This window comes from Bradyrhizobium sp. Gha, assembly GCF_900113735.1.
Classification (GTDB): Bacteria; Pseudomonadota; Alphaproteobacteria; order Rhizobiales; family Xanthobacteraceae; genus Bradyrhizobium.
Map to the genome: position 1 here is coordinate 1 of NZ_FOQM01000046.1, position 56016 is coordinate 56016.

At 64.0% G+C, this 56016-nt stretch carries 55 protein-coding genes and 1 tRNA gene (1 of these 56 only partly in view); 26 read left to right on the forward strand and 30 right to left on the reverse strand.

Annotated elements, in window-relative coordinates:
- Positions 1-122: biotin carboxylase N-terminal domain-containing protein (locus BM222_RS42920; RefSeq protein ID WP_143106145.1), on the reverse strand; the 122-nt coding region annotated here is incomplete at its 3' end.
- Between the two features lie 176 nt (positions 123-298).
- Positions 299-1393, reverse strand: a complete 1095-nt coding sequence (locus tag BM222_RS34460) for a zinc-binding metallopeptidase family protein (RefSeq protein WP_092238755.1) — start codon at positions 1391-1393, stop codon at positions 299-301.
- Positions 1394-1597: 204 nt separating this feature from the next.
- Here BM222_RS34460 and BM222_RS34465 point away from each other — a divergent pair, with 204 nt between their 5' ends.
- The 4 genes from BM222_RS34465 to BM222_RS34480 all read left to right on the forward strand — a co-directional run bounded on the left by BM222_RS34465 (position 1598) and on the right by BM222_RS34480 (position 7276).
- Entirely contained in the window at positions 1598-4060 is a 2463-nt protein-coding gene (locus BM222_RS34465; RefSeq protein WP_177243640.1) for a PAS domain S-box protein, read from the forward strand.
- Positions 4061-4211: 151 nt separating this feature from the next.
- Positions 4212-4652 carry an EamA family transporter gene (locus BM222_RS34470; protein ID WP_092238898.1) on the forward strand — a complete coding sequence of 147 codons (441 nt, stop codon included), beginning with the start codon at positions 4212-4214 and terminating at the stop codon, positions 4650-4652.
- A 67-nt stretch (positions 4653-4719) separates the two neighbouring features.
- Positions 4720-6003, forward strand: a complete 1284-nt coding sequence (locus BM222_RS34475) for an MFS transporter (protein ID WP_092238763.1) — start codon at positions 4720-4722, stop codon at positions 6001-6003.
- A gap of 22 nt (positions 6004-6025) precedes the next feature.
- Positions 6026-7276, forward strand: a complete 1251-nt coding sequence (locus BM222_RS34480; RefSeq protein WP_177243632.1) for an arsenic transporter — start codon at positions 6026-6028, stop codon at positions 7274-7276.
- A 9-nt stretch (positions 7277-7285) separates the two neighbouring features.
- Here the strand turns inward: BM222_RS34480 and BM222_RS34485 are convergent, their stop codons facing one another.
- Positions 7286-8650, reverse strand: a complete 1365-nt coding sequence (locus BM222_RS34485; protein ID WP_092238769.1) for an MFS transporter — start codon at positions 8648-8650, stop codon at positions 7286-7288.
- Positions 8651-8674: 24 nt separating this feature from the next.
- Positions 8675-9442, reverse strand: coding sequence for a GntR family transcriptional regulator (locus BM222_RS34490; RefSeq protein ID WP_092238772.1), 768 nt, complete (start codon positions 9440-9442; stop codon positions 8675-8677).
- A 178-nt stretch (positions 9443-9620) separates the two neighbouring features.
- On the opposite strand from BM222_RS34490, the gene BM222_RS34495 reads away from it, so the two are divergent.
- Genes BM222_RS34495 through BM222_RS34505 form a run of 3 tightly spaced genes read left to right on the forward strand, consistent with a single transcriptional unit; the run spans position 9621 to position 12654 of the window.
- Positions 9621-10820, forward strand: coding sequence for a mandelate racemase/muconate lactonizing enzyme family protein (locus BM222_RS34495; RefSeq protein ID WP_092238775.1), 1200 nt, complete (start codon positions 9621-9623; stop codon positions 10818-10820).
- A gap of 11 nt (positions 10821-10831) precedes the next feature.
- The gene (locus tag BM222_RS34500; RefSeq protein WP_092238778.1) at positions 10832-11599 is read left to right on the forward strand and encodes an SDR family oxidoreductase; all 768 of its coding nucleotides are present in this window, start codon (positions 10832-10834) and stop codon (positions 11597-11599) included.
- Between the two features lie 23 nt (positions 11600-11622).
- On the forward strand, positions 11623-12654 hold the full coding sequence (locus BM222_RS34505) for an L-idonate 5-dehydrogenase (protein WP_092238782.1): 1032 nt from the start codon (positions 11623-11625) through the stop codon (positions 12652-12654).
- 59 nt (positions 12655-12713) lie between these two features.
- On the opposite strand, the gene BM222_RS34510 is transcribed toward BM222_RS34505, so the two are convergent.
- Entirely contained in the window at positions 12714-13697 is a 984-nt protein-coding gene (locus BM222_RS34510; RefSeq protein ID WP_177243633.1) for a VOC family protein, read from the reverse strand.
- 147 nt (positions 13698-13844) lie between these two features.
- On the opposite strand from BM222_RS34510, the gene BM222_RS34515 reads away from it, so the two are divergent.
- The 4 genes from BM222_RS34515 (at position 13845) to BM222_RS34530 (ending at position 18331) form a co-directional block, all read left to right on the forward strand.
- A complete protein-coding gene (locus BM222_RS34515; protein ID WP_092238785.1) occupies positions 13845-14636 on the forward strand; it encodes a DNA-binding transcriptional regulator in 792 nt (263 codons plus the stop codon).
- A 73-nt stretch (positions 14637-14709) separates the two neighbouring features.
- Positions 14710-16233, forward strand: a complete 1524-nt coding sequence (gene mhpA / locus BM222_RS34520; RefSeq protein ID WP_092238788.1) for a bifunctional 3-(3-hydroxy-phenyl)propionate/3-hydroxycinnamic acid hydroxylase MhpA — start codon at positions 14710-14712, stop codon at positions 16231-16233.
- Complete coding sequence (locus BM222_RS34525; RefSeq protein ID WP_092238791.1) at positions 16230-17081, forward strand: fumarylacetoacetate hydrolase family protein; 852 nt, start codon at positions 16230-16232, stop codon at positions 17079-17081. The genes mhpA and BM222_RS34525 overlap by 4 nt, the downstream gene beginning before the upstream one ends.
- A 41-nt stretch (positions 17082-17122) precedes the next feature.
- The gene (locus BM222_RS34530; RefSeq protein WP_092238794.1) at positions 17123-18331 is read left to right on the forward strand and encodes an ABC transporter substrate-binding protein; all 1209 of its coding nucleotides are present in this window, start codon (positions 17123-17125) and stop codon (positions 18329-18331) included.
- A gap of 3 nt (positions 18332-18334) precedes the next feature.
- Here the strand turns inward: BM222_RS34530 and BM222_RS34535 are convergent, their stop codons facing one another.
- From BM222_RS34535 to BM222_RS34545, 3 genes are all read right to left on the reverse strand, one after another.
- The gene (locus tag BM222_RS34535; protein WP_092238902.1) at positions 18335-19177 is read right to left on the reverse strand and encodes a hypothetical protein; all 843 of its coding nucleotides are present in this window, start codon (positions 19175-19177) and stop codon (positions 18335-18337) included.
- A 197-nt stretch (positions 19178-19374) separates the two neighbouring features.
- The gene (locus BM222_RS34540) at positions 19375-19857 is read right to left on the reverse strand and encodes an SRPBCC family protein (RefSeq protein ID WP_092238797.1); all 483 of its coding nucleotides are present in this window, start codon (positions 19855-19857) and stop codon (positions 19375-19377) included.
- Between the two features lie 2 nt (positions 19858-19859).
- On the reverse strand, positions 19860-20273 hold the full coding sequence (locus BM222_RS34545) for an ArsR/SmtB family transcription factor (protein WP_092238800.1): 414 nt from the start codon (positions 20271-20273) through the stop codon (positions 19860-19862).
- A 166-nt stretch (positions 20274-20439) separates the two neighbouring features.
- On the opposite strand from BM222_RS34545, the gene BM222_RS34550 reads away from it, so the two are divergent.
- Positions 20440-21624: a serine hydrolase gene (locus BM222_RS34550; protein WP_092238803.1), complete on the forward strand. Its 1185-nt coding sequence runs from the start codon at positions 20440-20442 to the stop codon at positions 21622-21624.
- Between the two features lie 10 nt (positions 21625-21634).
- Here BM222_RS34550 and BM222_RS34555 read toward each other — a convergent pair whose 3' ends face one another.
- Positions 21635-22339: an SDR family oxidoreductase gene (locus tag BM222_RS34555; RefSeq protein WP_092238806.1), complete on the reverse strand. Its 705-nt coding sequence runs from the start codon at positions 22337-22339 to the stop codon at positions 21635-21637.
- Positions 22340-22462: 123 nt separating this feature from the next.
- Here BM222_RS34555 and BM222_RS34560 point away from each other — a divergent pair, with 123 nt between their 5' ends.
- Both BM222_RS34560 and BM222_RS34565 read left to right on the forward strand, forming a co-directional pair.
- Positions 22463-23305 carry a GNAT family N-acetyltransferase gene (locus tag BM222_RS34560; RefSeq protein WP_092238809.1) on the forward strand — a complete coding sequence of 281 codons (843 nt, stop codon included), beginning with the start codon at positions 22463-22465 and terminating at the stop codon, positions 23303-23305.
- Between the two features lie 77 nt (positions 23306-23382).
- Positions 23383-23772: a hypothetical protein gene (locus BM222_RS34565; protein ID WP_143106146.1), complete on the forward strand. Its 390-nt coding sequence runs from the start codon at positions 23383-23385 to the stop codon at positions 23770-23772.
- A 25-nt stretch (positions 23773-23797) separates the two neighbouring features.
- Here the strand turns inward: BM222_RS34565 and BM222_RS34570 are convergent, their stop codons facing one another.
- Positions 23798-24247, reverse strand: a complete 450-nt coding sequence (locus tag BM222_RS34570) for a hypothetical protein (RefSeq protein WP_177243634.1) — start codon at positions 24245-24247, stop codon at positions 23798-23800.
- 972 nt (positions 24248-25219) lie between these two features.
- Here BM222_RS34570 and BM222_RS34580 point away from each other — a divergent pair.
- On the forward strand, positions 25220-27076 hold the full coding sequence (locus BM222_RS34580; RefSeq protein WP_092238815.1) for an alkaline phosphatase family protein: 1857 nt from the start codon (positions 25220-25222) through the stop codon (positions 27074-27076).
- Positions 27077-27119: 43 nt separating this feature from the next.
- Here BM222_RS34580 and BM222_RS34585 read toward each other — a convergent pair whose 3' ends face one another.
- On the reverse strand, positions 27120-27692 hold the full coding sequence (locus BM222_RS34585; RefSeq protein ID WP_092238818.1) for a hypothetical protein: 573 nt from the start codon (positions 27690-27692) through the stop codon (positions 27120-27122).
- 392 nt (positions 27693-28084) lie between these two features.
- Between BM222_RS34585 and BM222_RS34590 the strand changes: the two genes are divergently transcribed.
- From BM222_RS34590 to BM222_RS34600, 3 genes are all read left to right on the forward strand, one after another.
- Positions 28085-28744 (forward strand): peroxiredoxin, encoded by a 660-nt coding sequence (locus BM222_RS34590; protein ID WP_092238821.1) that lies wholly within the window; start codon positions 28085-28087, stop codon positions 28742-28744.
- 319 nt (positions 28745-29063) lie between these two features.
- Positions 29064-30461, forward strand: a complete 1398-nt coding sequence (locus tag BM222_RS34595) for a cryptochrome/photolyase family protein (RefSeq protein WP_244547370.1) — start codon at positions 29064-29066, stop codon at positions 30459-30461.
- A 69-nt stretch (positions 30462-30530) separates the two neighbouring features.
- The gene (locus tag BM222_RS34600; protein ID WP_177243635.1) at positions 30531-30815 is read left to right on the forward strand and encodes a histone; all 285 of its coding nucleotides are present in this window, start codon (positions 30531-30533) and stop codon (positions 30813-30815) included.
- A gap of 59 nt (positions 30816-30874) precedes the next feature.
- Here the strand turns inward: BM222_RS34600 and BM222_RS34605 are convergent, their stop codons facing one another.
- From BM222_RS34605 to BM222_RS34615, 3 genes are all read right to left on the reverse strand, one after another.
- Positions 30875-31618 (reverse strand): hypothetical protein, encoded by a 744-nt coding sequence (locus BM222_RS34605; RefSeq protein ID WP_177243636.1) that lies wholly within the window; start codon positions 31616-31618, stop codon positions 30875-30877.
- An 88-nt stretch (positions 31619-31706) separates the two neighbouring features.
- On the reverse strand, positions 31707-32585 hold the full coding sequence (locus BM222_RS34610) for a DMT family transporter (protein WP_092238833.1): 879 nt from the start codon (positions 32583-32585) through the stop codon (positions 31707-31709).
- Between the two features lie 91 nt (positions 32586-32676).
- Positions 32677-33120: a hypothetical protein gene (locus BM222_RS34615; RefSeq protein WP_092238836.1), complete on the reverse strand. Its 444-nt coding sequence runs from the start codon at positions 33118-33120 to the stop codon at positions 32677-32679.
- Positions 33121-33425: 305 nt separating this feature from the next.
- Between BM222_RS34615 and BM222_RS34620 the strand changes: the two genes are divergently transcribed.
- From BM222_RS34620 to BM222_RS34635, 3 genes are all read left to right on the forward strand, one after another.
- A complete protein-coding gene (locus BM222_RS34620; RefSeq protein WP_092238840.1) occupies positions 33426-33680 on the forward strand; it encodes a hypothetical protein in 255 nt (84 codons plus the stop codon).
- Between the two features lie 125 nt (positions 33681-33805).
- Positions 33806-34087 carry a hypothetical protein gene (locus BM222_RS34625; protein ID WP_092238842.1) on the forward strand — a complete coding sequence of 94 codons (282 nt, stop codon included), beginning with the start codon at positions 33806-33808 and terminating at the stop codon, positions 34085-34087.
- Between the two features lie 416 nt (positions 34088-34503).
- Complete coding sequence (locus tag BM222_RS34635; protein ID WP_092238847.1) at positions 34504-35469, forward strand: AraC family transcriptional regulator; 966 nt, start codon at positions 34504-34506, stop codon at positions 35467-35469.
- A 74-nt stretch (positions 35470-35543) separates the two neighbouring features.
- Here BM222_RS34635 and BM222_RS34640 read toward each other — a convergent pair.
- The 3 genes from BM222_RS34640 to BM222_RS34650 form a co-directional block, all read right to left on the reverse strand.
- Positions 35544-35620, reverse strand: a tRNA-Arg gene (locus BM222_RS34640).
- A gap of 150 nt (positions 35621-35770) precedes the next feature.
- Entirely contained in the window at positions 35771-36235 is a 465-nt protein-coding gene (locus BM222_RS34645) for a hypothetical protein (protein ID WP_092238850.1), read from the reverse strand.
- A 166-nt stretch (positions 36236-36401) separates the two neighbouring features.
- Entirely contained in the window at positions 36402-36953 is a 552-nt protein-coding gene (locus tag BM222_RS34650; protein WP_092238853.1) for a hypothetical protein, read from the reverse strand.
- Between the two features lie 129 nt (positions 36954-37082).
- Here BM222_RS34650 and BM222_RS34655 point away from each other — a divergent pair, with 129 nt between their 5' ends.
- Positions 37083-37469: a VOC family protein gene (locus BM222_RS34655; RefSeq protein ID WP_092238856.1), complete on the forward strand. Its 387-nt coding sequence runs from the start codon at positions 37083-37085 to the stop codon at positions 37467-37469.
- Positions 37470-37519: 50 nt separating this feature from the next.
- On the opposite strand, the gene BM222_RS34660 is transcribed toward BM222_RS34655, so the two are convergent.
- Positions 37520-38017 carry a hypothetical protein gene (locus BM222_RS34660; protein WP_092238859.1) on the reverse strand — a complete coding sequence of 166 codons (498 nt, stop codon included), beginning with the start codon at positions 38015-38017 and terminating at the stop codon, positions 37520-37522.
- Positions 38018-38280: 263 nt separating this feature from the next.
- Between BM222_RS34660 and BM222_RS34665 the strand changes: the two genes are divergently transcribed.
- Positions 38281-38634 carry a GrlR family regulatory protein gene (locus tag BM222_RS34665; protein ID WP_177243637.1) on the forward strand — a complete coding sequence of 118 codons (354 nt, stop codon included), beginning with the start codon at positions 38281-38283 and terminating at the stop codon, positions 38632-38634.
- An 8-nt stretch (positions 38635-38642) separates the two neighbouring features.
- On the opposite strand, the gene BM222_RS34670 is transcribed toward BM222_RS34665, so the two are convergent.
- The 8 genes from BM222_RS34670 to BM222_RS34705 form a co-directional block, all read right to left on the reverse strand.
- On the reverse strand, positions 38643-41330 hold the full coding sequence (locus tag BM222_RS34670; protein ID WP_092238864.1) for a PAS domain S-box protein: 2688 nt from the start codon (positions 41328-41330) through the stop codon (positions 38643-38645).
- A 220-nt stretch (positions 41331-41550) separates the two neighbouring features.
- Entirely contained in the window at positions 41551-42366 is an 816-nt protein-coding gene (locus BM222_RS34675; protein ID WP_092238866.1) for an NUDIX hydrolase, read from the reverse strand.
- 4 nt (positions 42367-42370) lie between these two features.
- Entirely contained in the window at positions 42371-43324 is a 954-nt protein-coding gene (locus tag BM222_RS34680) for a dihydrodipicolinate synthase family protein (protein ID WP_092238868.1), read from the reverse strand.
- Positions 43325-43389: 65 nt separating this feature from the next.
- Complete coding sequence (locus BM222_RS34685; RefSeq protein WP_092238870.1) at positions 43390-44268, reverse strand: SDR family oxidoreductase; 879 nt, start codon at positions 44266-44268, stop codon at positions 43390-43392.
- 79 nt (positions 44269-44347) lie between these two features.
- Positions 44348-45208 (reverse strand): MaoC family dehydratase, encoded by an 861-nt coding sequence (locus tag BM222_RS34690; protein WP_092238871.1) that lies wholly within the window; start codon positions 45206-45208, stop codon positions 44348-44350.
- Positions 45209-45388: 180 nt separating this feature from the next.
- Positions 45389-45778, reverse strand: coding sequence for a Zn-ribbon domain-containing OB-fold protein (locus BM222_RS34695; protein ID WP_092238872.1), 390 nt, complete (start codon positions 45776-45778; stop codon positions 45389-45391).
- The gene (locus BM222_RS34700) at positions 45778-46935 is read right to left on the reverse strand and encodes a thiolase family protein (RefSeq protein WP_092238874.1); all 1158 of its coding nucleotides are present in this window, start codon (positions 46933-46935) and stop codon (positions 45778-45780) included. The genes BM222_RS34695 and BM222_RS34700 overlap by 1 nt, the downstream gene beginning before the upstream one ends.
- A 426-nt stretch (positions 46936-47361) precedes the next feature.
- Positions 47362-50853 carry an indolepyruvate ferredoxin oxidoreductase family protein gene (locus BM222_RS34705; RefSeq protein ID WP_092238875.1) on the reverse strand — a complete coding sequence of 1164 codons (3492 nt, stop codon included), beginning with the start codon at positions 50851-50853 and terminating at the stop codon, positions 47362-47364.
- 280 nt (positions 50854-51133) lie between these two features.
- Here BM222_RS34705 and BM222_RS34710 point away from each other — a divergent pair, with 280 nt between their 5' ends.
- Positions 51134-52345, forward strand: a complete 1212-nt coding sequence (locus BM222_RS34710) for a c-type cytochrome (protein WP_092238877.1) — start codon at positions 51134-51136, stop codon at positions 52343-52345.
- Between the two features lie 44 nt (positions 52346-52389).
- Here BM222_RS34710 and BM222_RS34715 read toward each other — a convergent pair whose 3' ends face one another.
- Positions 52390-53034: a trimeric intracellular cation channel family protein gene (locus tag BM222_RS34715; protein WP_092238879.1), complete on the reverse strand. Its 645-nt coding sequence runs from the start codon at positions 53032-53034 to the stop codon at positions 52390-52392.
- 164 nt (positions 53035-53198) lie between these two features.
- Here BM222_RS34715 and BM222_RS34720 point away from each other — a divergent pair, with 164 nt between their 5' ends.
- Positions 53199-53627 (forward strand): hypothetical protein, encoded by a 429-nt coding sequence (locus BM222_RS34720; RefSeq protein ID WP_092238882.1) that lies wholly within the window; start codon positions 53199-53201, stop codon positions 53625-53627.
- Between the two features lie 156 nt (positions 53628-53783).
- Here the strand turns inward: BM222_RS34720 and BM222_RS34725 are convergent, their stop codons facing one another.
- Genes BM222_RS34725 through BM222_RS34735 form a run of 3 tightly spaced genes read right to left on the reverse strand, consistent with a single transcriptional unit; the run spans position 53784 to position 55328 of the window.
- Complete coding sequence (locus BM222_RS34725) at positions 53784-54593, reverse strand: isocitrate lyase/PEP mutase family protein (protein WP_092238884.1); 810 nt, start codon at positions 54591-54593, stop codon at positions 53784-53786.
- 51 nt (positions 54594-54644) lie between these two features.
- Positions 54645-54995 carry an antibiotic biosynthesis monooxygenase family protein gene (locus BM222_RS34730; protein ID WP_092238886.1) on the reverse strand — a complete coding sequence of 117 codons (351 nt, stop codon included), beginning with the start codon at positions 54993-54995 and terminating at the stop codon, positions 54645-54647.
- A 24-nt stretch (positions 54996-55019) separates the two neighbouring features.
- Positions 55020-55328 (reverse strand): NIPSNAP family protein, encoded by a 309-nt coding sequence (locus tag BM222_RS34735; RefSeq protein WP_092238906.1) that lies wholly within the window; start codon positions 55326-55328, stop codon positions 55020-55022.
- 191 nt (positions 55329-55519) lie between these two features.
- Between BM222_RS34735 and BM222_RS34740 the strand changes: the two genes are divergently transcribed.
- Positions 55520-56016: the 5' portion of an ArsR family transcriptional regulator gene (locus BM222_RS34740; RefSeq protein ID WP_177243638.1), read on the forward strand. 202 nt of this gene lie beyond the right edge of the window; the window shows 497 of its 699 coding nt (coding positions 1-497); its start codon is at positions 55520-55522; its stop codon lies beyond the right edge, outside the window.

Sequence of the window (56016 nt, forward strand, 5' to 3'; positions counted from 1 at the left end):
TGGAGAGCGTCGCGGTCGGCCTCGGAATAGACGGCGACCGTCTGAATTCCCATCTTGCGGGCGGACTTGATGACCCGGCAGGCGATTTCGCCGCGGTTGGCGATCAGGATGCGTTTGAACATGTTTTTCTTGAGCTTCGTCCCTTGGGCGGGACCCCTCCCGGGCCGTTGGCGGGCCGACCGGACGGGGCCGTATCCTGTCGTGGTACAGCAAAATCGGCCGGAGGCAACGGTCTAAATCCGCCCTCTCTGGCGTACCAGCGCAAGACCGAAGCGGGCTCGCTGAGCCGCTGGACGCCCTATGGCTTCCGGGCCCTCGCCATACCCTCGGTCACGTCCTTGGCCACGTCACGGACCAGGCCGTGAATGAAGCCCAGCTTGGTGACCACGGCCGGCGACAGGATGAAGGGGTAGAGGTCGCGCAGACCCATGGCGCGGTTGACGCTGTTCATCGCGAAGGTGAAGGGCAGCCATGCGTTGACGATCGCCTCGACGTCCCTTGCCTCGTAGGGGTTGAACCGAATCCGTGTCGACAACTCCCCGTCGCGATCCACCTTCGGGCGAACCTCCATGCCGAACTCGCCTGCCATCTCCAGCGTATCGACGATGTGGAGATAGTGCGCCCAGGTCTCGGCGAAATCCTCCCAGGGGTGCGTTGTCGCATAGGCCGAGACGTAATTCTGCTGCCAGTCCGGCGGCGCGCCATCGGCATAATGGCGTCGCAGGGCCTCGCCGTAATCGGCGGAATCGTCGCCGAACACGGCGCGGCATTCGTCCAGTCTGCCGCCGTCGCGGACCAGCACGTCCCAAAAATAATGTCCGACCTCGTGGTGGAAATGCCCTAGCAGCGTGCGATACGGCTCGCCCATTTCGAGCCTGCGCCGCTCGCGTTCGATGGCGTCGGTCTCGGTCAGCGCGATCGTGATCCGACCGTTGTCGTGGCCGGTCATGATCCTCTCGCCACTGTTCGGGTCGTCGGCCAGGAAATTGAAGAGCAGCCCATGCTCCGGATCGTCCTGCCGGGTCTGGACCGGCAGCTTCCAGCGGATCAGCGAATAAAACAGCCGGTGCTTCGCCACCTCCAGCTCGCGCCAACCGGCGAGCTGCGCGGGGTCGGAGAGATCGGGCACGATGCCGTTGTGGCGGCAGGCACGGCAATAGCCGGTGGTATCGCCGGCATCGGTCAGCCAATTACAAGCATCATACTCGGCATTGCGGCACAGCATGCGCCCCTTGCCCTTGTCGGCTAGCGTGGCCCAGCCCTCCCCGTCCGGCTCAATCGCCGACATTGTCTCCTTCTCCGGCAGGAAGGCGACCCTGTGACCGCAGCGCCCGCATGCGCGGTTCTCGAAATAGAGGATATTGCCGCAGTCCTGGCAGACAAAGAGCTTCAAGATTTAGCCTCTTGGAGAGGAGTTCTGATGACTATCAGTTATGGCGCCTGGCAGATACGCGCGCGGGCGGCCCGTCGTTCCAACGTTTGGAACAAATTGCCAGACCCGACGTTCGTTCATGCCCCGCCACCACGCATATTCCCTTTGAGCGATGGCTATCACGCTTTGTCTGTGTGAATATCGGCCCGGGACGTCCGCTCCCGCATCACAACGGCCGACGCCTTGAACGATCCTGCGCCCGAAACCACCGCCGCCGAGCGGCTGCGCGAGCATCTCCAAGAGATCGCGCGCGAGCGCGACAATGCCTATCATGCGCTCCAGGAGCGCGAGGCGGAGCTCGCACGCATCCAGCGCATCGGCAAGGTCGGCGGCCTCGAGGTCGACCTCCGCGAAGGTTTCAAGAACCGCCGCTCGCCGGAATATCTGATGATCCATGGGCTGCCGCCGGAGGCCGTCGACGAGAGGCATGAGGACTGGGTCGGCCGTATCCATCCTGACGACCGCGATGCCACGGTCAAACACTTCTTCGATGCGTTGGCCGCGACCGGCGAGGACTACACCGCCGAGTACCGCATCATCCGCCCGAACGACCGCGAGACGCGCTGGATCCGCGTCGTCGCCAAGATCGAGCGCGACAGCGACGGCCGCGCCGTCCGCCTCGTGGGCGCCCATATCGATATCACCGACCAGGCGCTGGCGCGCGAGACGCTGCGGGAGAGCGAGGAGCGGTTTCGGCTCATCGCCGACAGCGCGCCGGTGCCGATCTGGGTGACGAAGCTCGACCGCACACGCTCCTTTGCCAATCAGGCCTATGTCGACTTCGTCGGCATGCCCTACGAGCAGGCCATCGCCTTCGACTGGCGCAAGGTGCTGCATCCCGACGACCTGCCCCACGTGCTGCAGCAATCCGTCCAGGGCGAGGCCTCGCTCCAACCGTTCGTGCTGGAGGCACGCTACAAAAACGCTTCTGGCGAATGGCGCTGGCTGCGCTCGGAATCGCAGCCGCGCTGGGATCCGACCGGCAAGCATATCGGCTTCATCGGCGTCGCCCACGACATCACCGTTGCCAAGCAGGCCGAAATCGAGCTGCGGCAGCTCAACGAGACGCTCGAAGAGCGCATCGTCGAGCGCACCGCCGAGCTCGAGTCCAACGAATCCCGGCTGCGCGCGATCCTGGCGACCAGCAACCAATATCAGGGCCTGGTCGACCTCAAGGGCGAACTGCTCTACGCCAACAACACTGCGCTCGAAGGCATCAAGGCCCGCAGCGAGGATGTGATCGGCAGGCCGTTCTGGGAAACGCCGTGGTTCACCGGCACACACGGTATGAGTGCCGCCGTGCGCGAGGCCTTCGAGAGCGTGTTGAAAGGTCAGGCGGTGCGGATGGAGATGCGGCTGCGCCTGCCGGTCGGCGAGCGCGACTTCGATTTCGGCATGCGGCCCGTGCTCGACCGCCACGGCAACATCACCGGCGCAGTGCCTGAGGCGGTCGACATCACCGAGCGACGTCGCGGCGAGGAAGCGCTGCGGCAGTCGCAGAAGATGGAGGCGATCGGACAGCTCACCGGCGGCGTCGCACACGACTTCAACAATCTGCTCACGATCATCCGCTCGGCGACCGATTTCCTACGCCGGCGCGAGCTGCCGGAAGAGCGCCGCCGTCGCTATGTCGATGCCATCTCCGAGACCGTCGAGCGCGCCTCCAAGCTGACTGCGCAGCTCCTCGCCTTTGCGCGGCGGCAGCCGCTGAAGCCGCAGATCTTCAATGTCGGCAGCCAGGTCGAAGGCGTGGCGCAGCTGGTCCGGCCGCTGGTCGGCGGCCGCATCGAAATCGTCGTCGAGATCGACGATTCCGATTGCTTTACCGTGGCCGACGTCGCCCAGTTCGAGACCGCGCTGATCAACCTCGCCATCAACGCCCGCGACGCCATGGACGGCGAAGGCCGCCTGACCATCGCCGTGCGCAAGGTTCAGGGCATTCCGAACCTGCGTGCGCAGTCCGCGCGCGGCGGCGACTATGTCGCAATCTCCGTGGCGGACACCGGCAGCGGCATCGCACCCGAGAACATCGACGCCATCTTCGAGCCGTTCTTCACCACCAAGGAGGTCGGCAAAGGCACCGGGCTCGGCCTCAGCCAGGCGTTCGGCTTCGCCAAACAGTCCGAGGGTGACATTGCGGTGACGAGCACGCTCGGAAAGGGCGCGACCTTCACGATCTATTTGCCGCAGGCACAGAGCCCCGCGACCGAAAAGGCAGCCACATCGCTGACCAGCGAAAGCGCGACCACCGGGCGCGGTTACCGCGTCCTCGTGGTCGAGGACAATGACGACGTCGGCCAGTTCTCGACTGAGCTCTTGGAGGACCTCGGCTATGTCACCCGCCGCGCCGCCAACGCCAATGCAGCACTCGCCATTCTCGAGGAGAACGAATTCGCCGTCGACCTCGTGTTCTCCGACGTCATCATGCCGGGCATGAACGGCGTCGAGCTCGCCGGCATCATCCGCGAACGCTATCCGGGCCTGCCGGTGGTGCTCACCTCCGGCTACAGCAACGTGCTCGCCGAAAGCGCCCACCGCGGGTTCGAATTGATCCAGAAGCCGTATTCGGTGGAGTCGCTGTCGCGCATCTTGCGCAAGGCGATTGCCGAGAAGTCGGTGGCAAGGTGAGTGTTATGAGCGCAGGAAGCCACCATGAACTCCGGCATTGCGAGCGCAGAGAAGCAATCCAGAATCCCTCCGCGGAGACAGATTGGATTGCTTCGCTGCGCTCGCAATGACGACGCTGGCGCGCCGTCCTGGAACAACGGATACCGATGACATGAAACCCGCCTTCCTCTCCGCCTGGCAAACCTGGGCGCTGCTGTCCGCCTGCTTTGCCGCATTGACTGCGATCTTCGCCAAGATCGGCGTCGAGAACATCAATCCTGATCTCGCGACATTCATCCGCACCATCGTGGTGCTGCTGGCTTTCTCGGCGCTGTTGTTCTTCACCGGGCAGTTCGCGGTGCCCTCGGCGGTCTCGTCGCGGACGTGGCTGTTCCTGGTGTTGTCGGGCCTCGCGACCGGCGCGTCGTGGCTGTGTTACTTCCGAGCGCTGAAGCTCGGACCCGCCACGCTGGTCGCACCGATCGACAAGCTCAGCGTCGTCTTGGTTGCCGTTTTCGCTTTCGCCTTTCTTGGTGAGCGTCCGACGGCGCAAGGCTGGGTCGGGATCACGATGATTGGCGCCGGCGCGGTTCTCCTGGCCGTGAAGTTCTAGGTCGGGAACAAAGTTGGCGGGAGATCGGTTTCTGCGGGGGCGCTTCCCTGCCTCGATTGAGCCACCGATGTCGAGCAAACACCGCAATCAGGCAAGACAGGCCGGCCACGCCCTGGATGCAGCGAATTTCTTCCTCGCCGACGTCCGTGATGGGCTCGGCCCCTATCTTGCCGTCTACCTCCTCACCGAGCAGCACCGGGACGAGGCGCGCATCGGCCTCGTGATGTCGATTGCAACGATCGCCGGCATCGTGGCGCAGACGCCGGCCGGCGCTCTGGTCGATGCGACGCGAGCCAAGCGGACCGCGATGGCGACCGCCGCCGTCATGGTGACCATCGCCTCGCTGTCCGTGCCGCTGTTTCCAAGCTTTTTCCCGGTCGCGATCTCTCAAGGCGTCGCGCAGGCCGCCGCCGTGGTCTTCCCGCCGGCAATCTCCGCCGTCTCGCTCGGCATCTTCGGCCATGCCGCCTTCACTCGGCGGATCGGCCGCAACGAGACCTTTAATCACGCCGGCAACGCGGTCGCGGCCGGGCTCGCAGGCGTGTCCGCTTACTGGTTCGGCCCGACAGTCGTGTTCTACCTTCTCGGGGCCATGGCGCTCGCGAGCCTCGTCAGCATCCTCGCGATCCCGGAACGCGCCATCGACCACGACCTTGCCCGCGGCCTGCACGACGCCGGTCCGGATGCGCAGCACGAACCGCCATCCGGCCTCGGCGTGCTGCTCACGTGTCGGCCCCTGCTCGCCTTCGCGATCTGCGTCCTGCTCTTTCATCTCTCCAATGCCGCGATGCTGCCGTTGGTCGGGCAAAAGCTCGCGCTTCAAGACAAGAAGATGGGGACCAGCCTGATGTCGGCCTGCATCGTGGCAGCGCAGATCGTGATGGTGCCGTTCGCCCTCCTGGTCGGCGCCCGGGCCGACCGCTGGGGCCACAAGCGCTTCTTCCTTGCCGCGCTCCTGATCCTCCCAATTCGGGGCGCGCTCTACACCTTCTCCGACAATCCAGCCTGGCTGGTCGGCGTGCAGCTGCTGGACGGCGTCGGTGCCGGCATCTTTGGCGCGATCTTCCCCGTCATCGTTGCCGATCTCATGCGGAACAGCGGCCGCTTCAACGTCGCGCAAGGCGTTGTCATCACAGCCCAGAGCATCGGGGCTGCGCTGTCAACGACGCTCGCCGGTTTCGTCGTGGTCGGAGCTGGCTACAGCGCAGCCTTCATGACCCTCGGCGCGATCGCCGCGATCGGCGCCATCATCTGCCTCCTCGCCCTGCCCGAGACGCGGCAAATCATCGATGTCGGTCCGCGCCAGCGGGGGAAGACAGCGGCGCGAGCTTCCGCTATCGCTGCCAAATGAACCCATTGCACAAGGATTGAACGTGCCCTCTCACGCCATCTGGGCCTGGAGCATCATCGTCGCCGCGACCGCTTGCGTCATCATCCGCCCTTTTCACCTGCCCGAGGCGATCTGGGCCGTGCTCGGCGCCGGCGCCCTGGTGCTGTTCGGCTTCCTGCCCTGGCAGGACGCACTTCTCGGCATCGAGAAAGGCGTTGACGTCTACCTCTTCCTGATCGGCATGATGCTGATCGCCGAGCTCGCCCGGCTCGAGGGCCTGTTCGACTATCTCGCGGCGCTTGCGGTGGAATATGCCGCCGGCTCGCCGCGGCGGCTGTTCCTGTTGATCTACATTGTCGGCACGGTCGTCACCGTGCTGCTCTCGAACGACGCCACCGCCATTGTGCTGACGCCCGCAGTCTACGCCGCAACGCGCGCAGCCGGCGTCAAACCGCTGCCTTATCTGTTCGTTTGCGCCTTCATCGCCAATGCCGCGAGCTTCGTGCTGCCGATCTCAAACCCCGCCAACCTCGTCGTGTTCGGCGCGCGCATGCCGCAGCTCACGGAATGGCTGCGCCTGTTCGCCCTGCCCTCGATAGCCTCGATCCTGCTGACCTATATCGTGCTGCGCCTGACCCAGCATCGCGCGCTGAAGGAGGACAAGATCGCCGCGCGCGTGCCGCATCCAAAGCTCGGCCGCGGCGGCAAGCTCACGGCGGTCGGCATCGTTGCCATTGGCGTGGTGCTGGTCACGGCCTCGGCGCTCGACAAGCAGCTCGGATTGCCGACCTTCATCTGCGGCGTCGTGACGGCCACGATCGTGCTGCTGATCAGCCAGCAATCGCCCCTGCCCGTGCTGAAGGGCGTCTCCTGGAGCGTGCTGCCGCTGGTCGGCGGGCTCTTCGTGATGGTGGAGACGCTGATCAAGACGGGCGTGATCGGCCAGCTCAGCGCGCTCTTGCATGAAGCCGTCGCGCAATCCGTGACAGAGGCCGCCTGGAGCGTCGGCATCGCGACCGGGGCTGCCACCAACGTCGCCAACAATCTGCCGGTCGGCCTGGTCGCCGGCTCGGTCGCCGCGAGCGATCATCTGCCTGCGCCAGTTCTCAGCGCTATCCTGATCGGCGTCGATCTCGGGCCCAACCTGTCAGTCACGGGCTCGCTGGCCACCATCCTCTGGCTCGTCGCGCTGCGGCGGGAGAAGATCGAGGTCGGCGCCTGGCGCTTCCTCAAGCTCGGCCTGCTGGTGACGCCGCCGGCCCTGATCGCGGCACTGGCGGCCGCGATCAGGTAGTTCGTATCGTCAGTCGTTCTCGTAACCGTAGACCTCCGGCAGGATGAAGAGCGCGGCGAGCAATCCGATCAGCGGGAAGATCGCGACCATCAGCGTGGCATTCGCCTGCCCGACCGCAGCGAACACCGTCGGGAACAGGAAGATCGCCAGGAACGACGGCAGCTTCACGAACATGTAGGCGAAGCCGCTCGCCGTGCCGCGGTACTTCGGCTTGGCGACCATGGTCGGGATCGTCATGCAGTTCGACGCATCCCAATAATGGCCCCACAACATGGCAGCCGCCGCGAACGGCAGCAGGACCTTGTTGTCGGTATAGAGCGCGAAAGCCGCAACCAGCAGCGAAGCCAGCACGATCGCGAAGCCTGCGATCGCGATGCCGCGGTGGCCGATCTTCGGCGTCAGCAGCGGGCCGACCCAGCCGGACAGAGCGGCGAAGCAGAACAGCGCCATGGTCACCAGGTTGATACCGAGCACGCTCGACACGCCGACCATCACGAACAGCACCGGCAGATAGAACGCGAAGGTCGAGAACTCGCTGCCTTGCGCGAAGCAGGCGATCCAGCCGTAGATCGTCGCGCGCCAGCGGATCGGATCCTTCTTCAGGTCGGCCAGGAAGGCGCGGGTCGAGACCTTCGGCACCACCACATCCTGGTCCGGCAGCATGGCGAGATCGTCGTTGAACATCTCGCGCGCGACCTGCTTGGCTTCGCGGAAACGCCCCTTCTGCACCAGCCACACCGCCGTCTCCGGCACGTCGTGGCGCAACAGCAGGATGATCAGCGCCGGCACCGCGCCGAGCCCGAGCGTCACGCGCCACAGCATCTCGTGCTGGATATCCAGCAACAGGAAGATCACGATGACGCCGATGGTCAGCACCTCGCCGACGGCGAACATGAACTGCCAGCGGTTACCCATGACCTCGCGCTCACCCTTGGCCATGGATTCCATGATGTAGGTGTAGCCGGTCGAGATGTCGGAGCCGAGCGGGATGCCGAGAAAGAACCGGATGACGACGAGCCAGAAGACGCTGGGCACGAAGGCCTGCGCCAGTGCCAGCACGATGAACATCACCATCGTGACCAGGAACATCACGCGGCGGCCGATCTTGTCGGACAGCCAGCCACCGAGCAGAGCGCCGATCAGCGCGCCGCCTTGCGTGCCGGCTGCGGCGAGACCGAGCATCAGCGGATCGGGATTGTACTGCTCCTTGATGAAGATCAGCACGAAGGCGATCGAGTAGAGATCCCAGGCCTCGACGAGGATCGAGGCCATCATCAGCCAGCCGACCTTGTTACCCTTGGGACTGTAATTCGTAATGAGGTAGCGGACCGCCGCTTCGCTCGCGGTCGGCTGTGGCAGGGCCATCGTTGACATGTTTGATCCTCTCTTCAAATTCTTTTAAGCGCCGAGCAGGGGCTCGATGCTGCAATCGAGCAGCCGCGGGTCGATCCCCGTCTCCATGCCCGTGAACATCTGGCCCATGTAGTCGATCAAGGCATCGCTCGCCTTGACGGCCTCCTCGACACGGCGGTTCGCAATCGCATTGAGAATACCAAGGTGATGATCGATTGTTCCTGACAGATCGGCCTGTCCCGGCATGAAGCGGTGATGGATGTAGCCGATGCGGCGATACAGCGTGTGCAGCGGCCGCAGCGTATGCACCAGGAACGGCTCACCCGCCGCCTCCAGCACCAGCGCGTCGATGCGCCGGTCGATGCTGTTGAACTCGTCGAGGGTCAGCGTGGCGCGGCGCTCGCGCAGCAGGCGCTCGATATGCAGCGCCTGATTGCGATGCGAGAGGCTGGCGCGATCAGCCGCGAGGCGGATGACAAAACGCTCCATGTCGCGGCGCAAGCCCAGCAGCATGCGCTCGCGCGCGAGATCGATCGGTGCGATATGCAGGCCGTGGCGCGGACGGATGATGATGAGCGTGTCGGCGGAGAGCCTGTTGACGGCGTGATGCACCGGCGTACGGCCGAAGCCGGTGATATGCTGCAATTCCAGCATGGTCATGAACTGGCCGGGCTTGAGCTCGCAATGAACGAGCAGCTCCTCGATCTTCTGGTAGGCCAGCTCGAAGAAATTGAGACGGTTGCGCCGCGAGGGCCTGCCCTCGCCGGAACCCTCCGATCTCACCACCTCGAGCGCGCGCTTGCGCCGTGCCATGTTTGCCTCCCGTCCGCCCGCGCGTTCGCTTGCAGGTCGGCCGCCTTGTTTGTGGCACACTTAAAACATGTTGTGATATATTACAAGCAGGCGTAAGACTTCGATCAATCCGCCGCATGCTGCAATGCGGAATGAAAATACTTCGGCGCGAGGCGCCCGTGACGGGAGGAGAGTTGCCGTGAAGATCACGTCGGTCGAGACGCTGCGCACCGAGGAATTTTCCAACGTCATCTGGGTTCGCATCCACACCGACGCGGGCCTGATCGGTCTCGGCGAAACCTTCTACGGCGCAGGCGCGGTCGAAGCGCAGATCCACGACACCTTTGCCGGCCGCCTGCTCGGCCGCGATCCCCTGCACATCGAAGCGATCCACCGCGACATGCTGAACCTGCCGATGGCGCAGTCGTCGACCGGCGTCGAATATCGCGCGGCGTCCGGCATCGACATCGCGTTGTGGGATTTGTTCGGCAAGGTCTGCGATCAGCCGGTGCACCAGATGCTCGGCGGCCTCTGCCGCGACAAGCAGCGCATCTACAACACCTGCGCCGGCACGCAGTATGTCCGCTCCACCAATATCAGCCCGGTCGCGAACTGGAATCTCGGCGCCAACAAAGGCCCGTACGAGGATCTCGACGGCTTCATGAACCGCGCCGATGCGCTGGCCGAAAACCTGCTGGAGAGCGGCATTTCGGCAATGAAGATCTGGCCGTTCGATCCGGCGGCGCAGGAGAACAAGGGTCTCCACATCACCGCCGCCCAGATGAAGCAGGCGATCGAGCCGTTCGAAAAAATCCGCAAAGCCGTCGGCGACAAGATGGAAATCATGGTCGAGTTTCACTCGCTGTGGAACCTGCCCACGGCAAAACAGATCGCGCGCGCGCTCGAGCCCTACAAGCCGACCTGGTACGAAGACCCGATCCGTATGAACTCACCGCAGGCACTCGCCGAATACGCCCGCTCGACCGACGTCTGGGTCTGCGCCAGCGAGACGCTGGGCTCGCGCTTCCCCTACAAGGACATGCTCGACCGCGACGCCATGCATGTGGTGATGGCCGACCTGTGCTGGACCGGCGGCCTCACCGAAGGCCGCAAGATCGCGGCGATGGCGGAGACCTATCACCGTCCCTTTGCGCCGCATGATTGCATCGGCCCGATCGGCTTCATCGCCGCCATCCACATGTCGTTCAGCCAGCCCAACACGCTGATCCAGGAATCCGTGCGCGCCTTCTACAAGGGCTGGTACAATGAGCTCGTCACCACGATGCCCACGATCAAGGACGGCTATGTCTTCCCGATGGAAGGCCCCGGCCTCGGTGTCGATCTTCTGCCTGCAGTCTTCGAACGCTCCGATCTGATCGTGCGCCGCTCCAACGTCTGAGGAATTCCAGGATGAGCACCGCCCTCTTCGATCTTTCCGGCCGCACCGCGCTCGTGACCGGCTCCTCGCGCGGGCTTGGGCGCGCCATTGCCGAGGGCATGGCCAAGGCCGGCGCCACAATCATCGTCAACGGCGTCGATGCCAAGCGCGTCGAGCAGGCGGTGGCCGAATTTCGCGCCGCCGGCCATCAGGCCGAAGGCGCCGCGTTCAACGTCACCGACGAGCCCGCGATCGTCGCGGCGTTCAACGATCTCGACAACAAGGGCATTGCTGTCGACATCGTGGTCAACAATGCCGGCATCCAGCATCGCAAGCCGCTGGTCGAGTTCACCACGGACGAATGGCGCAAGGTGATCGAGACCAACCTCACCAGCGCCTTCGTGATCGGCCGCGAGGCGGCCAAGCGCATGATTCCGCGCAAGCACGGCAAGATCATCAATATCGGCTCGCTCGCCAGCGAGCTGGCGCGCCCCACCGTTGCGCCCTACACCGCGGCCAAGGGCGGCATCAAAAACCTGACCCGCTCGATGGCGGTGGAATGGGCCCAGCACGGCATCCAGGCCAATGCGATCGGCCCCGGCTACATGCTGACTGACATGAACGAGGCGCTGGTCAACAACACCGATTTCAACACCTGGCTGATGGGCCGCATCCCCTCCAAGCGCTGGGGCAAGCCGGACGAGCTGGTGGGCGCGGCGATCTTCCTTGCTTCGAACGCTTCCACCTATGTCAACGGCCAGATCATCTATGTCGATGGCGGCATGATCGCCGCGATGTAATCGCGAGAAGAGGGAACGAGACCATGCGCGCTGTCGTCATTCACGCCCCCAAGGATCTGCGGATCGACACCTATCCTGACACGGCCCCCGGCCCGGGTGAGGTCCGCGTCAAGATTGCCAATGGCGGCATCTGCGGCTCCGACCTGCACTATTACCATCATGGCGGCTTCGGCGTCGTCCGCATCCAGCAGCCGATGGCGCTGGGGCACGAGATCGCCGGTGTGGTCGCGGCGGTCGGTGACGGCGTGACCGCCGTTAAGGCCGGCACGCGCGTCGCGGTCAATCCGAGCAAGCCGTGTGGCCAGTGCCTACACTGCCAGGAAGGCATGCGCAACCAGTGCCTCGACATGCGCTTTCTCGGCAGCGCGATGCGCTTCCCTCATGTGCAGGGCGGCTTTCGCGAGTTCATCACCATCGATGCCACGCAGGCCGTGCCGATCGCAGACAAGCTCTCGCTGGCGGAAGCCGCGGTCGCCGAGCCGCTCGCGGTGTGCCTGCATGCCGGCAAGCAGGCCGGCCCCCTGCTCGGCAGGCGGGTGCTGATCACCGGCTGCGGCCCGATCGGCGCTCTGATGATTCTGGTGGCGCGCTTCGGCGGCGCCTCTGAAATCGTCGTGACCGATGTGGCCGGCGCCCCGCTCGCGGTCGCCAAAAAGCTCGGCGCCACGCACGCCATCAATGTCGCCACCAATGCCACCGCGCTCGATCCCTGGCGCGCCGGCAAGGGCGTGTTCGACACCCTGTTCGAGGCCTCCGGCAACCAGGCCGCGCTGCGCACCGCGCTCGACGTGCTCCGGCCCGGTGCGACGCTGGTCCAGCTTGGACTCGGCGGCGAGATGACGCTGCCGATCAACGCGATCGTCGCCAAGGAATTGCAGCTTCGCGGCACCTTCCGCTTCGATCCCGAGTTCGAGCTGGCGGTGCGGCTGATGGGCGAAGGCCTGATCGACGTCAAGCCGCTGATCACGGCCACCATGCCGTTCGAGAACGCGGTCGCCGCGTTCGAGCTCGCCAGCGACCGCTCGCAATCGATGAAGGTGCAACTGACGTTCTAAAGCATGATCCGGAAAAGTGCGAAGCGGTTTTCCGAAAAGACCATGCTCAAAAATGACTCTCATTCGCGCGCGACGACGGAGTCCAGCCAGGCGCAGTTCAGCGGCGGCACGCGCGGATCGGGAACGCGCACGCCCCGCGCGGCCGCATCCATCCGCATCTCGCGCAGGCGCTTGCGCTGCTCTTCGGGCATGTTGAGCCGCTCATGGCCCCATAGCGACGGACCGTCAAAGGTCTCGTGCGGCTGCCAGGTCGCGGGATCAATCACGCGCCCGCCCCAGCCATATTCGATGAAGAAGCCGGACGGCGTGTTTACATAGAACGAGGTCATGTGGTCGTTGGTGTGCCGGCCCAGCGTGTAGACGACGCGGCCGTCTTCGAGCTGCGCGAGGTCGTAGCCCTGTCCAACATCGTCGAGACTGCCGAGCTCGACCATGAAGTGGTGCAGCGCCTTGCGCCCGGAGCCGACCATCGCAAAGGAGTGATGGCGGCCATTGACGTGGAAGAAGTACAGCCCATAGGGCTTCAGCCCGAAATCGGAGACATGAAAGCCGAGCACGTCGCGGTAGAATGGCAACAATGGCTCGACATCCCAGACATTGAGCACCACGTGTCCCATCCCGAGCGCGCCAGTGCGGAAACCGGAGATCGGGCGGCCCGGCTTGAACGGCTCGGTCGCAAGCTCGGGCTTGCAGAAAGCCTCCAGCCGGTTGCCGGCGGGATCGGCAAATGTGATCAGCTCGGCGACATGCCGCTCGTCGGCCAGCGCACGCGAGCCGCGCGTCACCTTGACGCCATGGCTTTCCAGCCGCCCCGCCAGCTGATCCAGCGCGGCGATCTCAGGAACCTCCCAGCCCATCACCGCGAGGCCGGCATCGCTGCTGCCGTCGACGATCAGGCGCTGCTTGCGATCGTCCATGCGAAAAGCGCGCGTCTTGCCGCCACGATCGACCTGCTGCATGCCGAGCAGGCCCGTCGCCATTTGGCCCCATTGATCGAGTTGCGTTGAATTGATGCCGATATAGCCGAGCGCGGTGATTTCCATCGAATTCCTCCCGAGAGCATCGCCTTCGCCGCAGTGCGGCGAACTTGATACCGGTCGCGCGCGACCCTACGGTGGCGTCACGCAATCGCTTCGCGTTTGCAAGGACGATAGTCGCGACGTCGCGCGCCACAAGGGAGAAAACACCAAGTGTCCAAGGAGCGGACGCGGGCCGGCCAGCCCAGGCAGTCGGAGGGCGTCCGCGCCTTCAAGCGCGGGCTGGACGTGCTGCAGGAGGTCAACCGCTCCGGTGGCATCCGCGCCGGCGATGTCGCGCGCGCGCTCGACCTACCGCGCCCGACCGTCTACCGCCTGCTCGAAACGCTGGAGGAGCTGGGCTATGTCGCCCGCAGCGCCAGCGACGACCGCTTTCGCGTCACCCGGCTCGCTTTGAGCCTTGGCGACGGCTACGACCCAGGCGTCGTGATCTGCCAGGCGGCCGCGCCTTATCTCGCCGAGCTCAGCAAGATCCTGGTCTGGCCGGTTGATCTCTCGACATACGAGAACGCCGCGATGGTGGTGCAGGAGACCACCCATTCCCGTAGCCCGCTCTCGATCGACCGCGGCATGATCGGCAAGCGCCTGCCGATGCTGCGGACATCTGCCGGCCGCGCCTATCTCGCCGCTTGCCCCGCCCGCGAGCGCGATCTCATCGTCAGCCATCTCCGCCGCATCGACGAAGCCGACGACCGTCCCTTCCTCGACCAGGGCCGCCTCGACCGGATGATCGCAGAGACGCAGGCGCGAGGCTACGCCATCCGCAGCGAGGGCGAATACAATCCGAAGACGGCATCGATCGCCGTCCCGATCGTGCGGAATGGCGCGGTCTACGGCTGCATCTCCATCATCTGGATCCGCTCGGCACTGAGCATCGAGGAAGCCATGGCGCAATTCGTCAGCCAGCTTCAGGAGACGGCTGCGGCTATTCCGGTCGAAGTCTAGGGGGAGTCCGCTGGGCGGACACTTGGCGCGCCGGCGTTGATGCTGCGGCGCGGCTTGGGGAAGAGATAGCCCCATGCAAGATAAATCCGCACCTGAAGAGTTCGACGTCGTGATCGTCGGCCGTGGCCCGGTCGGCGCGACGCTGGCCAATCTGCTCGGGCTTTGTGGCCTGCGGACGCTGGTGCTGGAGCGCGAGGGACGGACCTATCATCTACCGCGCGCGGTACATTTCGACGACGAATGCATGCGCGTGTTCCAGACCGTTGGCCTTGCTGACGCGATCCTGCCGCACGTCATCCTCAGCCCCGGCATGCTATTCCTCGATGCCGACGGCAAAATGCTGCTGGACTGGTCGCGGCCACAGACGCTGACGCCGATGGGCTGGAATCTCAGCTATCGCTTCCACCAGCCTGACCTGGAGGACGTGCTGATCGGCGGCCTTGCACGTTGGCCCCACGTCAGCCTGCGCAGCCGCTGCGATGTCTTCGCGCTCGATCAGGACGAGAGCGGCGTGCGGGTGCGCTTTGAGGACCTCTCGAACGGCAAGCTCAGCGAGGTGCGAGCCGGTTACGTCATCGGCTGCGACGGCGCACGTTCTCTCGTTCGCCGCTTCATCGGCTCCGGCATGGACGATCTCGGCTTTCACGAGCGCTGGCTGGTGGTCGACGCGCTGCTCAAGCGCCCACGCGACGATCTCGGCGACTACAGCCTTCAGCATTGCGATCCGCGCCGACCGGCGACCTATGTGCGTGGCACCGGCATGCGGCGGCGCTGGGAGATCACAGTGCTTCCGGACGAGGATTCGAACGACGTCGCGCAGCCGGCCAAGGTCTGGGAGCTGCTGTCGCGCTGGATCACGCCTGAGGATGCCGAGCTCGAACGCGCCGCGGTCTACACCTTTCATTCCGTCATCGCGCAGCAATGGCGGAATGGCCGGCTGCTGCTCGCCGGGGATTCCGCGCATCAGACGCCACCCTTCCTCGGCCAGGGCATGTGCGCCGGAATCCGCGACGCCGCCAATCTGGCGTGGAAGCTGGCGAGCGTCATCCGCGGCGGCGCCGAAGCCAGCCTGCTCGACACCTATCAGAGCGAGCGCCAGCCGCATGTGCGCGAGTTCATCGAGCTCGCCATCCGCCTCGGTGGCGTCATCAACACCAAGGCGATCGAGGCCGGCCTCGCTGCCGGGCAAGCGCGCGAGAATGCGCCAGTCAAGCTAGAGGTGAAAAAGCCCTTGCTCGGCCCTGGACTTGTGCTTGGTGATCTGCCTCTCACCGGACATCTCGCGCCGCAATTCACGCTGAAGGACGGCAGCCGCAGCGACGACCGGACCGGCTACAGCCATGTCCTACTCATCGAGAGCGCCGCGCGTCCTGCTATTTCGCACGCAGGGGTCAAAATCCTGACCAGCGATGATGCCGAAGACATCGGAACCTGGCTGCGCGAACACGGCATTGTCGCCGCGCTCGTTCGCCCCGACCGCTACATCCGCGGCACCGCCTGCGACGGTGCCGAGCTCGACCGCCTCGTCGCCGCCATCACGCCTGTCATCCACATGCCGTCCGCGGCTGACCAAATGTCTCTTGAGGATATCCAATGAAGCTGCTCTCTTTCATCGCCGACGGCCGCGCCTCCTTCGGAGCCATCAAGGACAATGGCGTCGTTGACCTCGGGGCTCGCATGGCGCCCTGCACCACCCTGCGGCAGTTACTCGAAAGCGGTCGCGTTGCCGAAGCTGCAATGCTGGTTGCATCCACTGCGCCCGATCATCCGCTCGACGCGATCTGCTTCGCGCCTGTGATCCCCGATCCCGGCAAGATCATCTGCGTCGGCCTCAACTATCGCGACCACGTCGCCGAAACGGGGCGCACCGTCACCGAGAAGCCGGCGCTGTTCGTCCGTTTCCCCTGCAGCCAGGTCGGCCATCTCCAGCCGATCGTGAAACCTGAAGTCAGCGACGACTTCGACTACGAGGGCGAGCTCGCACTCGTGATCGGCAAAGGCGGCCGGCACATCCCCGCGAGCCGTGCCCTTGAGCACATCGCCGGTTATGCCTGCTATAACGAGGGCAGCATCCGCGACTGGCAGCGCCACACCAGCCAATTCCTCTCCGGCAAGACTTTTGCCCAGAGCGGCAGCTTTGGTCCCTGGTTGGTGACGGCGGACGAGATTCCCGATCCCTCGAAGCTCACACTTCAGACGCGCCTTAACGGCACCGTGGTGCAGGACACGACGACCGATCTCCTAATCACCGCCGTCCCCGAGCTGATCGCCTACATCGCGACGATCTGCCCGCTCGTCCCCGGCGACGTCATCGTGACAGGGACGCCAGGCGGCGTCGGTGCCAAGCGCAGGCCACCGTTGTGGATGCGCCCCGGCGACACCGTCGAGGTCGAAATCTCCGGTATCGGAATCTTACGCAACAAGGTCGTCGCCGAAGCGGCCTGACCACCGCGACCGAACCATCAACGATAAAATCAGGAAACGCCATGGCCACCATCCGCACCGCCTCCACCGCCACCCTGCTGATCACACTGGCGCTCGCGGGCGCGGCACGCGCCGAGATCAAGGGCGACGCCGTCCGCATCGGCGTCCTCACCGACATGAACGGCGTTTTCGCAACCGCGATGGGCCCGGGCTCGGTCGAGGCGGCGCGGATGGCGGCGGAGGAGTTCGGCGGCAAGATCAACGGCAAGCCGATCGAGATTTTGCAGGCCGATCACCAGAACAAGCCTGATCTTGCCGCCTCGCTCGCGCGAAAATGGTTCAGCGACGGGGTGCAGGCGATCGCCGACGGTGGCAGCTCCGGCGCGGCGCTCGCCGTGCAGGAGCTGGTGCGCAGCAACGGCAAGATCTTCCTGATCTCCGGCGCTGGCGCCAACCAGCTCACCGATGAGGCCTGCGCACCCAGCAGTGTGCAGTGGACCCAGGACGCCTATTCCACCGCGACTGCCGTCGTCTCCGGCATCATGCAGACCAGCAAGGAGCCCTGGTTCTTCATCACCGGCGACTACGCCTTCGGCCACTCCATCGAGGCGACTGCGCGCGAGCGTATCACGGCGCTCGGCGGCAACGTCGCCGGCAGCGTCAAGGCCCAGCTCGGCACGCCCGACTACTCGTCATTTCTGCTGCAGGCGCAGTCGTCTGGGGCAAAGATCCTCGCGATCAACGTCGCTGGCGACAATGCCACGGCGATCAAGCAGGCGGAGGAATTCGGCCTCGCCGACCAGGGCATCAAGATCGTGCCGATGTCGTTCCAGAACGTCGATATCGAGGCAGTCGGCCTGAAGGCGACGCGCGGCGATCTCATCGTCACCTCGTTCTTCGAGGACATCTCACCGGCGGCGCGGAAATTCTCCGATGCATTCTATGCCAGGCGCAAGGCAATGCCCTCGCAGATCCAGGCCGGCGTCTATTCCGCCGTGCGTCACTATCTGCAAGCGGTGAAGGACACGGACTCGGACGACAGCGCGACCGTGATGGCCAGGATGAAGGCGACGCCGGTGTCGGACGCCTATACGACGAGCGGCCACATCCGCGAGGACCAGCGCATGGTGCACGATCTCTATTTGGTGCAGGTCAAGACACCGCAGGAGTCGAAGGGGCCGTGGGATTTCGTCAAGCTGGTCGCAACCATTCCGCCCGACCAGGCCTTCCGTCCGCTCGACCGCAGCAAGTGCGGCCTGGTCGGCAAGTAGCGATCACGCCAGATAGCGCGTGAGATAGCCTTCCATCGCATAGAGCGCGCAGAGCGCGAGGCTCGACCACACGGCGGCGCTGAAATACAGGAACATCCAGGTCAGCTCGCCCTTCCAATGCGCGATGTCGTGGGTCACCACCCAGCGCGTCGAGACGTCATGCAGGCCCTCGAGCAAGCCGAGAAATCTGCCGCCCTCTTCATGCCCTGCCCGCCAGCGGCTGAGATACATCGGCACGTCGACGGTGACGAGGAAGGCGAGGAAGCAGGCGATGCCCAGGATTCCCGCGATCAGCGCCCAGCGCACCGGCCCCTGGAATTCCGGCATCAGCCGGCACAGCGCGATGCCGGCGAGGAAGAAGGTCACCGCCCAGAGCGAGTTCTCGATCGCGTTGAACAGGAAGTTGGTGGTGACCACCGCGTACCAGGAGAAACACTCCGCGATGATGATGACGGGCACGATCGCGAGGGCGATGTTCACCGCGGTCTCCGCGCCCGTTATGCGGCCGAGCTGATGCAGGATGATCGCCCATTGCGCGGCGAAGCAGACCTCGGCCACGGTCGCGACGGTGCGGCCGATGAACACGCTCGACAGCCAGGTGTCGAACAGGCAAATGCGCTGCACGTCGGCGCGCGGCAGCACCGAACGGAAGGCGCAGCCGAACACATAGCCCGCGCACAGCAGGAACATCAGCCCGATATCCGAACCGCCGCCGACGCTGCCGGCCACGCTCGGATAGAACTCGCGGTACAGCATGAACCACACGAGGATATTCGCCGCACTGACAAGCGTCAGGGACCCCCACCACCACGCGAGGGGATTCGACCGCGCCTGCCACTGCAACATGTTGAGCTCCGCTGTAGTCGAGATGACATCCAACGGTAGCAATTCTGTCATAAATCCTTCGTTCCACGCGACAAAAATCTGCGTGACGCCACTGTCATAATTCGCCTGCGCGTTGTCATAATCGCGAACGCGACGATGTTTCGGCGTCTCCGAGAAGATGCCGGGGGCGCTGAGTCGGCCCCCGGAATCACGCGTTGTTATCTTCTCAGCGCGCCGACATAGGCCGCGAGCTTGTCCAGCGTCTGATAGCCATATTCGACGGCGCCAAAGCCGATCATGCCGTCGCGCTGCTCGGTGCTCGCCGCCAGCTGCCGCATCATCAGCACGGTCTTGCCGTTGCTCTGTTCGGCAAACGTAAGGGTGAAGCGAAACATGCCGGGATCATCGTCCTGGTCGACGCCATGGTCCATCTCCATCAAGGACGGCCGCTCGATGCGGAGGAAGCGCATGCGGTTCGGATAGACGGTACCGTCGGGGCCGATCATGTTGAAGCGCCAGACGCCGCCGACGCGCACATCGATCTCGAACGTCTCGATCTTGAACCCCTTCGGCCCGAACCAATGCGGCAGGTGCTTCGGATCGGACCACGCCTCGAACACCAGATCGCGTGGCGCGTCGATCACGCGCGACATCACGATCTCGCGGTCCATCGACCACTGCGACAGGGCTGGATTCGTCATCGTCAGGTACCTTTCCGTTTGCTTGGCTTGTGGGTCGTCTTGTCGGATTTCTTGGCGTTCCTGGACGGGGGCTTGGCGGCGGCCCTCTCCTTCTTAAGCTTCATCACATAGGCCTCGAACCGATCGAGCCTTGCCTCCCAGATCGCGCGCTGGTGCTGGAACCAGTCTTCCGCGCTGAGGAGCGCTTCCGGGTCGAGGCGGCAGGTGCGCACGCGGCCCTCCTTCTCCGACAACACGAGACCGCACGTCTCCAGCACATGGATGTGCTTCATGAGGCTCGGAAGCGCCATGTCGAAGGGACTGGCGAGTTCACCGACCGAGGCCTCGCCGGCACACAGCCGCATCACGATTGCCCGCCGCGTGGGGTCGGCAAGTGCTGCGAAAACCTGGTCGAGCTGGGATAATTGGTTAGCCATTCAGCTAACTATAGGACCATCGTGATCCGGCGTCAACAATTGTTAGCCCATAGGCTAAGTTTTATCGTGGGGCCGGTGGAACCGACAACGCGCAATCGTGAATTGGACGCCAAGCCCGCCCCGCTAAGATCGTCACCGGGGCCGCAACCGCATCATCAGAGAGAACGTGACGTCTGTTGTCATCTCACCGCAAATCACCCGGCGATCCCTCGCCCGCGCCGCTCTTCTGCCCTTTGCGGCGACCCTTGCCGGGCCGCGTCGCGCCTGGGCGGATTCGGAGATGATCGCGCAGATGCGCGATATCGTCGCCGCCGAGCTCGCGCCCACAGCGACCTCAGACTATCCGGGCGGCCTCGCCGCCGCGCTGTATGCCGGCGGGCACGTCGAATTCTTCACCTACGGCTTTGCCGACGATGCCACCAAGCGGCCGGTGACGCCGGACACGCTGTTCAACCTCGCCTCCTTGCGAAAACCGTTCGAGGCGGCGCTGGTGGCATCAGGCATCCTCCGCGGCGAACTACGGCGCGACGATCCTCTGCCGAAATACCTGCCGGAGCTCACCGGCGACTACGTCCGACACATCACCGTCGGCGAGCTCGCCACGCATACGTCAGGGCTGTTGCTGCCGACCGATCACCCGCCCTGGCCTGATGATTCCTACTCGCAGGCGGAGTTCATCGAGATGCTTAACGCCTTCGCGCCGCCCGCGGGCGTCACGCCGGGCAAGCAGCGCATCTACAGCCATGCCGGCTATGTGCTGCTTCAGCTGGTGCTCGAGCGCTGCTACCGCACGCCGATCGCGAAGCTGATCGAGAGCCGCGTCCTCACACCGCTTGGCATGCACGCGACGTTCCTGCCGGAGCGCGGAGCGGACAATCGCGCGATCATGGACGAGACTGCGATGCGGCTGGCGGTGCAGGGCTATTCCGACCAGGGCACAGCCATCGGCCCGATCGGCAACCAGCAGAGCTATTTCGATTTCCCCGGCACCGGCCAAATGTTCTCGTCCGCGCGGGACCTCTCCACCTTCGTCGCGGCGAGCGTCGACGGCCGCTCGATCGGTCCGCACTTGCGTGAGGCGCTGCGGTTGACACAGCGCGAAAGTTTCCGCGTCGACCAGACGTTTGAGCAGGCTACGTTCGGGCAGGCCATGGCGTGGGAGACCGTACACCTGCCGGGTGTCACCGTCGTCGACAAGCCCGGCGGCCTCAACAATGCGTCGGGCTATATGGGCCTCGTACCTGCATACCGGATCGGCATCGTGCTGCTCGCCAATCGTGGCGAATATCCGCACGAGATCGCCCGCTACAAGATCCTGCCCGCGCTGGCCCGGCTGGTGGCAGCGCAGTGAATCACCTGCGTCACACCGAGCGCGTCAGTCCGCCGTCGACGCGGATGTTCTGCCCTGTGATGTAGGCTGCGCCGTCGGAAGCCAGGAACGAGATCGTCGCCGCGATCTCCTCCACCTTGCCGTAGCGTTTCAGCGGCACGCTGTCGCGGCGCGCGTCGGTCTGCGGCAGGCTGTCGATCCAGCCCGGCAGGACGTTGTTCATGCGGATGTTGTCGGCCGCATGGGTGTCGGTGAAGATCTTTGTGAAGGCAGCAAGGCCTGCACGGAACACCGCGGAGGTCGGAAACATCGAACTGGGTTCGAACGCCCAGGCGGACGAGATATTGATGATGGCGCCGCCCTTCTGCGTCTGCATCGCGGGCATCACCAGCCTGACCGGACGGATTACGTTAAGCAGATAGGTGTCGAGGCCGAGATGCCACTGCTCGTCGGTAATTTCGGTGATGGCGGCGCGCGGCCCATGACCGGCGCTGTTGACGAGCACGTCGATGCGCCCCCATTTCCCCAGCGCCCCATCGACGAGGCGTTTCAGATCGTCATTGGACTTGTTCGAGCCGGTCACACCGAACCCGCCGAGTTCGGCCGCGAGCGCCTCGCCCTTGCCGGAGGACGACAGGATGGCGATGCGGAAGCCGTCGGCTGCGAGCCGCCGCGCAGCCCCGGCTCCCATGCCGCTGCCGCCTGCGGTGACGAGTGCGACTTTCTCTGCTGCCATGACCTGATATCCCTGTGATAGCGTTGAGGCGAGCCCAAGGTCCAGTCTGCGATGGCTCAGCCAGTCATCAGACCTTCTACAGCCGGACTTGCCCAAAGGTCCATTGCCGCGAGGCCACGCGACATGAACGATTTGCAGATCCGCAATTTGCGGCCCGACGAGATCTCCGTCGCGATCGACTGGGCCGCGGCCGAGGGCTGGAACCCCGGCTTTGCCGATGCGGCCTGTTTCGCAATCCCTGATGCGCGAGGTTTCTTCGTCGGCGAGATCGACGGCGCGCCGGTCGCAACCATCTCCTGCGTCACCTATGGCGACAGCTTCGCCTTCATCGGCTTCTACATCGTGCGGCCAGGCTTTCGCGGCAGGGGGCACGGTCTCCGAATCTGGAATGCCGCGATTGCGCACGCGGGCTCGCGCGTGATCGGTCTCGACGGAGTCGTGGCACAGCAGGACAATTACAGGAAGTCCGGCTTCCAGCTGGCTTACGCCAATATCCGCTACAGCGGCATCGTTGCCGCGCCGGCGAAGCCGCCTCCCGAAATTGTTGCGATCGACACGATCCCATTTGGGCTTGTGCAGGCCGTCGACGCCACCGTCTTCCCTGCCCCGCGCCCGGCCTTCCTGCGCGCCTGGATCAACTCACCTGGACACGTTGGCCGCGCACTGATGCGCGACGGCAAGCTTGCCGCCTGGGGCGTGATCCGGCCCTGCCGGACCGGCCGCAAGATCGGCCCGCTGGTAGCCGATGACCGCGCAGCTGCGGAGGCCGTGTTGCAGGCTTTGCTGGCGAGCCCCGGAAGCAACGAGATTGTGCTCGACACCCCCGCTGTGAACCGCGATGCTATAGCGCTTGCGGAATCGCTCAAGCTGAAGCCGACGTTCGAAACGGCACGAATGTACACTGGACCGATCGGGTCACTGCGGCTCGACCGCGTGTTCGGAGTAACCAGTTTTGAGCTGGGGTAGTACCCATTTTGAGTTAGTCCGTTCCGGCTTGAAAATTGTAATCTGCTTCACGTCCCCGCGGCGACGTGCCGTGTATCGTGTTGCATCCGCCGATTTTGTCGGACGGCGCGATCGTCATTTTCGGATCGTCGATATTTTATGCGGGGGAATTCATGCCCGAATCCAGAAGCAAGGCTCGTTTTTCTCAGCCCACGGCGGATGACACACAGCGCCTCGGGATCGCCGCCGCGTTGGTGCTTGCCGTCGTGACCGCCCTCGGGCTTCACACGCTCGCCTCGGCGCCTGCGATACGGGAGGCCGCCCGGGCGGAGCTCGCACGTGTGATTGCCGATGAGGATCGGGATGTCTGCGGGCAGTTCGGGCTGCGGCCGGAGACGAGCGCATTTGCGGCTTGCAGCCGCGAGCTCGCGAATATCAGGCGAAAGCAGTCCGACCGCGACCAGGCGGCAGCGGCAGGCATCCTGTAGCGAGCCGCGAAAAACCGTGCGCTGCCTAGTAGCAGCGCGTGATGTTGACGGTGTGCTCGGCACCGCCACGGCCGGGCACCGTCACCTGCTCCGTCGGACAACTCGACACATAAGGCCGGTCGGAGGGCACGACGTTCGGCGGGAAGCGATGCGCCCAGTCCCAGGGAACGTCGTAGGTGTAGGTGTAGCGAACGTCGTTGGTGATGGGCCCGGCATCGGCGAACGGTTCGCTGTACGCCGCTCCGTCGTTGAAGAAGCCGCCGCCGCCCGGCCAGTAGACCCAGGGATTGCTGAAGTTGCGGCCGCGGAACCGCGCGCCCGGCCCGATCGGCGGATGCGCCATCGCGCCGGACCGCACTGCGGCGACCCCGTGGGGGGCGACGCCGCCCGGTCGTGCAAAACTTTCGCCGGCGCCAAGGAGCAGCGCGGCTGCGCTGAACGAGGCGAGCAAGGCCCCATGTGATCTGGACATCATGATACGCACCACACTCGTTTGGCTTCGCGCTCCCCAGTGCACGCTAGGCCGGTCCGTCGTCCGCCCGCAAACCTATAATTAATTATTGGTTAAGGCACGGGATTAACGCGGACCCGGGTGCGGCAGAACGCCTGGAGGCGACCATGGCTCGAGATCGTGTGTTGCATGTGGGGCAAAACACGCCATCCCTTGGTCGATCCCATCGACCAGAAATATTCTCCTTTACCGAAATTCGGAAATGGCGTATGTGTCGCGGCAACCCGGCCCAAGGAAGAGGGGCGTATCGCGATCGTCACGACGCGGGCCGGGCGGCGGTGGGCGTGGGCCACATCGGCGCGAAGGGTTTTGCAGGGCGGGCGACCGTGAGCGAGACCATCGCGCAAACGACCGGTGTGATCCGCGTACGGCAAAATCGTGTGGTCCTGGCGCCCGGCGTCTGTGCGTCAAGGCTCGTGGTGATGCGTGTGGCCCAACCGGGTCCTCGTGTCAGTCATCTGCGAGACGACGGGGGCAATAGTGCATCGCTCCCCGGGGAGATCACGACATAAACCGTCAAACCACTGCGCAGGGAAGGCCGGATGTTGGGCTTCACCTGTATGCCGCTGTGCAAATTTTTGTAGCGCAGAATATCGCACAGTGGACCGCGGGTGCGAGGTCAGCACCCGGTCTTCCCTGCACCCTCTTTCAGACGAGGGTAAGGCGACAAAGCAAAGCTCGGGCGAGATGCCGCGAGGATGCGAAGACATGTCTGCAATGAAGATGCGAGTTGGAGACGCGACGCCGATGCACCTTGCTCTCGATTTGGAAGCAGTTGTGCCCGGAAACTCAGCTCTCGCCGCTGACCTCTCCCCCTCCCCCTCACTTCTGGCGCGCTCGCCCGCTCCTGTAACAAAACTGTCGTACTGCAAAACTAAACGATTGCCTGGGGGCCGCGGTTCGGCGGCCGAGCCGCTTCACCGCTAGGAGATTTTGATGCGCCGTTCACTGGTGTTGCTGTCAGCCGGACTGACAGTGCTGTCCTCCGGATTTGCCTTCGCCGAGAACAACACGCCCCGCAACCTGATCCTGTTCATTCCCGACGGGCTGCGCGCGCTGAAGATCACCCCCGAAACCGCACCCGCCATGGCTGAGGTCCGCGACAAGGGCGTGAACTTCAAGAACTCGCACTCGTTGTTCCCGACATTCACCATGGCCAACGGCTCGGCGATGTCGACCGGCCATTATCTCGGCGACACCGGCGTGTACTCCAATACGATCTGGACCAACTACATCTCGAGTCCGGCCGGCGACACCGTGGTCCCCTTCATCGAGAACGACGCCGTCCTCGGCGACATCGACGAGCACTTCAAAGGCAATTATCTCAACGAAGAGACCGTCTTGCAGATGGCCCGCGACCAGGGCCTCAGCACCGCGGCGATCGGCAAGGTCGGCCCCACCTATCAGTGGGACCACACCGATCATCCGGAGAAGACGGGCAAGCACTCGATCATCATCGACGATTCCACCGGAAGCAAGGCCGGCGTCGCGCTGTCGGACGAGATGAAGGACGCGCTGACCAAGGCAGGTCTCGCCCTCACCGCTCCCGGCCGCGGCGACAACGGCAAGGCGGGCGATGCCAGGACGCCCGGCACCACCTCGGCCAATTTGGTGCAGCAGGCCTATTTCGCCGACGTCGCCACCAAGGTGGTGCTGCCGATGTTCAAGGCGCGCAACAAGCCGTTCGTGCTGGTGTTCTGGTCCCGCGACCCGGACGGCACCCAGCACAACCAGGGCGACAGCCTCAACCAGATCCTGCCGGGCATCAACGGCCCGAGCACGATGGCGAGCATCAAGAACGCCGACAACAACCTCGCCCAGATCCGCAAGGCGCTGGACGAGCTTGGGCTCGCCGCCAACACCAACATCATGATCCAGGCCGACCACGGCTTCTCGACCATCTCGAAAGAGAGCAAGACCAGCCCCTCGGCCAAGATCAGCTATGACGACACGCCGAAGGATTTCTTGCCGATGGGCTTCCTGGCGATCGACCTTGCCAAGGCGCTCGACCTGCCGCTGTTCGACCCCAACGACAAGAACGCGGCCGTCACCGGCCGCGCCCATCCGAAGGCCGGCAACGGCGTGCTCGGCAAGGATCCGACCAAGCCCGATCTCGTCCTCGCCACAAACGGCGGCTCGGACCTGATCTACCTGCCGAACAAGGACAAGAAGCTGGCGGCCAAGACGGTCAAGGCGCTGCTGGAGCAGGACTACGTCTCCGGGCTGTTCGTCGACGACCAGCTCGGCCGCATCCCCGGCACCCTGCCGCTGTCGCGCATCAATCTGCGTGGCAAGGCGGCGACGCCGACGCCTGCGATCGTGGTCAACTTCCGCTCCTATGCCAGCGAATGCGGCGAGGCACCGACCAATTGCTCGGTGCAGGTGGCCGATACGGTGCTGCGCCAGGGCCAGGGCATGCATGGCAGCTTCAGCCGGGGCGACACCTACAACTTCATGGCTGCGATCGGTCCGGACTTCAAAGCCGGGTTCGTCGACGAGCTGCCGGTCAGCAATGCCGATGTCGGCGTGACCGCGGCCCAGCTTCTCGGCCTGCGCGGCTCGCAGAACGGCGGCCTGGTCGGCCGGGTGATGTCGGAAGCACTGCCCAACGGCCTCGTGCCGAAGGCGTACAAGGTGGTCGAGAAGTCGAAGGCGAAGTCCGAGAATGGTCTGGAGACCGTGCTCATCGTCCAGCGGGTCGGAAGCCAGCGCTATTTCGACGCCGCCGGATTCCCGGGCCGCACGCTGGGCCTCGAGCCTGAAGCCGGCAAACAAAAAACGGCGGGGCGATAGCCCCACCATTCGCGCCCTCAATGAGGGCGCGAAAATCCTTCAATCACATGCCTATGTCGAAGACGTTGGGCAATTGGCCCGCCAGAGGCAGCGCGGTGGCGCCCAGGAAGGTCGCCACCATCGCCATCAGGCGACGATTGTTGTGGCGCTTGCCGCGCATCTGGCCGGCGATCCATTCCAGCATCTCACTGTTGACCTTGGAGGCGTAGGACGGCGCCCAGCTCTCGATGTCGGTGTCCTGAGCCAGCGCGACGCTGCGCGAGGGCACCTTCAGCCCTGAGGCACTCGCTGCGTAATGGGCAACGGCCTTGGTCAGCAAATCGTCGAACCGGCCGCCATCGGCCCGTTCGGTCGCGGCTTCGTTGATCTCGAACAGCGCCTCGGCTTCGGCGCGGCTGATCGGCTGGTCGTTGACGGCGGTGGCGGTCAGGATGCGCGCGCACCAGGCGGCATCATCGGAATCGAGCGACCGGGAAAAGTGCACCCTTCCCTTGGTGGTCGGACCTTCGCCCGTGATCACGCCATCGCGCACGACGGAAAGCGCATGGGCCGCGGTATCGCGGCAGGACGGTTCGAGGGAGGGCGACTCAACGGACTTCGGCAGTGCGGCAGACATAGTTCACTTCCAGATTTCTTCTGATCGGCCAGCATTTTCATGCGGGCGTAAAGGGGTGGTTAATGATTCGATATGGGGATCGCGACATTTCTCAATGGTTGCCGATTAGTCGCTGCGAGGACCGTTTCGGTTCCGAAGAGCGTCGGGCGGGCGTGATGCGGGTGATAAACGGCTTTATCGGGGCAAGGGAGACCGTGAAGCCCCGGTGGAGATGTTTCGTCGCAGAGAGCGCCGTAACAAAATTGTGCTGAGAAAGCAGCCCTTCAGAGCAGGAATTCACATTTTACTTGAAGCAGTTCAGTTGGCGTTCACTTGGGATCGCCAAGTCCCTATAGTAAGGAATTACGGCAAGCCGGAATTTCTGAGTAAATTCAAAGCGATGAGGTAGAACCATGACACTTCCGATCGGCGCCACCGCCCCCGACTTCGAAGCTGAGACCACCGAAGGGAAGATCAAGTTCCATGACTGGATCGGCAACAGCTGGGCGCTGCTGTTCTCGCACCCAAAGGACTTCACGCCGGTTTGCACGACCGAGCTCGGCGCTCTCGCCAAATTGAAGCCGGAGTTCGACAAGCGCGGCGTCAAATTGATGGGCCTCTCGGTCGACCCGGTCGATCGCCACTCGAAATGGTCTGAAGACATCAAGGAGACGCAAGGCGCTGCCCCGAACTACCCGATGATCGGCGATACCGATTACAACGTCTCGAAGCTTTACGGCATGCTGCCGGCCGCGATCTCCGGCGATCCCCTCACCCGCACCGCCGCCGACAACCAGACCGTCCGCAACGTCTTCATCATCGGGCCGGACAAGAAGATCAAGCTGGTGCTGGTCTATCCGATGACCACGGGCCGGAACTTCCAGGAGATCCTGCGCGTGATCGACTCGCTCCAGCTCACCGCCAAGCATCGCGTCGCGACGCCTTCGGACTGGAAGCAAGGTGAGGACGTCATCATCGCGGGCTCGGTCTCCAACGACGAGGCCAAGACGATCTACCCGCAGGGCTGGAAAGAGCCGAAGCCCTACATCCGCATCGTGCCGCAGCCGAAATAACGGCCTGTCATTCCGGGGCGATGCGTCAGCATTGACCCCGGAACGACGAGTTAGACCTCATGCCGCCTGCATGGGTTCGATGGTGGCATTCAGGGCCAGGAGATTGGTTTGCTCGGCGATCGAGGTGATCAGCTTCGCCGTTAACGCGTTGGCATGAATGGAACCATCCCCAGAATTCCTGCCTATTCATGCAATCCGCTTACAGCTGCATTAGCGACGGTTCACAGCACCCGACGCGGCATGCTTTCCAAATCGTAAACGAGAACATTCCCTGACCACTCCAAGCCCTGCGCCAATCATCGTCTGGTTTCGCGATGATCTGCGCCTGTCCGACCACCCTGCCCTGAACGCCGCCGCGAAATCCGGCGCGCCGGTCGTCTGCGTCTATGTGCTGGACGATGCCGTCGGACGGGCTCCCGGCGGCGCGGCACGCTGGTGGCTGGCGCAATCGCTGCGCGCGCTCGGCGCCGACATCGCAGCACGCGGCGGATCGCTCGTCCTGCGCAAGGGACCGACGGCCACGGTGATCCCTGAGGTGGCGCGCGAGAGCGGCGCTGGTGCCGTCTATTGGAATACAGTCGCTCAGATCCCGCAACAGGCCGTCGAGAAACAGCTCGAAGCAGCGCTGGGAAAAGTCGGCTTGGATTCGCAAAAATTTCCCGGCGACTTGCTGGTCTCGCCCTCGGAGATCCGCAACAAGGAAGGCCGGGGCTTGCGCGTCTTCACGCCGTTCTGGCGGCGGGTGCTATCGCTTGGCCATCCGCCCAAACCACTGCCGGCACCGAAGGAGCTGCGTCCCGCGCAGAAGATCGCAAGCGACACGCTGGAGAGCTGGAAGCTCGAGCCGAGCAAGCCCGACTGGGCCGGCGGCCTGCGCGCGAGCTGGACGCCCGGCGAGGCCTCCGCCCGCACCCGCCTGCGCGACTTCCTCAGGCATACTGCACGTGATTACGTCGGCGATCGCGATCGCCCCGACCGCGAGGGCACGTCGGGCCTGTCGCCACATCTGCGGTTCGGCGAGCTCAGTCCGCGCCAGGTCTTTCACGCCGCGCGGTTCGCCGCGGCCGAGAACCCCGCGATCAGCTTGGGTATCGACAAGTTCCTGAGCGAGCTCGGCTGGCGCGAGTTCTGCCGCCACCTCCTCCACGATCACCCGAACCTCGCCGTTGAGAACCTGCAAACCAACTTCGACGACTTCCCCTGGAAGCCCGACAGCAAAGCGCTCGCCGCCTGGCAGCGCGGCCGCACCGGTTATCCCATCGTCGATGCCGGCATGCGCGAGCTCTGGCACACCGGGGTGATGCACAACCGGGTCCGGATGGTGGTCGCCTCGTTCCTGGTCAAGCATCTGCTGATCGACTGGCGCGACGGCGAGGCGTGGTTCTGGGACACGCTGGTCGACGCGGATGCCGGAAGCAACCCGGCCAACTGGCAATGGGTCGCCGGCTGCGGTGCCGACGCCGCACCTTATTTCCGCGTGTTCAACCCCACGCTGCAGGGCGAGAAGTTCGATCCTGAGGGAGCCTATGTCCGGCGCTGGGTACCGGAATTGAAGGACATGCCGCCGAAGCTGATCCATCAGCCTTGGCAGGCGACACCGATCGAGCTGGCGAGTGCGGGCATCACGCTCGGCAAGTCCTATCCGCAACCGATCATCGATCACGCCAAAGGACGCGAGCGCGCGCTCGCCGCTTACGCGAAGATCCGCAAAGGTTGAGCGTTGCTTTGACACAATCCTGAAACCCGCTATCGTCGTCGCTCCATGCAAACCGTGGGGGGACACGATATGGATGACGAAAAGCCGATCACCGAGCAGGCGATGGAGACGATCACCAACGCCGTGGAAGCGACCAAGGACGCCGCCGTCGCCGCCGTGAAGAAGGTGAAGAAGGCGACCAAGAAGGTCGCAAAGAAAGGCGCGCCGAGGAAGCCATCCAAGAAGAAAGCCGCCAAGAAGTCTTCGAAGAAGGCTGCAAAGAAGTCCTCGAAGAAGGCGGCCAAGAAGGCGGTGAAGAAATCCGCGAAGAAGGCTGCCAAGTCGAAAAAGAGGGCCAAGAAGGCCAAGCGCTGATCGCATGTTTTGGATGATCTCCGGGTGCAGGCCCGCCCGGAGACCGCTCCTGCGAACAACTATCGCTGCTTTTTGGCCGCGCGCCTGCCCTGATGATGCTTCCCGTTCGGATCGCGAAACTCGCTGCGATGGCCGCGCCGGTCTTCGGCGTTGAAACGCCGCCGCTTCGCAGGTGAGCCGAACGCCTTGATCACCTTCCTGCCCTTGACCTTCATGATGACGTAGCCGCCTTCGGTCATCGAGAACGGCGCCTTCAGCGTACCGTTGTGATCGAACCTGGTACCGCGGGGATGCTTGATGGGTTCGAACCAGGACGGATAGACGAAGTTCGACATCGAAAAACCGTTGACGAGGAAGGCATCCTCCTCCACGGCGTCGCAGACCTCGTAGGCGTATTGGGTGTTCCGGTCCTTGTCGGCCCAGAGATTGGCCATGGGATCGAGCACCATCTCGAACAGCTCGTGTGACGCCGCCACGCTGACCGGCTCGTCGCCGAGCGCCTTGACGAAGATCTTCGAGATCGGCTGGCCGTGATACGTCAGCTCGTGCCGCCCGAGCATGTTCTTGTCGGAGGCGTCGTCGAAATAGACGAGCTGCCAGTCGGTCTGTTTCGGTTTGCGCGTCACGTAGAGATCGACGGGATAGCCCCAGACCGGCAGGAAGTGCTCATCATAGCATTTTTGCAGCGCCGCGGTGAGTTTGCCCATCATGCCGCTGTCGATCGTCTCGTCAGCGTGGTTGATGCAGGCAATCCGGACCGGCTTCAGGGACCGGCCGAGCAGTGCACGCTTCGCCTTCTTCATGGAAATCACCGCCTGAAAGTTCAGCTGAATTGCGGTCAGCCTATCACGACGCCCTCCGCACGCCAGGGATGTATTCCGGTAGCGTGGCTTAGGAGCCGAAGCGTCGGTTGACCACGAACACCGCGGCCCCGCACATCGTCATCCCGGCGATCGCGAGAGCATCGAGCTTCTCGCCGAACAGCACATAGGCCATCAGCGCGGTTACGGCGGGCACCAGATAGAACAGGCTCGCAACCGACGTCGCCGCGGCGTGGCGGATGAGCCAATACAAAAGGCTGATCGATCCGATCGAAAGTGCGATCGCGAGCCAACTGAGCGCGAGCACGAACTCGCGCGTCCAGTGCACGACCCGGTCCTCGAACAAAACGGCGCCGGCTGTGAAGAAGATGGTGACCGCCACATATTGCACGAAATTGCCGGCCCGCCAGTCGATCTGACTGCAGAAGCGGCGCTGATAGAGCGTGCCGAGCGTGATGCTGATCAGCGAGACCACCGAGGCGAGCCAGCCGAGCCCGGCTTCGCCTGTCATGGGGCGATTGTGCAGAATCAGCGCCACACCGCCGAGCCCGAGCACGAGACCTGCCCACTGCACCGGCGTCACCTTCTCGCCGAGCCAGCGGTTGGCGATGGTCGAGGTCAGGATCGGCTGCAGGCCCGGGATGAGCGCGGAGAGGCCTGCCGGAATCGAGTGCGCGATCGCGATCGCGGTGCCGCCGAGATAGAAGCCGTGGACGAGCATGCCGGCGACCGCGCTGTGCGCGATGCCGACTGGATCAGGCCATTTCGGGCGGGCAATGCCGGCGATGATCGCCATCAAGCCGACCACCAGTGCCATGCGGATGGCGAGATAAGTCAAGGGGTCGGCGTTGTTGACGACGTATTTGGTGCCGATGAAGCCGGTGCTCCAGAGCAGGACGAACAGGACAGGCGCCGCCCGCGCGGCCAGATGATCGTGATTATGGTTCATTTGCCGGCCTCATTGCCCGAGCGGCGATGGTGCGGCAATGTGAATTTCTGATGCTGCGCTGCGACGGCGTACAGCCGCTCAGCTCAGCCCATCACCATTCTTCCGGGCAGGGATCGATGATCTTCCAGAGCTCGACCCCGTTCTTGATCTTCTTCATGTCGGTGGTCAGCCCGCCATTGCGGCGAATCCAGTCCTTCACCGTGTCAGGGTAGTAGGACATCAGGTCGGACGTCCCCGCTGCGCTGGTGACCTTGATTCCAAACGTGAACGCCTTGTCGTAATAGGCCTGGTGGAAGCCGAGACTCGCCCTTGGTGTCACGCAGATCTTGTTCAGCGGCACGATGCCGAGCACGAGCGTGCAGGCCGAGTTGCAGATTCCGTCGATGATCACACGCTCGCCGGTGTCGCGGACGCGCTTGTACTTGGCCTTGTACTCTTCGACATAGCCACCGTGGTCGCGGGTGATGTGCAGCTCGGCCCGTGCGGGCGCGGCGGCGACGAAGAGCAACAGCAGGCTGAGAACCGTGATGCGCATGGCAGGTTGCGATGAAAACCTTGCAGGAACGTACCGGCCTCGAGAGGACCTCAAAGGAAATCCCCACAGGAGCCGGCGGCAGGAATCTTTGACCGGATTCTCTTTGGCCATACTTGTGTGGGGAATTCGTTAAGCATCCCGAAAAGGCCAAAAATGGGCAGGCCCGACCGCGCTTCCGGCAATTCTGTCACACCCACCGGGGAATCTGCGGGATTAACCCCGGTTTCCGGGCCCCGGATGGGTGCCCTGGCCCTCCGAAATGGCTATAGATGGGTGACTGATTTACGTGGGTCCGGAGAATCGACATGCGCCAGTTCAAGCTTGTAGCCGCGGTTGCTGCCTTGTCGGCGGCAATTCTCGTCCCCAGCCTCGCGGAGGCCCGGGGCCATCACCGCTATTACGCCAATCCGCTGCCCTACCCGATCAGCTATCTGCACAATTACGGCCCGGGTATCACGCCCGGGACCTTCGCCTTCTACGACGGCCCATCGACCAACCACTGCTATCAGAGCGCTGCCGCCTATGTCGGCCAGGACAGGCGGCGCCACCCCTGCTTCTGAGGGGCGTGGCGACCGCCATGCGGGCGGCCACCTGAGGATCTGCTATCAGCATTACATTTCGGTTCTGCCACAATTTGATCAGACCAACTTCGATATCCTATCTCGCGTAAGCGGAGGAAGACATCATGAAGCTTAAAATCGGCCTTGTCGCCGTGTCCCTGCTCGGTGCACTCGCGGCATCGTCGTCGGTCGCATCGGCCATGCCCCTTGCACCAGCACCTGCGCTCCCGCAGCTCTCGGACGTCGAGCAGGTCCGCACGGTCTGCAATGCCTGGGGACGCTGCTGGTGGCAGCCGAACGTCTATTACGGCTACGGCTACGGCCCCGGATATTATGCGCCACCACGCTATTACGGCCCGCGCTACTATCGGCCGCGCTATTATGGCTATTATGGCCGCCGCTGGTGAGTTTTGAAGGGGCCCTCTGGGCCCCTTCGCTTTTGCGAGATGGCGCGGGAGTCCGCTGCCGCTGAAGCAAGTCCAAAATTGATCTAGATCAAAGATGAAATTTGCCGTGCCGTGCTGCGCGGATGGCCGATCGATTGTATTCCGGTGCCCACGGACGGGCATGAATGTGCAAGCACATCTTGGAAAGCAGCCAAGCGGGGAAGGACGAAGCTTTGCATCCTTCGGCCGCACGCGACTCCCTTTCATCGGCCTTGCTTCCGGGCAGAGGATGAGCCGAGAGCGTTGACGTATCCGGTCCCCTCTCGTGGGATGATGTCCGCAATGAGGAATCCTGTTTACTGAATCGCCACGGTTCGCCATTGATGGCATATTCAGACATTCATTTCGTTGTCACATTGCAGCATTCGTCCAGACGCATGTTCTTCGACGCTCTCGCCCCCTCCTCCGCGCTCCAGCTGATCCGGTTTACCGATGTCGACGCGTTTCGACCGGCCGAGTCCCTGGAGGACGCCCGGAGCATTCCGCTTGATGTCGCCAATTTCGCAGCCGCGCGCGCGATCGTGGACCTGCCGGGGTGCCGGATCATTGTGGCGCGGTCGTTCGCACGCATTCTCGACAGCGTTTACCGCGCGCCAGGCGGCATGGTGATCCTGCCGATGACCGACGATCTGCGGGCCAGTTCGAGCGGGGTGGATATCGACTCGCGCTTCTTCATCGCCTTGCGCGGCAGCCACCATTGCCATTTCGTCGAACCGCGGATCAATCACCATGCGCTGATCATGTTCTCGCCCACACTCAGGGATCGCGGGTGGTTCGATCGCGCCGACGCGTTGTGGGTCCGCATTGCGGACCCCGCTGCGCATCTCTACGCGCGGCAGCTTGTGCAAGACATTCTGCAGACCGCGTCCATGCAGCCGCACATGTTCGAAACGACGGAGGGCGCCGCGCACCTTCAGGAAGGCCTGTTGCTCGCCTTCGACGAGCTGTTCCGGATCAACCCGTCGTCCGATCGCGGCGCTCCAAGCGCGGGCGCACGCTCAGCCAGGCTCGTGCAGCAGATCGACGACTACGTCACAGCCTATCCGACCGCTCCGATCTACACGGCCGATCTCGCCGATGAATTTGGCGTCTCGATCCGCACCCTGGGCGGGGCGGTGGCCAAGGTGCGCGGAATGAGCCTGCATCAATACATCCGCCTGAAGCGGCTCTGGGCAACCCGCACACAGCTCCTCAGAAGCGGTGCCGCCTCGGTCGCCTCCTGTGCGCGCGCTCAAGGCTTCCACCATCTCGGCGACTTTGCCGCGGCTTACCGCGCGACCTTCCACGAGGCGCCCTCGGACACGCTGGCGCGAGCCCGGCAAACCGGTTTTCCGGCGAACTGACATCTTCACCGTACTGACAGGTGAATAAGCAGGCCGCCGGCCTGGACGGAGGGAAACCCTGGGCAGCTTACGAATGGCGCGCTCGGAGAGATTCGAACTCCCGACCCTCGGAATCGAAATCCGATGCTCTATCCAGCTGAGCTACGAGCGCCCTGACCCGGGTGAGGGGCCACAAACCGAGTGCCTCGGTCGTACGCTGGTGGGCCAGCGCACCCGACGACGTTCGGATCGGTTCGAATTAGCAGAGAGGTCGGACAATAAAAAGCCCTTCCCGCCTTGATCCAGGCGGATCAGACCATTCTTACCAGGTCGTGTCGAAAAGACCGAAATGCGGCTGCTGTGCCACCAGCATCATCGGCTGACCGCGCCGCGGCGCCGAATGCGCCCGAGCCACCTTGCGCTTGGGCTGAACTGGGGCCTGAGCCTGCGCCTGCGGCTTCCCGTCGGCCTTCGGCGTGAATTGGGCAAATGTCTCGCGCACCCGCGCCTTCGCGGAGACGTCAGCCAATGGGTCGGCCTGCGCGGTCGGCTGAGGTGCGGCCACGGCAACGGTCTTCACCACCGGCGCGGCGATGGTCGGCTGGCTGGTATCGAGCACGACACGTTCAGGCAGATGACGGTCGGACCGGATTCGGATCAGCGGCTGGTCATAGCTTGCAGCTGCAACGGTCTGCACAGCCGGCGACGTCGGCCAAACGAAATCAGCTGCCAATAACAGTGCGAGCAGCGCTCCACCGACGAACAGGAAGTACCGAAAGATAGGCATTTGACCACGCTCCGCCCCCCGCATCCCCGCGTGGGCTTTTCGCGTTAACCGGCGATCCTTTAATTGGTTCCTTGGCCCAGCCCCTTGGTTCAAATGGCAACGCCAAGATTTTCGGCCAAGGGCCGCGCGAGGTAACTTTTCCGCTAGTGGAATGTGCGGCCGGCCCTTAGGCGCGCCGCGCCCTCACGAGAGAGCACTTCGCCTGGTCGGCGTTCACGTTGACGAATCCGACCGGGACGTGCGCAAAGGTCTTGCGGCTCTTCATGCCAACGGTATCGGCCAGCACGCGGCTGCGGTCCGTCAGATGGCTGCCATCACGTCGCGCAAAAGCGCAGACGATCTCGACATCCTTTACGGCATAATCATTGTCATTTCGCACGGTGAAGGTCACCATCGCCTTCGAGCCGAGGCCGCCGCGCCTCCACGTCTGGGAGGAGATCCTCATTCGGTCGAGCTCGACGCCCCCAGCGTCGGAGGCCGCCGCCGGGGGCGTCGGATTGCCGCCTGCCAAGGCAAATTTCACCAAGCTCAGTTTTACCGGTTTGGTGTCAGCGACATTGCCTTGGGACGCATGCGTCGTCAGCCAGACGGCACCGCCGATCACGAATAGCCGCAAGAGGCCGCGCTTGAACCGGGCGTTCGCGGACTTCCTCCGCGGCGCACCCTCGTCATTCCTGACGATACTTCCCGGTCCGATCGGAGCAAACCCTTTGCTCATGGATGCGTCACTCGCCTTCTCTTTCAATCGGTGACACGAATTCAGGTTCCCCTATGCATGCGAATTTCGGATAGGAGCCATAGTACCGATCGCCTAACATGCGCTGCGACCCTACCGAGAGGAATTGAAATGGCAGTCATCGTCACCTGGGATCACGTCCATCTGCGCAGCCCCGATCCGGAAGCGACCGCGGCCTGGCTGCGGAATATCCTCGGCGGCGAGATCGTGCGCGCGCCAGGGCGCATCGATGTGAACCTCGGCGGCGCAAGGATCTTCATCGCGCCGCTGGAAGGCGACAGCGCGGTCAGCGCGCCGCCTCCTCACCCCCATCAGGGTCTCGACCATTTCGGGCTCACGGTAAAGGACATCGATACCGTCGCCGCCGAGATCAAGGCCAAGGGTGTGACCTTCACGCGCGAGCCGACCACGATCCGGCCCGGCGTCCGCGTCTGCTTCATCCGCGGTCCCGAAGGCATCTCCATCGAACTGCTCGAGCGCGACAAGAAGTACACTTGACGCGGCACCGCATCTTATTTCGACGAGAAACCCGGCGCCCTGTTGCCCGGCTAGGTCATGCTACCGGGCATAAAGCAGCGAATGGTGACGCCCATGTAGCCGTAGATCGGCCATACCATGGTACGTCCGACCCGGTTGGGCTCCGAGATCACGGCCTCCTCGGGCACGTCGACCCAAACGAGCTCCTGCTCCCTGCCCTCGATGACGTAGCCGAAGCGTGGGATGCGGACGCGATAGTGCCCGTCCTTGCTCTCCCAATCGGAGTCCGAGATCGCCGAACCGTCGGCATCCGAGCAGCACGGCCCCTTGCCGCTGCGCAAGCCGTTGAACCAAGCCTTCAGCTCGGTACTGACGTTGACAAACTGGCCGCGGTCGCGTGCGTGCCCGAGGGGGGCAAGCAGCGCGACCAGCATCAGTGCGCAAGCAAGTCCCGCCGCGCGTCGCCATCGCGTGGGAGGACCCATGCGCCGTCGCTGTATTTCGGAAATCGTGGAACGCACGCTGTACAGGCGCGGCTCTTCGCCGCCGGAATCGATCCAGTTGCTCACGTTTGTCTTGCTCCAGCACCCCGCGGCCAGTGCAACAATGGTTATGCATTTCGCGGGCCAACTCTGACTCGCAGCGGCTGGCCTCGCTGCATGATGAGACCGTCATATCCGCGTCACAGACAAGCCGGGACGACTACGGTTCGTGTGCCGGCATGGACACACCGTCACAGGCAAAACTGCCGCGTTGCGCGAGAGGTTGGGCTTTGGCATAAAAGCTCCACCGGCTACCCCATTGGGCGATGGCGACCGGCCGACGGGGCGCAATGAAGAACGGCCTCTATTCGATCCATGTGAGCCTGCTCGATGGCCGAGCCGGCAAGGGCAGCGGCGTTATTCTTTTTCGCGACGGCAAGATCCTTGGCGGCGATGCCTACCTTTTTTACACCGGCAGCTACGTGGTGAAGGACGACCACACGTTCAAGGGCGAGGTGCTGGTGCAACGGCACACCTCGCCGCGCGGCGACGACAATCCGCTGTTTGGCGGCCCTGCCCCTGTTGGCATCGGGGTCAGCGGCACCTACACGGACACCCGCGCGGAGATGACCGGCACAGCGCTGGTCGGCAAGGCCAGCCTGATTTTCGGCGCCACCCTGCACAAGCTTGTAGACGCCGACTAGCCAGAGATCTATTCGGCAGCCTGCTCCAGCGGCGCCGTGCGCGGCAGGATGATCTGGATCCGCGTACCGCTGCCCGGCTCGGAAACGAGATCGAGTCGCCCGCCGAGCCGGTTGGTGACGATGCTGTAGACGATGTGCAGCCCCAAACCGGTGCCGCCTTGGTCGCGCCGCGTCGTGAAAAACGGATCGAAGGCGCGGCGGCGCACGTCGAGCGACATGCCACAGCCATTGTCTGAGACGATAATCTCGACATTGTCCTTGCCGGCTTCGCGCACCTGGATGTCGATGATGCCAGGACGTCCGTTCGGGAAAGCATGCGCGACCGAATTCAGGAACAGATTGGTCAGCACCTGGCCGTACGGGCCGGGATAGCTGTTCATGGTCAGGTTAGGCTGGCACTCGACGTTTAGCGTGAGATTCTGCTTGCGCAGGCCCGGGCGCAGGCTCATCACCACCTGCTCGGTGAGATCGGCGAGGTCGAAGCTGCGCTGGTCAGAGTAGTTGCGGTCGGCCGCGACCTGTTTGAACGACTGGATCAGCTCGGCGGCGCGGTTGAGATTGGAGACCAGCTGCGAGGACGCGTCGCGGCTGGTCTTGAGGTAATCGTTAAGGGTCGAGCGGCGAAGCTCGCCGCGCTCGACCTCAGCGCTGAACATCGCGGTTTTGCGCTCCAGCGCCGAGGCGACCGTCAGGCTGATGCCGACGGGATTGTTGACCTCGTGGGCGACGCCCGCGACCAGGCGTCCGAGGGCCGCGAGCTTTTCGGCCTCGATCAGCGAGGCCTGGGTCTCGCGCAGATTGCGCAGCGCGGTCTCAGCGGAGTCCTTGGCCTTCCGCATTTCCTGTTCACCGCGCTTGCGCTCGCCGATGTCGAGCGCCACGGTGACGATCCGTTCGATCTCACCCTCGGCATCGAGCAGCGGCAGCTTGTTGACCAGCCATTGCCGCATGTGGCCGGAGGCGTCCTCGTACTCCTCCTCGTAGAATCCGAGACCCTTTCGCAAGGCCAGCACGCGCTTGTCGTTCTCGTCGGTCTTGGCGGCGCCATAGCGCGACATCAGATCGGCGGTGGTGCGGCCGAGCGCATCGCCGGGTTCGATACCGAAGATGCCGGCCATGTAGCGGTTCATCAGCACGTAACGGAGGTCGCGGTCCTTGACGTTGATGACGGCGGGGACGGTGTCGATGACCTGCTGGAGCAGGCGCCGGCCTTCGGCGATGGCATCTTCCGCCCGCTTCTGGTCGGTGATGTCGCGTAGCGTACCCTCGTAGCGGACGATCGTGCCCTGCTCGTCCCGTACCCCCGTGGCACTGTCGGAGAGCCAGAGGATGTTGCCGCTGCGTTGGCGTACCTGGTACTCGAACTCGCGCACAATGCCGTCGCGATGCATGAGCCGCTGGTACTCCGCGCGGGCCTCGGGATCGACATAGATGGTGTGGGCGATATCGTTGATGCTGTCGATCAGGTGCTGCGGGCTGTCATAGCCCATCATCCGTGCCAGTGCAGGATTGGCGTTGAGGAGATCGCCTGCCGGCGTCGTCACGTAGATGCCGTCGACCGAACCTTCGAATAGCTTGCGATAGCTCTCTTCTGCCAGCCGCTGCTCGGTGAGCGCCCGCACCGCCGCTTCGCGTGCCGTGTCGGCCTCCTCCAGCGCGCGGCGGAACACCTCCGCGGCGCGCGCAATGTCGCCGATCTCGTTGTTGAGATCGGCCGACGGGATCGAGGTCCTTTTCTCGCCCGCCGCGAGGGCACGAATGGAGCGCGCGATCTGGGCCAGCGGACGCACCGTCCGCCCCACGACGAAGACGGCGGCGAGGATGCCGATCAACACGCCCATGCTGCCGAGCACGATGCTCTGCCAGCGCGCTTCCGCAAGCGTCCGGGCGAAGTCGCGCGACAGCACATGCCCGCGACGGTCGCTGACGTCCCGCAGCAATTCGGTGACGCGGCCGATCAACCGGCCCTCGGTTCCCAATACCTCGCGATCGATATCGGCGATCTGCCGTTCGCGGACGGCGACCGCGATGATGGCATCGGCATAATTGTTCACGGCCGACTTCAAGCTGGCATCGGCGATCTCCATCCTCCGCATGCCCTGTGCTGCCTGTTCGGCTGCGGAGGGGTTGCGCGCGAGCAATCCAAGCGCGATCCGGCTCTGGGCCTCCGACAGGCGCGCGGCGAGGTCGCGGTCCCCGCTTTCGGAGACCGCCGCGTCGAATTGATCGCGCAGCGGCGGCAGCCCGGCTAGCAGTTGCGCACGGCGATCGATCAGGGTCGATATTCGATCCAGCCCGCTCCGGTAGGTCGCAAGCCGCTCGGAGACGCCGTCGATCATGTCCTGCTGTTCGGGCGCAAGTTCGATGCGGGTCTTCTTGAGGATGTCGCTCAGCGTCGAGGCCGCCTCGCCGACCTGTTTGAACTGGATGCCGGCGCCGGGATCGGTGACGAAGTCACGCGCGGCGAGCCGCAAATCGTTCATGCGGCGGTCGATGTCCTCTGCGAGGTCTCCGACGCTTTGCAGCCGCTGCAGTTCGGCGAAGGTGGCGTCGATATGCCGGATCGCGATCACGCTGGCAGTCGAGGTGACGATGATCACCGCCAGCACCAGGATGAAGCTGCCGAACGTCATCTGGCCGATCGAGAGCGAAAACGATCGCTTCTGCGGCGGATTCGGTGGCGTTTCGACGGACATTGGGGCTGAACCGGACTCCATACCCGCCCAATATAAGCCGTATCGCCCCTCCGGGGGAACATGCCTCCGGGAGGCGGAACGGGTTGTTTTTCAGGATGGTTTAGCGACGGCTGCGCCGCCGGGCCGGAATCCTGATGCCCATGGCGATCCGTCCACGCTGCAATGGGCGAATTTTAGGGCTTCGGCGCTCGCCAATACTTTCGTTCGATATCGAAGTATTCTAGCCGACCGGGCCGACCTCGAACACCTCACCGTCATAGCCTGCTTCGCGGGGGATACGGAGCTGGCGGCCGGTTTCGGTCTTGGTCATGACCGGCATCACCGTGACAATGGACATGCCTTTGGCATGCTCGAGTGCCGCCTTCACGTTCGGCTGCTTGGCGAGCCGGATCAGATTGCGCGTGGTCGGGAACGGCAACTTGAAGCGACCGCTCTCACCGCCCTCCACTGCCTCGCGCGCCGACAGCCAGATCGAATCGGTGGACTCGCGTCCATCATGCGCGCCGAGCTGGTCGGGCGGTGCTGCGGCGAGGAAGAACCAGGTGTCGAAGCGCTTGGGCATGCCCTCCGGCGTGATCCAGTGCGCATAGGGCACGAGCGTGTCGAGCGCGAGTTGGAGACCGTTGTCGGCGAGAATGCTGAGGAAGCTGATCTTGTGCTCGTTGAGCGCGACGCGATGCGCGTCGGCGATCTCGCCGGCGCGCTTCGCGTCGATTGGCGTGTTCGAACCCTTCGTACGCGCCAGCAGGATGCCGCTTTCTTCGAACGTTTCGCGCATCGCGGCGATCCGAAAACCGCGGTCCGCTTCGCTTAAGGCTTCACCGCCCGAATAGAGATCGGAACGTTTGACGATCTCCTGATCGCCGGCATCGACGCTCCCGCCGGGAAACACCAGCGCGCCCGAGTTGAACTCGATCTGATGATGGCGGACCATCATGAAGATCTCGACCTCGCCGCGGCCCTTGCCGTCGGCCTTGGTGCCATCGCGCAGCAGGAGGATGGTCGAGGCGGGACGCGATGTTGATGTCTCCGGCATTCAGCTAACCTGCGGCGCTCGATTGCGGACCGAGATTGGCGCGCTTGTCGACGCGGGCGACGCGCGACAGCAGGTAGTCGACTTCGGCCTTCGCCGCCGGCGTGATGGTGGCGCCAGGCTTGCGCTGGGCGCTGGAGGCGATGATACCTCGCTTCTGCAGCACGTGCTTGCGCACGGCAAGGCCCGCGCCCGGTTGCTGCTCGTAGCGGATCAGCGGCAGATGCGCATCGAACAAATCATGCGCGGCATCGCGCTTGCCGGCCTTGGAGAGGTTCACGACGTCGATCAGGAGCTCGGGGAACGCATAGCCGGTCATGGCGCCGTCGGCGCCGCGCTCCATCTCGAAGTCGAGGAACATGCCGCCATTGCCGCAAAGGATCGAGAGCGGACGCAGCGAGCCGTCCTTCTGGAAGTTGCGCAGCGTCGAAATCTTTTCCAGGCCCGGCCAGTCCTCATGCTTGAGCATCACGCAATTGGCATTGTCCATGACGATCTTGCGGATCACGGCGGGGGTGAAAATCACCGAGAGCGTCAGCGGGTAATCCTGCAGCACCCAGGGCACATCTGGGCCGATCGCCTCCGCGGCCTGTTTGAAATAGCCTGATATCTGGTCGTCGGTGCGAAGCGAGGGCGGCGGCGCGATCATGACGCCGGCGGCGCCTGCGTCCATCGAGGCCCTGGCCAGCGAGCGCATGGTGGCAAAGCCGGGCGCGGAGACGCCGACGATCACCTGCATTGTCTTGGCGCGCTTGACGAAGCGTACCGCCACCTGCTCCGCTTCAGCGGCATCGAGCTTGGGCGCCTCACCGAGAATCCCCAGCACCGTGACGCCGTCGCAGCCGACCTCCTCGTAGAAATCGGTCAGGCGGTCGATCGAGCGCTCGTCGATGCGGCCGTCCTCGTGGAACGGTGTCGGCGCGATTGCGAAGGTGCCCTTAGCGTCGGCGGTGAGTCTCATCAGTCTCTCTCTTTCTCCGTCATTCCCGGTCACGCGCAGCGCGAACCCGGAATGACAAAATCAGCCTAAAACCGCCGCGCGCCCATCTTGATCTGCTCCTCGGAGAAGAAGATCTCCCCGGCATGCTCAACGATGTCCTGGGCGTTCCAGCCCGTGTGCGGCGGCTTCCAGCCTTCCATCTCCATCATCCGCATTTCGCGCACGCCACGGGGCCCGGACAGGCCCAGCACCTTGCCGGTCTGATCGCCGGACAAATCGCTGACCATGTATAGCACGGCCGGCGCAATGCCGTCCGGCCCAAGCGCCGCCGAGGGGTTCTCCTTGTAGCGGGGCAGGTCTGCGGTCATGCGGGTCAGCGCGCCCGGGGCGAGCGTCCAGATCCGGATGTTGTACTTCCGGCCCTCGATCGCCAGCACGTTGGAGAGGCCCCAGATGCCGCCCTTGGCGGCCCCGTAATTGGTCTGGCCGAAATTGCCGATCAGCCCTGAGGTCGATGAGGTGTTGACGATGACGCCGCCGCCGTTCTCCCGCATCCAGCGAAACACCGGCATCGTGCAACAGAAGGTGCCTTTCAGATGCACCTTGATGACCCTGTCCCAGTCGGCCTCAGAGGCTTTGTGAAAGGTCTGGTCGCGCAAAATGCCGGCATTGTTGACCAGGATGTCGGCGCGGCCAAAATGCTTGATGGCGTCATCGAACACCGACTGGCCGCCTTCCATGGTGGAGATGTCTGCGCCGTTGGCGACCGCCTTGCCGCCCTCGGCCTTGATCGCATCCACCACGCGCTGCGCCATCGAGGTGTCGGCGCCGGAGCCGTCGCGGGGCCCGCCGAGATCGTTGACGACGACGGAGGCCCCTTCCCGCGCGAACAGCTTTGCGTAGGCCTCACCGAGCCCCCCGCCCGCGCCGGTGATCAGCGCCACCTTGCCGTCGAGTAATCCCATGATGGCTTCTCCCTGTTTTGTTGTTCCCTGTCCCGGACGCGATGCGCGTGAAGCGCTGCCTGCGGGGCACGAGATCTCCCTAGCCCAGCACCGTCTTGCCGTTCTTGATCACCGTGACGCTGCGCGAATTCACCTTGGCTTCGAACGAGATCACATTGCCGTCCTTCCAGAGGTCCATGGTCACGGTCTCGCCGGGATAAACAGGCGAGGAGAACCGCGCGACGTGCTGGCGGAAGGCCGATGCGTCGTAGTCGGCATAGGTCTGCAGCACACCACGGCAGGTGATGCCGTAGGTGCACATGCCGTGCAGGATCGGCCGCGGGAAGCCGGCCTTCTTGGCGAACTCGGGATCGGAGTGCAGCGGATTGCGATCGCCGCAGAGCCGATAGACCAGCGCCTGGTCGGGGCGCGTGACGATGTCGATGGTCCTGTCGGGCGCGCGCGAGGGGATCTTGTGCGGATCGGGCTGGGTCAGGTTCGGCCCACCAAAGCCGCCATCACCGCGGGCAAAGCGGGAGGCGACGAGCGTTGCCAGCTTCTCGCCCTTCTCGTTCTTCAGCACGGTCTGGTGCGCGATGACGACGCCCTTGTCCTTGCCCTTGTCGTAGACCTCGACGACGGAGGAATCGGCGGTGATGTTCGCGGCGACCGGCAGCGGTTGGTGGAAGGTGATGTCGCGCTCGCCGTCGACCACCATGACGCGGTTGAGATTCATCTCGCCCGGCCCCGAGCCCCAGGCCGCGACGGAGGCAAAGGTCGGCACCACCTTCAGCGGCCGCGGCGTGAAGGTACCCTCATTAACGAAGGCGAGCTCGTTCTCGTCCATGGGATCGGCACCGAGGCCGATGCCGCAGGCGTAGAGCATCACCTCGCGATCGCTGTAGGAATATTTCTGCCCGAGGTTTTTGAGGCCTTTGAGTTCTTCGTATCTGGCGGACATCTTGTTTGTTTCCTCCCGGGGACCACCGGCGCTTATTGATGCGCCCTCTCCCGCTGTGGGAGAGAGCTGCGGCCACATGCGCGCTTGGGTGAGGGGTTGCCTCCACGTTCTCCGCGGAGAGGCCCCCTCATCCGGCGCTTCGCGCCACCTTCTCCCGCAAGGGAAGAAGGGAAGTAAGGACTAGGCGGGCGTGAAGAACGGCAGTGGCGCCCCGTCCGTCGGCTTGAACACGACTTTCACCTCCTGGCCGATCTTGAGCTTCTCGAGATCGCAGTCGACGAAATTGGTCTGCACCGACGGCCCCTCCTTCAGCGTGACGTAGCCGATCGCATAAGGACCCGTCGGCGACTTCCGCATCAGGCTGTACGTGTAGATCGTGCCCTCGCCCGAGGCTTCTTCCCACACCGTCTTGTCGGAATAGCAGAACGGGCAGATCGATCGCGGGAAGTAATGCGCTTCACCGCAGGCGGTGCAGCGCTTGATCATGAACTTGCCCTGCCTGGCCGCGTCCCAGAACGCCGCGGTTTCCGGGTTGGTCACCGGGGCCGGATACTTCCTTGCGTCGCTCATCACACGCGCTCCAGAATGGCCGTCGAGGCGGCGTGGCGGACGCCCAAGAGACCGCCGGTGCCGTGGGCGATGGCGAGATCGCAATTTTTCACCTGCACCTTCGGATGCGCCTCGCCGCGCAGCTGCCTGACGGCCTCGATGATCTTGGTCATGCCGCCGCGGTTGACGGGATGGTTGCTGCAAAGGCCGCCACCGTCGGTGTTGAACGGCAGCTTGCCGACGCCCGAGATCAGATTGCCGTCGGCCACGAATTTGCCGCCCTCGCCCTTCTTGCAGAAGCCGAGGTCCTCGAGCTGCATCAGCACCGTGATGGTGAAGCTGTCGTAGATCGAGGCGTATTTGATGTCCTTCGGCGTGATGCCGGCTTCCTCGAACGCGCGCGGGCCGGACCAGATGCCGGCGGAGTATGTGAGATCGAGGTCCTTGCCACCGCGCGGACCCTTCATCGCCTCGCCGTGGCCGATCAGCTTGACCAGCGGCTTCTTCAGGCTTTTGGCGATCTCGGGCGTCGTCACGATCAGGGCGCCGCCGCCATCGGAGACGACACAGCAATCCATGCGATGCAAGGGATCGGAGATCATCGGCGAGTTCAGGACATCCTCGACGGTGACGACGTCCCGCAGCATCGCATGCGGGTTGTATTGCGCATGGTGCGAGGCCGCGACCTTGATCCAGGCGAGCTGTTCGCTCGTCGTGCCATAGTCGTGCATGTGGCGCATGGCACACATGCCATAGGCATTGTGCGTGGTCGCACCGTAAGCGGATTCGAAATCGAGCTCGGCCCCGGCTGCCCGCGGCGGCATCACGCCAGAGCGCGGCTTGCCCGCGAGCGTGATCAGCGCGATCGAGCACTTGCCCGCCGCGATTGCTTCAGCCGCATGGCCGAGGTGGATGATGTAGGAACAACCACCGGTCTCCGTGGAATCGACGTGACGAAGTTTTTTCGTGTTGAGACCGAGATAATCGACCATCGGCCAGGCACCGCCGGGCGCATCGCCCGCGCAGAAATAGCCGTCGACATCGTCCTTGCTGATCCCGGCATCCTCGATCGCCCCCTTGGCGACCTCGGCGTGCAGCTGGGCGGTGGATTTGTCCGGCGCATGCCGGGTCGGGTGCTCGTAGATCCCGGCAATGTAGGCCTTGCCCTTGATGGTCAAAACAGAGGTCTCCGCTCGCGTTTCTTCTTGGCTCTTTTTTCTGAACCGCACCGGGCGGATTGGCAAGCGCGGAAATATTCCGTGGGGCGAGAGGGTAGCGGGTGGGCGCAAGTGAGACCGGTCATGGAGCGCGGCTCTGCTCCCGCGCCGTCATTGCGAGCGGAGTGAACCAACCGAGCCTTTCTCCGCGGATGCGTTTCCGGATTGCTTCGCTGCGCTCGCAATGACGGAAGAGGCAGGTCCTCGACTCGTTTTATCAAAAAATGTGCCCGCGCGTCGAAAACAACCCCATGCACAGTAGAACGGTGGTTGATTTCAAAGGATAAATCCTGCGGCGGATTAGCCGAAGGCGCAATCCGCCGTTTTGGTCGTCGCTGCAACAGGTGTGGCGGATTACGCGTCGCTAATCCGCCCTACGGACCTTCCCTACTCCGCCGCAATCTGCCTCGGCGCCGGCGGCGGGCTGGCCAGATCGGCAGCGAGCTGGGCGTAACGGGCCTTGGCGTCGGCGACGGCCTTCTCCTTCACCGGGCCGTAGCCGCGGATGCGGTCGGGCAGCGAAAGCAGTTCGACCGAGATATCGATCGTGACCGGCGACAACAGTCCGAGCACGGTGGCGACGTCCTTCTCGTAGCCGACGATCAGATCGCGCTCGAGCTTGCGGTCGGCGCTGCGGCCGAAGATGTCGAGCGGGGTGCCGCGGAGGAATTTGAGCTTCGCCAGCACACCGAACACCTTCAGCATCCACGGGCCGAAGGCGCGCTTTTTCGGGCGCCCGAGCGCATCGACGCCGCTCGCCAAAATCGGCGGGGCCAGGTTGAAGCTGAACGTGAAGTCGCCTTCGAACTGGTCCCGCAGCTGCTTTTCGAAGGCGCCGTCGGTGAAGAGACGCGCGACCTCGTATTCGTCCTTGTAAGCGAGCAGCTTTGCGTAGTTGATCGCGACTGCGCGCGGCAGCGCATCGCCGTAGCCGCCCTTCACCGCGGCATCACGGACCTGGTCAACCAACTTGCGATAGCGCTTGGCCAAGCGGCCGTTCTGGTAGGCGGTGAGATGCTTGACCCGATGCTCGATGACCTCGTCGAGCGTCATGGCATCCAGCGTCTTGGGCGCTGCGACCTCGTCCGTGCCCTTCAGCATCTCGGCGAGGCGTGCCGGATCCGCGACTGCGAGGCGGCCGAGGCGGAAGGCTTCCTTGTTCATCTTGATCGCGACGCCGTTGACCTCGATTGCCTGCTCGATCGCTTCCGCCGACAGCGGGAACAGTCCCTTCTGATAGGCATAGCCCATCATCATCATGTTGGTGGCGATGCTGTCGCCGAGCAGCTGCTCGGCGGGCTTGGTGAAGTCGAAGAACACGGACTCCTTGTGCAGCGCCGTCTCTAAAAGTCCGTTCAGCTTGCGGGTCTGGAAATTGAAGTCGCGGTTGAGGACGAAGTCGGCGGTCGGGATGACGTGGCTGTTGATGATGCCGCGGGTGCGGGTGCTGTCGCAGAGCGAGATCGTGTCCTTGGCGACTGCGACCACCTCGTCGGCGGCGAGCACGACATCGGCCGTACCCGTGACGATGCGCGAGCAGGTCACCTCGGCCGGATGATCGGAGAGGCGCACGTGGCTCAACACCGCGCCGCCCTTCTGCGCAAGGCCGGACATGTCGAGGATCATCGAGGCCTTGCCTTCGATGTGCGCGGCCATTCCGAGCAGCGCACCGATGGTGAGCACACCGGTGCCACCGACGCCGCCGACCGCGATGTTGTAGGGCTTGTCGAGCGCCGGCCGCGACGCCGGCTCGGGAATCGCGCCGATATCGCCGAGATCGGCCGGCGCCCGGTGCCGTGGCGCGCCGCCGTCGATGGTGACGAAGGACGGGCAGAAACCCTTCAGGCAGGAATAATCCTTGTTGCAGGACGACTGGTTGATGGCGCGCTTGCGGCCGAACTCGGTCTCCAGCGGCTCGACCGAGATGCAATTCGACTGCACCGAGCAATCGCCGCAGCCCTCGCAAACGGCCGGGTTGATCATGACACGGCGCGCCGGATCTTCCATCAGGCCGCGCTTGCGGCGGCGGCGCTTCTCGGCGGCGCAGGTCTGCACGAAGACGATCGCCGAAGTGCCCTTGTACTCGCGGCACATCTTCATGACGTTCTGCAGTTCGTCACGGTGATATTTCTTGACGCCGGGCGCGATGGTGTCGGCCGGATAGGCTTCCGGGTTCTCCGAAACGAGATAGATCTCGCTGATGCCCTCGGCGTGAAGCTGGGCCATGATCTTCTGCGGCGACAGATCGCCGTCGTGACGCTGGCCGCCGGTCATGGCCACCGCATCATTGTAGAGAATCTTGTAGGTGATGTTGGCCTTGGAGGCGACCGCCTGGCGGATCGCCAGAATGCCCGAATGGAAATAGGTGCCGTCGCCGAGGTTCGCGAAAATGTGGTTCTCGTTGGTGAAAGGCGCGATGCCGACCCACGGCACGCCCTCGCCGCCCATATGGGTGAACGTTTCGGTCGAGCGATCCATCCACAGCGCCATGAAATGGCAGCCGATGCCGGCGAGCGCGCGGCTGCCTTCCGGGACTTTGGTAGAGGTGTTGTGGGGGCAGCCGGAGCAGAAGTAAGGGGTACGAGATACTGGCGCCGTGGGGATCATCTGGGACGCCTGGCGACCGTTGAACCAGTCGGCCTTGGCGCGGAGCATCTCCGCGATCTCGGGGTTGAGATTAAGTCGAAGCAGTCGCTCGGTCAGCGAGGTCGCAAGCGAGGCAACGCTGAGCTCGGCGGCGAAGGTCAGGAAGCGCTTGTCGTGCTCGTCCATCTTGCCGACGATGCGCGGACGCACGTCGTCTCGCCAGTTGAACAGCTCCTGCTTGACCTGGTTCTCGACGATCTCGCGGCGCTCTTCGACGATGAATATCTCTTCCAGCCCGACAGCGAATTGGCGCACCCCTTCCGGCTCCAGCGGCCAGGGCATGCCGATCTTGTAGAGGCGAAGGCCAATCTTGGCGGCGACCTGCTCGGTAATCCCAAGCTCACGCAGCGCCTGGCGGACGTCCTCGTAGCTCTTGCCCGAGGCCATGATGCCGAAGCGGGCGTTCGGCGAATCCATGGTGATGCGGTTGACCTTGTTGGCGCGCGCAAAGGCGATCGCGGCAAAGCCCTTGTAGTCCTGCAGGCGGCGGTCCTGCTCGAAGCGATCGTCGGGCCAGCGCAGATTGAGGCCGCCGGGCGGCAGCTCGAAATCCGGGGGGATGATGAAGGGCTTCATCTCGTCGGTGAGGTCGATCTCGGCGGTGGTCTCCACCGTCTCCGTGATCACCTTCATGCCGACCCAGCAGCCCGAATAGCGCGACATCGCGATGCCGAGCAGGCCCATCTCGATCATCTCGTGAATGCTCGAGGGATAGAGATACGGCATCAGCGCCGAGATGAAGGCATGGTCGGACTGGTGCGGGACGGTCGAGGATTTGGCGCCGTGGTCGTCGCCGGCGAGGCACAGCACGCCACCGTTCTTGGCGGAGCCGGCCGCATTGCCGTGGCGGAAGACGTCGCCGCAGCGGTCGACGCCAGGACCCTTGCCGTACCAGATGCCCACGACACCATCATACTTCGCACCGGGCGAGAGGTTGAGCTGCTGCGAGCCCCACACCGCGGTTGCCGCCAGATCCTCGTTCACACCGGGCTGGAATTTGATGTTGTACTGCTCGAGGTGCTTGCGCGCGGCGAAGAGCTGCTGATCATAGCCGCCGAGCGGCGAGCCGCGGTAGCCGGAGATGAAGCCCGCGGTGTTCAGGCCGGCGGCGCGGTCGCGGCGAATTTGGGCCATTGGCAAGCGGACCAGCGCCTGGATGCCCGTCGTGAAAATATGGCCGGTGTCCTGGGTGTATTTCTGATCGAGACTGATCGGACCCTGGTTGATGCCCATTATTGTCCTCTTCCGCCCTTTTGAGGGTTGGCTGCTTAAGCCGTTGCCTGCCCGTTGTTTTTAGCTAGGCCGCGCCGACCATCTGCGCCACTCTATGTCGGATATTTAACGCAACGCATCACAAATCTGGGCCTGCCGCGGCGACGGGAAAAAAACGCAATTTCGTGGCCGGAAAGGCATTGGCGATTTTCAATTTGTGTCACCATAGCCCGGCGTCGCGAAATGACGTGAGGCCCGTATGATGCGAATGGGCGATGAGTCGCAGCAAGAAGGGTCGAGGATGCGGGGGATTCTGGCGGGCCTGATCTTGTGCAGTGCAATTGCGCGAGGGGCAGTTGCCGCCGAGCCGGCGCCCGAGTTGATCGCCGCCGGCAAGACCCTGGTCGAGGCCGGTGACTGCGCGGGCTGCCACACAGCCGATCCGGCAAAGCCGTTCGCCGGGGGCAAACGCATCGACACGCCGTTCGGCGCGATCTATGCGCCGAACCTGACACCCGATCGCGAGACCGGGATCGGCGGCTGGACCGACGACAATTTCACCCGCGCCCTGCGCACCGGCACCGCGCCGGACGGCTCGCTTTACTACCCTGCCTTTCCCTACCCCTACTTCACGAAGATGACCAAGGACGACACGCTGGCAATCCGCGCCTATCTCGGCACGCTCGCACCTGTCGTCAGCCGCAACAAGCCGCCGGAGCTGCGTTGGCCCTTCAACTATCGCGTCCTGATGCGTGGCTGGAACTTGCTGTTCTTCACGCCCGGCCTGTTCGAGCCGGACCAGAGCAAGAGCGCGACCTGGAACAGGGGCGGCTATCTCGTCACCGGGCCCGGACATTGCGGCGCCTGTCACACGCCGAAGAACTACTTTGGCGCGGACAAGAGCGCGCAGGCGCTGACCGGCAGCGAGCTCGACGGCTGGTACGCGCCGCGTCTCGATGGCGCCGCGCGCAGCGGGCTGCAATCGTGGAGCGCCGAGGACATCACCGAATATCTGCAGAGCGGCCGCAATGCCAGGAGCCATGCCGACGGCCCGATGGCCGAGGTGATCGTCAATTCGACCTCGAAGATGAGCGATGCCGACGTGCGTGCCATCGCGGTTTACCTGAAGAGCCTGCCGCCAGCGCGCCGCGAGACCATCGTGACACCACCTGACGAAACCGAGATGAAGGCCGGACAGGCGGTCTATTCCAAATTCTGCATCGCCTGCCACGAAGCCGACGGCACCGGAGCGCCGCGCATCTATCCGCCGCTGCCCGGCAACGCGCTGCTGCAATCGATCAATCCATCCTCCACCTTGCGCGTCATTCTCGACGGCGCGCACACCGTGACGACGCCGCGGGCCCCGAACACCGGCGAGATGCCGGCCTACGCCGGGCAACTGTCCGATGAGGAGATCGCGGCTGTCGTGAACTACATCCGCAACTCCTGGGGCAATGCCGGCCCGCTGGTGACGCCGGAGCAGGTCGCGAAGGCGCGTGGGCAGGCGCCGTAGTCAATGCTTCCCCCGTCATTGGATAGAGCTGCGGAAGAGAACGCCTACTTCTCCTCATCTCCCGTGAACACGAATTTCGGCATCTCCCATTTGTAGCGGACCGCGAGCAGGCGGAAGCCGAGGCCGAGCACGAAGGTCAGGATCGTCCAAAGCTCGGCGTTGAGCTCGAGGCCGAATGCAGTCGCGTAGAACAGTCCCGTCACGACTGAAACGCTGGCATAGAGCTCGGAGCGAAACAGCAGCGGCACATCGTTGCAAAGCACGTCGCGCAGCACACCGCCGGCGCAACCGGTCACCATGCCTGAAACGATGACGATCGGCAGCGAGGCATCCATCTGCCAGGCGACGTTGCAGCCGATCATGGTGAAGACGACGAGGCCGATGGCATCCAGCACGATGAAGGCGACGTGCAGCCGATGCACCAGTCGCGCGATCAGGATCGTCAGCAGCGCCGAACCGCCCGGTAGCGCCAGGTAGACCGGATTTGCAACCCAGACCAGCGGGTAATGACCGAGAAACAAGTCGCGCAGCGTGCCCCCGCCAAGCGCGGTGACACAGGCGAGAAGGCAGACACCGACATAATCCATGCTGCGTCTGCCGGCCGCCAGTGCTGCCGTCATGCCCTCCGCCGAGATGGCGATATAGGCGAGAAGATGCAGCACGCTGTCGGTTGGCGGCAAGCTCCACATCGGTCAGTCCCTCGTTCGGCCATGGAACCGACGTTCACCGGCTCTCGTGGAACAGGTTCCCGATTCCTCGTGAGAGGGCAACATGCGACGAAAGCATAAGGGGGGCGGAACGGAATCTCGCAGCCGACGGTTGTCACGGCGCAATCAACGAGGAGACCCAATCGATGGCAGACGACCGTTTTCCCAACGATCCGTACCGCCCGAACCTCGCCGACGATGAGTATCTTCGCGCGGCGCGCCGGGATGCCGACCTCCAGGTCGATCCTGAGCTGGGCGAAGGCCCCGCCTCCAGCGGCAAGGTTGCGCTGTTCGCGGTGGCGATCGCCCTGGTGCTGGGTGCCGTGTTCTATGGCTTGAACAACTCCAGCACGGGCAACCAGGCGAGCAATACGCCTGCGACGCAGACCGCGCAGCAGACGGCTCCGGCCAACCCGGCCGCGCCTCCCGGCATGCGGGACGTGACCCCGCGCAACAACACCGCACCGGGCGTGACCACGGGCGCCGCCTCGAGCAAGCCGGCCGCACCGGCCCCGAATACGCCTGCGTCAAAGCCGGCACCCGATACGCAGACCCCGTCGGACGGGGCGAAGTAACACCATCACTGTCATCGCCCGCGCAGGCGGGCGATCCAGTACTCCGAGACGGCGCGGCTTGAACCGAGAAGCCGCGGCGTACTGGATGCCCGCTTTCGCGGGCATGACACCGAGGGATGAGAGAGCGGCGGGACATCATATCTCGCCGCTCTTCGTTTAGCCGAACATCTTGTTGAGCTCGCCGCCGGGATAGCCGGTGCCGAGCTCGGTGAAGGTGCCCTTCTCCGCCATCTCCTTCGCCGCGCGCATGAAGCCGCCCCAGGCGGCGCGGGCGAGCGAGCCGCCGACGCTGATGCGGCGCACGCCGAGATCCTCGGCTTCCTTCAACGACAGGCCAGGCGCGCCGATCAGCAGGTTGAACGGCTTGGGTGCGACGGCCTTCACCACCGCGGCGATGTCCTCGCGCGTCTTCAGGCCCGGCGCATAGAGACAGTCGGCGCCGGCATCCGCGTAAGCGGTCAGCCGGTCGATGACGAGCTTGAGATCGGTGACGCCCCAGAGATACGCCTCACAGCGGCCGACCAGCAGCGTGCCGCTGTCGCCGATCGCCTTGCGCGAGGCCTTGATGCGCTCGACCGCGAGCGCGCGCTCATAGATCGGCTTGTCCTTGTCGCCGGTGGAATCCTCGATCGACAGGCCCGCGACGCCGGTGCGCACGCCGCGCGCGACATTGTCCGCGACCTTGTCCGGCTCGACCGCGAAGCCGCCCTCGAAATCCGCGTTCACGGGAATGTCGACAGACGAGCTCAATGCTGCCAGATGCTGACACACGTCCTCCACGGTGACGCGGTTGTCGGCCTTGCCGATGGTCCAGGCAAAGCCCGCGCTCGAGGACGCAATGGCCTTGAATCCCAGATGCTGCAACGCCTTGGCGCTCCCGACATCGACCGGATTGGGCAGAATGAAGCATCCGCTCTCGTGCATCTTCCTGAATGTTGCGCGCTTGTCTGCCGTTGTCACATGCATGTTTCTCTCCCGTGTTGGCCGCGCAGAGATAGGCACGGGCAATCGAACGCGCTAGTGCGCGTCGTGCACGGCGCGGCTGTCCTTCGGCGCCTGCTCGCGATCATTCATGCCGTAGTCCCTGACGACGCTGGCGATGCGCAGGTGATAGTCGGCGAAGATCGTCGCCCTGCCTTTGGCCTGCGTGCGCCTGTGCTCCATCGTGTTGCGCCAGGCCTGCACTGCGGCCTCATCGCGCCAGAACGACAGCGACAGGATCTTGCCCTTCGCAGTCAGGCTTTCGAACCGCTCGACCGAGATGAAGCCATCGATGGTCTGCAGGATCGGCTTCAGATCGGCCGCGAGGTCGAAGTAAGTCTGGCTGTGCTCGGGCTTGGGCCAGACTTCGAAGATCACGGCGATCATGGCAGTCTCCTTGATGTTGGTAACCTACATTACCACCTTGCGCAGGAAGGTGCGCTCTTCCGCGAGGATGAATTTATTGTCCTCGGCAAAATGGAAGTTCGCCATCGCCTCGGCATCCTGCCGCAGCCGCGCGCGATAGGCTTCGTAGGCGGCGAGGCTTTCAAAGGTGACCAGCGCGAACGCGATGTTGTTGGTCCCCTCATGCGGCATGAAATAGCCGATCAGGTCGCCGCCGCATTTCGGGATGATGGCGAGCCAGCGCTTCGAATATTCCTCGAACTGCGCACGCTTGAAGGGATCAAGCTGATAGCGGATGAAGACGGTGACGGACATCTTCGGCTCTCCTGTTTGCTCCATCGTTGCGAGCGCAACGAAGCGATTCAGGAATCCATCCGCGGGGAGAATCCGGATTGCTTCGTCACCAGTGCAAATTGCTTCGCGATTTGTCGCGGGTTCCTCGCAATGACGAGATGGTGAGAGACTACGCGCTTGCCCGGCTACAATGCTTCGGCTACGATCGAAGCATGAAATCAGGACCCGACATTGCCATGGTCGCCGCGCTGGTCGGCGATCCCGCCCGCGCCAACATGCTCACGGCGCTGATGAACGGACGCGCGCTCACCGCGAGCGAGCTCGCACAGGAGGCCGGCATCACCCCGCAGACGGCGAGCTCGCATCTCTCCAAGCTCGAGGCCGGCGGGCTGGTCGAGCCGGAGAAGCAGGGCCGCCACCGCTATTACCGCCTCACCGACGACGATGTCGCCGGCGTGCTCGAGGGGCTTGCGGGCCTTGCCGCGCGCACCGGCCATATGCGCGTGCGCACCGGGCCGAAGGATCCGGCGCTGCGGCGCGCGCGGATCTGCTACGACCACCTCGCCGGCGATCTCGGCGTGCAGATGCTCGACAGCCTGCGTGCACGAAACCTGGTGAAGCAGAAGAAACAGGAGATCGAGCTGACGGCGGAAGGAGAGCGCTTCCTCGCCAAGAATTTGCAGATTTCATCGGAGATGCTCAGCCATCC

What these genes read in the sequence shown, in the direction of transcription:
- BM222_RS34600 (WP_177243635.1), top strand. Translation starts at nt 30,531, where the DNA reads ATGGATGACGAAAAGCCGATCACCGAGCAGGCGATGGAGACGATCACC.
- BM222_RS34555 (WP_092238806.1), bottom strand. Translation starts at nt 22,339, where the DNA reads ATGGCAGCAGAGAAAGTCGCACTCGTCACCGCAGGCGGCAGCGGCATG.
- mhpA (WP_092238788.1), top strand. Translation starts at nt 14,710, where the DNA reads ATGCAAGATAAATCCGCACCTGAAGAGTTCGACGTCGTGATCGTCGGC.
- BM222_RS34505 (WP_092238782.1), top strand. Translation starts at nt 11,623, where the DNA reads ATGCGCGCTGTCGTCATTCACGCCCCCAAGGATCTGCGGATCGACACC.
- BM222_RS34625 (WP_092238842.1), top strand. Translation starts at nt 33,806, where the DNA reads ATGAAGCTTAAAATCGGCCTTGTCGCCGTGTCCCTGCTCGGTGCACTC.
- BM222_RS34715 (WP_092238879.1), bottom strand. Translation starts at nt 53,034, where the DNA reads ATGTGGAGCTTGCCGCCAACCGACAGCGTGCTGCATCTTCTCGCCTAT.
- BM222_RS34655 (WP_092238856.1), top strand. Translation starts at nt 37,083, where the DNA reads ATGGCAGTCATCGTCACCTGGGATCACGTCCATCTGCGCAGCCCCGAT.
- BM222_RS34620 (WP_092238840.1), top strand. Translation starts at nt 33,426, where the DNA reads ATGCGCCAGTTCAAGCTTGTAGCCGCGGTTGCTGCCTTGTCGGCGGCA.
- BM222_RS34570 (WP_177243634.1), bottom strand. Translation starts at nt 24,247, where the DNA reads ATGATGTCCAGATCACATGGGGCCTTGCTCGCCTCGTTCAGCGCAGCC.
- BM222_RS34690 (WP_092238871.1), bottom strand. Translation starts at nt 45,208, where the DNA reads ATGTCCGCCAGATACGAAGAACTCAAAGGCCTCAAAAACCTCGGGCAG.
- BM222_RS34710 (WP_092238877.1), top strand. Translation starts at nt 51,134, where the DNA reads ATGCGGGGGATTCTGGCGGGCCTGATCTTGTGCAGTGCAATTGCGCGA.
- BM222_RS34675 (WP_092238866.1), bottom strand. Translation starts at nt 42,366, where the DNA reads ATGCCGGAGACATCAACATCGCGTCCCGCCTCGACCATCCTCCTGCTG.
- BM222_RS34490 (WP_092238772.1), bottom strand. Translation starts at nt 9,442, where the DNA reads ATGGCACGGCGCAAGCGCGCGCTCGAGGTGGTGAGATCGGAGGGTTCC.
- BM222_RS34535 (WP_092238902.1), bottom strand. Translation starts at nt 19,177, where the DNA reads ATGTTGCAGTGGCAGGCGCGGTCGAATCCCCTCGCGTGGTGGTGGGGG.
- BM222_RS34605 (WP_177243636.1), bottom strand. Translation starts at nt 31,618, where the DNA reads ATGAAGAAGGCGAAGCGTGCACTGCTCGGCCGGTCCCTGAAGCCGGTC.
- BM222_RS34590 (WP_092238821.1), top strand. Translation starts at nt 28,085, where the DNA reads ATGACACTTCCGATCGGCGCCACCGCCCCCGACTTCGAAGCTGAGACC.
- BM222_RS34695 (WP_092238872.1), bottom strand. Translation starts at nt 45,778, where the DNA reads ATGAGCGACGCAAGGAAGTATCCGGCCCCGGTGACCAACCCGGAAACC.
- BM222_RS34580 (WP_092238815.1), top strand. Translation starts at nt 25,220, where the DNA reads ATGCGCCGTTCACTGGTGTTGCTGTCAGCCGGACTGACAGTGCTGTCC.
- BM222_RS34730 (WP_092238886.1), bottom strand. Translation starts at nt 54,995, where the DNA reads ATGATCGCCGTGATCTTCGAAGTCTGGCCCAAGCCCGAGCACAGCCAG.
- BM222_RS34725 (WP_092238884.1), bottom strand. Translation starts at nt 54,593, where the DNA reads ATGCATGTGACAACGGCAGACAAGCGCGCAACATTCAGGAAGATGCAC.
- BM222_RS34685 (WP_092238870.1), bottom strand. Translation starts at nt 44,268, where the DNA reads ATGGGATTACTCGACGGCAAGGTGGCGCTGATCACCGGCGCGGGCGGG.
- BM222_RS34665 (WP_177243637.1), top strand. Translation starts at nt 38,281, where the DNA reads ATGAAGAACGGCCTCTATTCGATCCATGTGAGCCTGCTCGATGGCCGA.
- BM222_RS34470 (WP_092238898.1), top strand. Translation starts at nt 4,212, where the DNA reads ATGAAACCCGCCTTCCTCTCCGCCTGGCAAACCTGGGCGCTGCTGTCC.
- BM222_RS34735 (WP_092238906.1), bottom strand. Translation starts at nt 55,328, where the DNA reads ATGTCCGTCACCGTCTTCATCCGCTATCAGCTTGATCCCTTCAAGCGT.
- BM222_RS34635 (WP_092238847.1), top strand. Translation starts at nt 34,504, where the DNA reads ATGTTCTTCGACGCTCTCGCCCCCTCCTCCGCGCTCCAGCTGATCCGG.
- BM222_RS34680 (WP_092238868.1), bottom strand. Translation starts at nt 43,324, where the DNA reads ATGAGACTCACCGCCGACGCTAAGGGCACCTTCGCAATCGCGCCGACA.
- BM222_RS34475 (WP_092238763.1), top strand. Translation starts at nt 4,720, where the DNA reads ATGTCGAGCAAACACCGCAATCAGGCAAGACAGGCCGGCCACGCCCTG.
- BM222_RS34720 (WP_092238882.1), top strand. Translation starts at nt 53,199, where the DNA reads ATGGCAGACGACCGTTTTCCCAACGATCCGTACCGCCCGAACCTCGCC.
- BM222_RS34545 (WP_092238800.1), bottom strand. Translation starts at nt 20,273, where the DNA reads ATGGCTAACCAATTATCCCAGCTCGACCAGGTTTTCGCAGCACTTGCC.
- BM222_RS34485 (WP_092238769.1), bottom strand. Translation starts at nt 8,650, where the DNA reads ATGTCAACGATGGCCCTGCCACAGCCGACCGCGAGCGAAGCGGCGGTC.
- BM222_RS34650 (WP_092238853.1), bottom strand. Translation starts at nt 36,953, where the DNA reads ATGAGCAAAGGGTTTGCTCCGATCGGACCGGGAAGTATCGTCAGGAAT.
- BM222_RS34510 (WP_177243633.1), bottom strand. Translation starts at nt 13,697, where the DNA reads ATGGAAATCACCGCGCTCGGCTATATCGGCATCAATTCAACGCAACTC.
- BM222_RS34500 (WP_092238778.1), top strand. Translation starts at nt 10,832, where the DNA reads ATGAGCACCGCCCTCTTCGATCTTTCCGGCCGCACCGCGCTCGTGACC.
- BM222_RS34540 (WP_092238797.1), bottom strand. Translation starts at nt 19,857, where the DNA reads ATGACGAATCCAGCCCTGTCGCAGTGGTCGATGGACCGCGAGATCGTG.
- BM222_RS34615 (WP_092238836.1), bottom strand. Translation starts at nt 33,120, where the DNA reads ATGCGCATCACGGTTCTCAGCCTGCTGTTGCTCTTCGTCGCCGCCGCG.
- BM222_RS34525 (WP_092238791.1), top strand. Translation starts at nt 16,230, where the DNA reads ATGAAGCTGCTCTCTTTCATCGCCGACGGCCGCGCCTCCTTCGGAGCC.
- BM222_RS34560 (WP_092238809.1), top strand. Translation starts at nt 22,463, where the DNA reads ATGAACGATTTGCAGATCCGCAATTTGCGGCCCGACGAGATCTCCGTC.
- BM222_RS34610 (WP_092238833.1), bottom strand. Translation starts at nt 32,585, where the DNA reads ATGAACCATAATCACGATCATCTGGCCGCGCGGGCGGCGCCTGTCCTG.
- BM222_RS34705 (WP_092238875.1), bottom strand. Translation starts at nt 50,853, where the DNA reads ATGGGCATCAACCAGGGTCCGATCAGTCTCGATCAGAAATACACCCAG.
- BM222_RS34670 (WP_092238864.1), bottom strand. Translation starts at nt 41,330, where the DNA reads ATGTCCGTCGAAACGCCACCGAATCCGCCGCAGAAGCGATCGTTTTCG.
- BM222_RS34645 (WP_092238850.1), bottom strand. Translation starts at nt 36,235, where the DNA reads ATGCCTATCTTTCGGTACTTCCTGTTCGTCGGTGGAGCGCTGCTCGCA.
- BM222_RS34585 (WP_092238818.1), bottom strand. Translation starts at nt 27,692, where the DNA reads ATGTCTGCCGCACTGCCGAAGTCCGTTGAGTCGCCCTCCCTCGAACCG.
- BM222_RS34530 (WP_092238794.1), top strand. Translation starts at nt 17,123, where the DNA reads ATGGCCACCATCCGCACCGCCTCCACCGCCACCCTGCTGATCACACTG.